Annotated in this window: 54 protein-coding genes and 1 pseudogene (1 of these 55 cut by a window edge); 19 read left to right on the forward strand and 36 right to left on the reverse strand. The window is 71.8% G+C overall.

The window, feature by feature from the left end; translation table 11 throughout:
* Positions 1-192: 192 nt before the first annotated feature.
* The gene (locus ACWD4A_RS00655) at positions 193-1,128 is read right to left on the reverse strand and encodes an NYN domain-containing protein (RefSeq protein WP_451187571.1); all 936 of its coding nucleotides are present in this window, start codon (positions 1,126-1,128) and stop codon (positions 193-195) included.
* A gap of 162 nt (positions 1,129-1,290) precedes the next feature.
* On the opposite strand from ACWD4A_RS00655, the gene ACWD4A_RS00660 reads away from it, so the two are divergent.
* A complete protein-coding gene (locus ACWD4A_RS00660) occupies positions 1,291-1,443 on the forward strand; it encodes a hypothetical protein (protein WP_451187573.1) in 153 nt (50 codons plus the stop codon).
* Between the two features lie 90 nt (positions 1,444-1,533).
* Here ACWD4A_RS00660 and ACWD4A_RS00665 read toward each other — a convergent pair whose 3' ends face one another.
* The 4 genes from ACWD4A_RS00665 to ACWD4A_RS00680 form a co-directional block, all read right to left on the reverse strand.
* Positions 1,534-2,139 (reverse strand): MarC family protein, encoded by a 606-nt coding sequence (locus tag ACWD4A_RS00665; RefSeq protein WP_451187575.1) that lies wholly within the window; start codon positions 2,137-2,139, stop codon positions 1,534-1,536.
* Between the two features lie 203 nt (positions 2,140-2,342).
* Positions 2,343-3,206, reverse strand: a complete 864-nt coding sequence (locus tag ACWD4A_RS00670; RefSeq protein ID WP_451187577.1) for a PHP domain-containing protein — start codon at positions 3,204-3,206, stop codon at positions 2,343-2,345.
* A gap of 172 nt (positions 3,207-3,378) precedes the next feature.
* Entirely contained in the window at positions 3,379-4,029 is a 651-nt protein-coding gene (locus ACWD4A_RS00675; protein ID WP_451187579.1) for a DUF6758 family protein, read from the reverse strand.
* A gap of 74 nt (positions 4,030-4,103) precedes the next feature.
* On the reverse strand, positions 4,104-4,688 hold the full coding sequence (locus tag ACWD4A_RS00680; RefSeq protein ID WP_451187581.1) for a suppressor of fused domain protein: 585 nt from the start codon (positions 4,686-4,688) through the stop codon (positions 4,104-4,106).
* Positions 4,689-5,155: 467 nt separating this feature from the next.
* On the opposite strand from ACWD4A_RS00680, the gene corA reads away from it, so the two are divergent.
* Positions 5,156-6,262, forward strand: a complete 1,107-nt coding sequence (gene corA, locus ACWD4A_RS00685; RefSeq protein WP_451187583.1) for a magnesium/cobalt transporter CorA — start codon at positions 5,156-5,158, stop codon at positions 6,260-6,262.
* Between the two features lie 12 nt (positions 6,263-6,274).
* On the opposite strand, the gene ACWD4A_RS00690 is transcribed toward corA, so the two are convergent.
* The gene (locus ACWD4A_RS00690) at positions 6,275-7,228 is read right to left on the reverse strand and encodes a DMT family transporter (protein ID WP_451187585.1); all 954 of its coding nucleotides are present in this window, start codon (positions 7,226-7,228) and stop codon (positions 6,275-6,277) included.
* A gap of 12 nt (positions 7,229-7,240) precedes the next feature.
* On the opposite strand from ACWD4A_RS00690, the gene ACWD4A_RS00695 reads away from it, so the two are divergent.
* On the forward strand, positions 7,241-7,747 hold the full coding sequence (locus tag ACWD4A_RS00695; RefSeq protein WP_451187587.1) for a hypothetical protein: 507 nt from the start codon (positions 7,241-7,243) through the stop codon (positions 7,745-7,747).
* A 166-nt stretch (positions 7,748-7,913) separates the two neighbouring features.
* Here the strand turns inward: ACWD4A_RS00695 and ACWD4A_RS00700 are convergent, their stop codons facing one another.
* A complete protein-coding gene (locus tag ACWD4A_RS00700) occupies positions 7,914-8,672 on the reverse strand; it encodes a hypothetical protein (protein ID WP_451187589.1) in 759 nt (252 codons plus the stop codon).
* 170 nt (positions 8,673-8,842) lie between these two features.
* On the opposite strand from ACWD4A_RS00700, the gene ACWD4A_RS00705 reads away from it, so the two are divergent.
* The 3 genes from ACWD4A_RS00705 (at position 8,843) to ACWD4A_RS00715 (ending at position 11,872) form a co-directional block, all read left to right on the forward strand.
* Positions 8,843-10,138, forward strand: coding sequence for a magnesium transporter MgtE N-terminal domain-containing protein (locus ACWD4A_RS00705; RefSeq protein ID WP_451187591.1), 1,296 nt, complete (start codon positions 8,843-8,845; stop codon positions 10,136-10,138).
* Positions 10,128-10,664, forward strand: coding sequence for a DUF1003 domain-containing protein (locus ACWD4A_RS00710; protein WP_451187594.1), 537 nt, complete (start codon positions 10,128-10,130; stop codon positions 10,662-10,664). Before ACWD4A_RS00705 ends, ACWD4A_RS00710 begins: the two co-directional genes overlap by 11 nt.
* A gap of 71 nt (positions 10,665-10,735) precedes the next feature.
* Positions 10,736-11,872: an Mrp/NBP35 family ATP-binding protein gene (locus ACWD4A_RS00715; protein ID WP_451187947.1), complete on the forward strand. Its 1,137-nt coding sequence runs from the start codon at positions 10,736-10,738 to the stop codon at positions 11,870-11,872.
* A gap of 68 nt (positions 11,873-11,940) precedes the next feature.
* Here ACWD4A_RS00715 and ACWD4A_RS00720 read toward each other — a convergent pair whose 3' ends face one another.
* The 6 genes and pseudogenes from ACWD4A_RS00720 to sigE form a co-directional block, all read right to left on the reverse strand.
* Positions 11,941-12,135, reverse strand: coding sequence for a YegP family protein (locus tag ACWD4A_RS00720; protein WP_451187596.1), 195 nt, complete (start codon positions 12,133-12,135; stop codon positions 11,941-11,943).
* A gap of 90 nt (positions 12,136-12,225) precedes the next feature.
* A complete protein-coding gene (locus tag ACWD4A_RS00725; protein WP_451187598.1) occupies positions 12,226-12,915 on the reverse strand; it encodes a hypothetical protein in 690 nt (229 codons plus the stop codon).
* 118 nt (positions 12,916-13,033) lie between these two features.
* Positions 13,034-13,489: a sec-independent translocase gene (locus ACWD4A_RS00730; protein ID WP_451187600.1), complete on the reverse strand. Its 456-nt coding sequence runs from the start codon at positions 13,487-13,489 to the stop codon at positions 13,034-13,036.
* A 106-nt stretch (positions 13,490-13,595) separates the two neighbouring features.
* A pseudogene (locus ACWD4A_RS00735) lies at positions 13,596-15,102 on the reverse strand (trypsin-like peptidase domain-containing protein).
* Between the two features lie 661 nt (positions 15,103-15,763).
* A complete protein-coding gene (locus ACWD4A_RS00740; protein ID WP_451187602.1) occupies positions 15,764-16,480 on the reverse strand; it encodes an anti-sigma factor family protein in 717 nt (238 codons plus the stop codon).
* On the reverse strand, positions 16,477-17,256 hold the full coding sequence (sigE, locus tag ACWD4A_RS00745; protein ID WP_451187949.1) for an RNA polymerase sigma factor SigE: 780 nt from the start codon (positions 17,254-17,256) through the stop codon (positions 16,477-16,479). The genes ACWD4A_RS00740 and sigE overlap by 4 nt, the downstream gene beginning before the upstream one ends.
* Positions 17,257-17,430: 174 nt before the next feature.
* Here sigE and ACWD4A_RS00750 point away from each other — a divergent pair, with 174 nt between their 5' ends.
* The gene (locus ACWD4A_RS00750; RefSeq protein ID WP_451187604.1) at positions 17,431-18,096 is read left to right on the forward strand and encodes an O-methyltransferase; all 666 of its coding nucleotides are present in this window, start codon (positions 17,431-17,433) and stop codon (positions 18,094-18,096) included.
* 166 nt (positions 18,097-18,262) lie between these two features.
* On the opposite strand, the gene ACWD4A_RS00755 is transcribed toward ACWD4A_RS00750, so the two are convergent.
* Positions 18,263-18,430: a DUF3117 domain-containing protein gene (locus tag ACWD4A_RS00755; RefSeq protein ID WP_003985072.1), complete on the reverse strand. Its 168-nt coding sequence runs from the start codon at positions 18,428-18,430 to the stop codon at positions 18,263-18,265.
* A gap of 298 nt (positions 18,431-18,728) precedes the next feature.
* Here ACWD4A_RS00755 and chcB point away from each other — a divergent pair, with 298 nt between their 5' ends.
* The gene (gene chcB, locus ACWD4A_RS00760; RefSeq protein ID WP_451187607.1) at positions 18,729-19,514 is read left to right on the forward strand and encodes a 2-cyclohexenylcarbonyl CoA isomerase; all 786 of its coding nucleotides are present in this window, start codon (positions 18,729-18,731) and stop codon (positions 19,512-19,514) included.
* A gap of 21 nt (positions 19,515-19,535) precedes the next feature.
* Here the strand turns inward: chcB and ACWD4A_RS00765 are convergent, their stop codons facing one another.
* Together ACWD4A_RS00765 and ACWD4A_RS00770 are read right to left on the reverse strand one after the other, a co-directional pair.
* Complete coding sequence (locus ACWD4A_RS00765) at positions 19,536-20,120, reverse strand: DNA-3-methyladenine glycosylase I (protein WP_451187609.1); 585 nt, start codon at positions 20,118-20,120, stop codon at positions 19,536-19,538.
* Complete coding sequence (locus tag ACWD4A_RS00770) at positions 20,117-20,506, reverse strand: DivIVA domain-containing protein (RefSeq protein WP_451187951.1); 390 nt, start codon at positions 20,504-20,506, stop codon at positions 20,117-20,119. Before ACWD4A_RS00770 ends, ACWD4A_RS00765 begins: the two co-directional genes overlap by 4 nt.
* 79 nt (positions 20,507-20,585) lie before the next feature.
* On the opposite strand from ACWD4A_RS00770, the gene folP reads away from it, so the two are divergent.
* A complete protein-coding gene (folP, locus tag ACWD4A_RS00775; RefSeq protein ID WP_451187611.1) occupies positions 20,586-21,446 on the forward strand; it encodes a dihydropteroate synthase in 861 nt (286 codons plus the stop codon).
* 208 nt (positions 21,447-21,654) lie between these two features.
* Here the strand turns inward: folP and ACWD4A_RS00780 are convergent, their stop codons facing one another.
* Entirely contained in the window at positions 21,655-22,404 is a 750-nt protein-coding gene (locus ACWD4A_RS00780; protein WP_451187613.1) for an LOG family protein, read from the reverse strand.
* Positions 22,405-22,467: 63 nt separating this feature from the next.
* Positions 22,468-23,547: a succinyl-diaminopimelate desuccinylase gene (dapE, locus tag ACWD4A_RS00785; RefSeq protein ID WP_451187615.1), complete on the reverse strand. Its 1,080-nt coding sequence runs from the start codon at positions 23,545-23,547 to the stop codon at positions 22,468-22,470.
* Between the two features lie 89 nt (positions 23,548-23,636).
* Between dapE and ACWD4A_RS00790 the strand changes: the two genes are divergently transcribed.
* Together ACWD4A_RS00790 and ACWD4A_RS00795 are read left to right on the forward strand one after the other, a co-directional pair.
* Positions 23,637-24,560, forward strand: a complete 924-nt coding sequence (locus ACWD4A_RS00790; RefSeq protein WP_451187617.1) for a hypothetical protein — start codon at positions 23,637-23,639, stop codon at positions 24,558-24,560.
* Positions 24,561-24,862: 302 nt separating this feature from the next.
* Positions 24,863-25,279 carry an ATP-binding protein gene (locus ACWD4A_RS00795; protein WP_451187619.1) on the forward strand — a complete coding sequence of 139 codons (417 nt, stop codon included), beginning with the start codon at positions 24,863-24,865 and terminating at the stop codon, positions 25,277-25,279.
* Positions 25,280-25,364: 85 nt separating this feature from the next.
* Here the strand turns inward: ACWD4A_RS00795 and dapC are convergent, their stop codons facing one another.
* Both dapC and fdxA read right to left on the reverse strand, forming a co-directional pair.
* Positions 25,365-26,462, reverse strand: coding sequence for a succinyldiaminopimelate transaminase (dapC, locus tag ACWD4A_RS00800; RefSeq protein WP_451187621.1), 1,098 nt, complete (start codon positions 26,460-26,462; stop codon positions 25,365-25,367).
* 98 nt (positions 26,463-26,560) lie between these two features.
* Positions 26,561-26,890 (reverse strand): ferredoxin, encoded by a 330-nt coding sequence (fdxA, locus tag ACWD4A_RS00805; RefSeq protein WP_030366150.1) that lies wholly within the window; start codon positions 26,888-26,890, stop codon positions 26,561-26,563.
* A 114-nt stretch (positions 26,891-27,004) separates the two neighbouring features.
* Here fdxA and ACWD4A_RS00810 point away from each other — a divergent pair, with 114 nt between their 5' ends.
* On the forward strand, positions 27,005-28,003 hold the full coding sequence (locus tag ACWD4A_RS00810) for a GNAT family N-acetyltransferase (protein WP_451187624.1): 999 nt from the start codon (positions 27,005-27,007) through the stop codon (positions 28,001-28,003).
* An 82-nt stretch (positions 28,004-28,085) separates the two neighbouring features.
* The gene (locus ACWD4A_RS00815) at positions 28,086-28,922 is read left to right on the forward strand and encodes a transglutaminase family protein (RefSeq protein WP_451187626.1); all 837 of its coding nucleotides are present in this window, start codon (positions 28,086-28,088) and stop codon (positions 28,920-28,922) included.
* A 287-nt stretch (positions 28,923-29,209) separates the two neighbouring features.
* Here the strand turns inward: ACWD4A_RS00815 and ACWD4A_RS00820 are convergent, their stop codons facing one another.
* From ACWD4A_RS00820 to ACWD4A_RS00860, 9 genes are all read right to left on the reverse strand, one after another.
* Complete coding sequence (locus ACWD4A_RS00820) at positions 29,210-30,364, reverse strand: PP2C family protein-serine/threonine phosphatase (protein ID WP_451187628.1); 1,155 nt, start codon at positions 30,362-30,364, stop codon at positions 29,210-29,212.
* Between the two features lie 136 nt (positions 30,365-30,500).
* A complete protein-coding gene (locus ACWD4A_RS00825) occupies positions 30,501-31,139 on the reverse strand; it encodes a response regulator (RefSeq protein WP_451187630.1) in 639 nt (212 codons plus the stop codon).
* A 56-nt stretch (positions 31,140-31,195) separates the two neighbouring features.
* Positions 31,196-32,443, reverse strand: coding sequence for a sensor histidine kinase (locus tag ACWD4A_RS00830; protein WP_451187632.1), 1,248 nt, complete (start codon positions 32,441-32,443; stop codon positions 31,196-31,198).
* Between the two features lie 36 nt (positions 32,444-32,479).
* Complete coding sequence (locus ACWD4A_RS00835) at positions 32,480-33,223, reverse strand: ABC transporter permease (protein ID WP_451187633.1); 744 nt, start codon at positions 33,221-33,223, stop codon at positions 32,480-32,482.
* Positions 33,220-34,173 (reverse strand): ABC transporter ATP-binding protein, encoded by a 954-nt coding sequence (locus tag ACWD4A_RS00840; RefSeq protein WP_451187635.1) that lies wholly within the window; start codon positions 34,171-34,173, stop codon positions 33,220-33,222. The genes ACWD4A_RS00835 and ACWD4A_RS00840 overlap by 4 nt, the downstream gene beginning before the upstream one ends.
* 164 nt (positions 34,174-34,337) lie before the next feature.
* Positions 34,338-37,376 carry a hypothetical protein gene (locus ACWD4A_RS00845; RefSeq protein WP_451187637.1) on the reverse strand — a complete coding sequence of 1,013 codons (3,039 nt, stop codon included), beginning with the start codon at positions 37,374-37,376 and terminating at the stop codon, positions 34,338-34,340.
* 305 nt (positions 37,377-37,681) lie between these two features.
* Complete coding sequence (locus tag ACWD4A_RS00850) at positions 37,682-38,062, reverse strand: DUF6113 family protein (RefSeq protein WP_451187954.1); 381 nt, start codon at positions 38,060-38,062, stop codon at positions 37,682-37,684.
* A gap of 5 nt (positions 38,063-38,067) precedes the next feature.
* Positions 38,068-38,961: an N-acetyl-1-D-myo-inositol-2-amino-2-deoxy-alpha-D-glucopyranoside deacetylase gene (gene mshB / locus ACWD4A_RS00855; protein ID WP_451187638.1), complete on the reverse strand. Its 894-nt coding sequence runs from the start codon at positions 38,959-38,961 to the stop codon at positions 38,068-38,070.
* 70 nt (positions 38,962-39,031) lie between these two features.
* Positions 39,032-39,226 carry a hypothetical protein gene (locus ACWD4A_RS00860; RefSeq protein WP_116213708.1) on the reverse strand — a complete coding sequence of 65 codons (195 nt, stop codon included), beginning with the start codon at positions 39,224-39,226 and terminating at the stop codon, positions 39,032-39,034.
* 206 nt (positions 39,227-39,432) lie between these two features.
* Here ACWD4A_RS00860 and ACWD4A_RS00865 point away from each other — a divergent pair, with 206 nt between their 5' ends.
* The 6 genes from ACWD4A_RS00865 (at position 39,433) to ACWD4A_RS00890 (ending at position 47,842) form a co-directional block, all read left to right on the forward strand.
* Positions 39,433-41,550 carry a prolyl oligopeptidase family serine peptidase gene (locus tag ACWD4A_RS00865; protein WP_451187640.1) on the forward strand — a complete coding sequence of 706 codons (2,118 nt, stop codon included), beginning with the start codon at positions 39,433-39,435 and terminating at the stop codon, positions 41,548-41,550.
* A 224-nt stretch (positions 41,551-41,774) separates the two neighbouring features.
* Positions 41,775-42,761 (forward strand): ABC transporter permease, encoded by a 987-nt coding sequence (locus ACWD4A_RS00870; protein WP_451187642.1) that lies wholly within the window; start codon positions 41,775-41,777, stop codon positions 42,759-42,761.
* Positions 42,762-42,811: 50 nt separating this feature from the next.
* A complete protein-coding gene (locus ACWD4A_RS00875; RefSeq protein ID WP_451187644.1) occupies positions 42,812-44,617 on the forward strand; it encodes an ABC transporter substrate-binding protein in 1,806 nt (601 codons plus the stop codon).
* A 105-nt stretch (positions 44,618-44,722) separates the two neighbouring features.
* Entirely contained in the window at positions 44,723-45,700 is a 978-nt protein-coding gene (locus ACWD4A_RS00880; RefSeq protein ID WP_451187646.1) for an ABC transporter permease, read from the forward strand.
* A 16-nt stretch (positions 45,701-45,716) separates the two neighbouring features.
* Positions 45,717-46,748: an ABC transporter ATP-binding protein gene (locus ACWD4A_RS00885; RefSeq protein ID WP_451187648.1), complete on the forward strand. Its 1,032-nt coding sequence runs from the start codon at positions 45,717-45,719 to the stop codon at positions 46,746-46,748.
* Positions 46,749-46,759: 11 nt separating this feature from the next.
* Positions 46,760-47,842 carry an ABC transporter ATP-binding protein gene (locus tag ACWD4A_RS00890; RefSeq protein WP_451187650.1) on the forward strand — a complete coding sequence of 361 codons (1,083 nt, stop codon included), beginning with the start codon at positions 46,760-46,762 and terminating at the stop codon, positions 47,840-47,842.
* 93 nt (positions 47,843-47,935) lie between these two features.
* Here the strand turns inward: ACWD4A_RS00890 and ACWD4A_RS00895 are convergent, their stop codons facing one another.
* The 7 genes from ACWD4A_RS00895 to ACWD4A_RS00925 form a co-directional block, all read right to left on the reverse strand.
* Entirely contained in the window at positions 47,936-48,988 is a 1,053-nt protein-coding gene (locus tag ACWD4A_RS00895; protein WP_451187652.1) for an ABC transporter ATP-binding protein, read from the reverse strand.
* On the reverse strand, positions 48,978-49,979 hold the full coding sequence (locus ACWD4A_RS00900) for an ABC transporter ATP-binding protein (RefSeq protein ID WP_451187654.1): 1,002 nt from the start codon (positions 49,977-49,979) through the stop codon (positions 48,978-48,980). Before ACWD4A_RS00900 ends, ACWD4A_RS00895 begins: the two co-directional genes overlap by 11 nt.
* Before the next feature lie 11 nt (positions 49,980-49,990).
* Positions 49,991-50,947 carry an ABC transporter permease gene (locus ACWD4A_RS00905; protein WP_451187655.1) on the reverse strand — a complete coding sequence of 319 codons (957 nt, stop codon included), beginning with the start codon at positions 50,945-50,947 and terminating at the stop codon, positions 49,991-49,993.
* Positions 50,940-51,863 (reverse strand): ABC transporter permease, encoded by a 924-nt coding sequence (locus ACWD4A_RS00910; RefSeq protein ID WP_451187657.1) that lies wholly within the window; start codon positions 51,861-51,863, stop codon positions 50,940-50,942. Before ACWD4A_RS00910 ends, ACWD4A_RS00905 begins: the two co-directional genes overlap by 8 nt.
* 66 nt (positions 51,864-51,929) lie before the next feature.
* Positions 51,930-53,549: a peptide ABC transporter substrate-binding protein gene (locus tag ACWD4A_RS00915; RefSeq protein WP_451187658.1), complete on the reverse strand. Its 1,620-nt coding sequence runs from the start codon at positions 53,547-53,549 to the stop codon at positions 51,930-51,932.
* A gap of 151 nt (positions 53,550-53,700) precedes the next feature.
* Positions 53,701-54,756 (reverse strand): ABC transporter ATP-binding protein, encoded by a 1,056-nt coding sequence (locus ACWD4A_RS00920; protein WP_451187660.1) that lies wholly within the window; start codon positions 54,754-54,756, stop codon positions 53,701-53,703.
* Positions 54,749-55,324: the 3' portion of an ABC transporter ATP-binding protein gene (locus ACWD4A_RS00925; RefSeq protein WP_451187662.1), read on the reverse strand. 486 nt of this gene lie beyond the right edge of the window; only the last 576 of its 1,062 coding nucleotides appear in the window; the start codon falls outside the window, past its right edge; it ends in the stop codon at positions 54,749-54,751. Before ACWD4A_RS00925 ends, ACWD4A_RS00920 begins: the two co-directional genes overlap by 8 nt.

Consider the following 55,324-nt stretch of genomic DNA (forward strand, 5'->3'; position numbering starts at 1 on the left):
GGGGTCGCGCCGGGGCCATCTCCCATGTTTTGGGGGGGGGGTAAGTGGGGGGGGGCCGGGCCGCCCTTGGGGTGCCCCGGGATGGGGGGGGGCCCCCCCGGGGGCCCCCCACCACCCGTAGCCAGGGTTCCATCCGCCGTCCCCGCGCGCATTCCGGCACGCGCGCGCGTAACGGTGGTTGCGTCCCGCCGGTCAGTACTGGGCGCCGAGGTGGTCCCAGAAGCCGTCCCGGAGCGCCCGGCGGAGGTCCGCGTGGCCGCGGAGCGACAGCCCGAGCAGCGCCTCCGCCTCCACCAGGAGCTCCTGGTCGACGGCGCCGGGGAGGTAGGGGTGGCCGGGCAGCAGCTCGGCGAGCGTGTCGCGGCCGCGCGAGCCGAGCCACTGGGCGGCGACCTGCGCGCCGACGAACCGCACGTCGTCGCGGCTGGGGGCGGGCACCTGCGCGGCGGCGTCGCCGTACGGTTCGTGGACGGTGCGCCGGGTGACGTACGGCTTGCAGAAGTCGAGGTCGAAGGTGCGCTGGCTGTCGACCTCCCAGAGCAGGGCCTCGGCCTGGTTGCGGCCGCCGACGGCCTCGATGCCCCAGAGGTGGACGCGGGCGCCGTAGCCCTGGGCGGCCTCGACCGCCGAGACGAGGTCCTCGTCGCCGCCGATGAGCGCGGCGTCGCTGATGGCGCGGTGCCGGGCGAGGGACTCCAGGTCGGTACGGATGAGGGAGTCGACGCCCTTCTGCTGGTTGTTGGCGTTGAGGTTGCCCAGGCGGACCTTGACGTCGGGGAGCTCGGCGATGCCCTGCTGCTCGGCGGTGTGGATGCGGCGGCGGGCGCCGTCGTACCAGTAGACGCGCAGCAGCCTGCTGTCCGGGAAGATCATGCGGGCCTTGTCGATGAACGCCTCGATCAGCCCTTCGGCGTCGAGGTCGAAGGCCCGCCGGTCCTCGATGCCGGCGACGAGGCGGCCCGCCGCGGCGTAGACGTACCCGGCGTCCACGAAGATCGCGTGGGTGGAGGGGGTGGTGGCGACCTCCGCCAGGACACGGTTCAGCAGCTCGTTGGTGCGCTCGATGCCCGTGGCGATGGCGGTCAGGTCCGGGGCCTGCGGAGGGTGTGCGGCGAGGTGGTCGGTCATGTGCGAACTCTCAGTAATTAGCCACGTTAAAAATTTCCTTAGCGTAGGGAATGTTTGAAGTGATCACCTCGTTGGACACGTATGTGAGCAGGTCGCACCGTCGCGACTCCGCTCACCTACTCATGGAGTTCTCCTCAGGAGGATCAGACGAAGGGAGAAGCCTTGCGCTTCGAAATCATGCGCCTGGACGACGTCGACGGCAGCGCTGTCGACAGCACCGTCGTGGACGCCGCCTCCGTCAACAGGATCGTGCAGCAGGCCGCTTCGATCGGCCAGCGCATCTATATCCGCCCGGCCGACACCGCGGTCCGGTAACGGGCAATCGTTCCCACGTGCCGACACCCCCGTACGGGACCGTACGGGGGTGTCGTGCGTTCGTGGGCGCGCCGCGCCGGAACCGGCGGTTCAGTGCTTGGCGATGACCTGCGTGATGCCGTTGATGATCTGCTGGACGGCCAGCGCGGAGAGCATCATGCCCGCGAGCCGCGTCACCAGCACCACTCCGCCGTCCTTGATCACCCGGATGATCAGCAGCGAATAGCGCATCACCAGCCACAGCACGACGTGCATCGCGGCGATCGCGACCCACACGGAGACCTGGGCGGCGACCGAGTCCGCGTGCTGCACGGCGAGGATCACCGAGACGATCGCGCCGGGGCCCGCCAGCAGCGGCATGCCCAGCGGCACGAGCGCGACATTGACGTCCTTGGTCTGGGTGGGCTCCTCGGACTTCCCCGTCAGCAGGTCCAGCGCGATGAGCAGCAGGAGCAGACCGCCCGCGATCATCAGCGCCGGGGTGGTGATGTGCAGGTAGTCCAGGATCTGCTGGCCGCAGATGCCGAAGACGGTGATGACGCCGAAGGCGACCGCCGCCGCCTGCCAGGCCATGCGGCGCTGGACCTTGGCCGGGCGGCCGGAGGTGAGCGCGAGGAAGATCGGCGTGATCCCCGGCGGGTCCATGATCACGAACAGGGTGAGGAAGAGGGATCCGAAGACAGCGAAGTCGAACACAGTGAGCCTTGCGAGAGTGGTGCGAGCAGGAGCTGGGGGAAGCACCTGGCGGGAGGGGGGAAGGAAGCTACGAGGAGACAGACGAAGAGACGTACGTGGTATGCGTCGAGCGCGCGATCGTGCACTCGGGGGCGTACGGAAGTACGGTCACGCGCGTGCGGAGGGCACGTGCGCGGCCCGGAGGAACCGGGAAGAGGGGAGGGTCAGCCGCCCGCGCCCGGGACGGGGAAGGCCCCCGTGGCCCGGCGGGTGATCTCGCCGTAGATCTCCGGGTCGGTCGTGAACTCGCCGAGCCGGCAGGTCTTGCGGCTGCCGTGGTAGTCGCTGGAACCGGTGGTCAGCAGGGAGAGGTCGGAGGCCAGGCCGCGCAGCCGGGCGCGGGTGGCCGCGTCGTGGTCCATGTGGTCCACCTCGACACCGTCCAGTCCGGCCGACGCCAGCTCGGCTATCTGCCCCTCGGAGACGCAGTTGCCGCGCTTGAGCGCGAGCGGGTGCGCGAGGACGGTGACCCCGCCCGCCGCCTTGACCAGGCGAATCGCGTCGAAGGGGTCGAGCTCGTGCTTCTCGACGAAGGCGCGGCCGGCACCGGCCAGCCAGTCGGGGGTGAAGGCGTCGGAGACGGTGTCGATCACGCCGAGTTCGACCATGGCGCTGGCCACGTGCGGCCGCCCGACGGCGCCGCCCGCGGCGAGCTCGGCCACGCGCTCCCAGGCGACGGGCACGCCCAGCTCGTTGAGCTTGGTGACCATGGCGCGGGCGCGGGGCACCCGGTCGTCGCGGACGAGCTCCCGCTCGCGGGCGAGCTCGGGCTCCTCCGGGTCGAAGAGGTAGGCCAGCATGTGGACGCTGAAGCCGTCCGGTCCGGCGAACCGGCAGGAGAGTTCGGCGCCCGTGACCAGGGTGAGCCCGGCGGGGAGCGCGGCGATGGCCTCGGCGTGGCCGCCGACCCCGTCGTGGTCGGTCAGCGCGACGACGTCCAGCCCGGCGGCTGCCGCGTTGCGGACCAGCTCGGCGGGGGTGTCCGTACCGTCCGAGGCCGTGGAGTGGGTGTGCAGATCGATGCGCACGACACGGCTCCAGGTTGGCGGGACGGACAGGGACCGGTTCAGGATAACCGCCGCGCCCTTTTCTCCGGTTCTTCGGGGCGCGGGAGCCCTTCGGGGCACAGGGGATCACACGCGCACCGCACGTCGGCACCCCGCACGTCGACGCCCCGGCGGGCGGCCTCTCAGCGGGCCGTCACCGCGGGCCCGGCGACAGCAGCCGGGGGGACAGTGCGCCGCAGGGCAGCAGTTCCGCCTCCGCGCCCGCGTCCCGCAGGTCCGTGAGCACCAGCTCGTCGTACATCAACAGGCCCGAGCGCTCCGGCCAGACGACGGCCCACAGCCACAATCCGCGGGCCTCGCCCGCGAAGACCGCCCGGTCGTCGGGCGCGCCGTCGACGTGCCACAGGGGGGTGGGGCGGCCCGCGGCGTGGACCTTGGCGTGGGGCGAGCGGTCGACGGAGATATAGGGGCCGGGGTCGGGTCCGTCGATGCCCGCATAGCGCGCACCGAGGCCGACGCCGAGCTCCTCGGCGACGAGGAGCAGCTCGCCGGGGCCGCCGAGCGGACTGGGACCCGAGCAGGCGACGGCGGTGGCACGGCCGCCGCTGCGGTCGTCCCCCGCGCACACCACGCCCGTGAAGAGCCAGCCGACGGGCAGCGGCCAGGGCATCCACACCGGCACGCGGGCGCGGCTGACGACGACGGCCAGCGCCTCGACGCTGGGCGGGACGACCGGCTGCAAGGGGTGCACCGAGCCGTGCACGGAGCACTGCCAGGAGTCGGCGAAGAGACCGGGCGCGCGGACCCGGCCTCCACACTTCGGGCAACTGGGTTCGCCCCTCATAAGGCCCAACGGTCCTCCGAGGCCGCCGTCGCGTCAAGGACGATCACCCGTCCGGACGCCGACACCCCGAAGTGTCACCCCAAGGGCACCCCTGACCTCAGGGGATCACGCAGATCGGTGCCTTTGGCCAGCCATCGTTCCTCCAGTGCGGCGGCGCCGTGGACGCGCTTCCAGGCCGCCTCGTTCGGCGTCATCGGCAGCAGCGGGAGGAAGCGGACGGGGTCCATCGGGGCGTCCAGTTCGAGGTCCTCGACCAGGCCGCCGGACTCCGCGACCAGGACGGAGGTGAAGGTCGCTCCCGGCCAGAGCGGCTCCCCCGTGTCGAGGGACCCGCCGGGCGCCACGACGACCCCCTCCACCTGTGGCGACGCGGCGAGCACGGCCAGCGGGCGGAGCACCTTGTCGGTGTCGGCGCGGCCGGCGCGCACGGAGAGGACGAGTTCGGCGCGGGGGCCGCGCAGGGGGTCCGCGACCACGGCGGTGGGATCGGCCATGGGCTGGGCGGACATGCCGAGGGTGGCGTAGCGGACGACGTCTCCGACAGAGAAGCGGAGCACCTCGATCCGGTCCGTACCGAGGAAGGTCACCGCGGCGCGGGCGTCCGGTTCACCCAGGGCCGTCCGCAGCCGGGCCTCGACCAGTGCGAGAACGTCTGACATGCAGTGAGCATAGAACGCGTATCGAACGGGCAAAGGCGGGTATTGGCGGGCCCAGTGGCTGCTAGCCTTGGCCTCTGGTCAGGGAGTTGCGTTCGTCCCCCAGCGGGGACCGGCCGGAGGAGGTGGGGCTGCGGTGGATCCTAGTCGACCGTGCAGTACCGGCAGTTCTCCCGTCCCTCCGCCGCGGACGCACCCCTTGTGAACTAAAGCCTTCCCGCACCGGCCCTTTCGCCGGTTCTGATCCGGAAGTCCTTTCGCGCCCGCAGCACTTGACGGAAGAGCGCCTTCGTCTCGCTTTGTTTCCGTGTTCACTGCGAAGTTCTTGCGCACTGCCGCCAGTCCCCACGCATTGCGCGAAGCGCCGTCCGATGTGCGGACGTGTCCCCCGCCCCAGGGCCACGTCCGTGTTCCGGACAGCGTTGCGCCCGCATCCCGGGACTGCCGGCCGGCCCGTGAAGGAGCCTGCCTTGTCGATGATCCGCGATCTGCGTGCCGCGGTCCGCCCCGCCCTGCGGCGGGGGGCCACGCCTTACGAGTACGACGCCACCCGCGACCCCTCGACCAGCAGCGCCGTGGTGGACTGCGCCATCTACAGCGACGGCAAGCGGTGCAGCGACCAGGTGAGTCCGGCGGAGGCCATGCGGCGCGTACGGGCCGACGGCGGCTTCGCGTGGATCGGGCTGCACGAGCCGACGGAGCGTGAGTTCTCCGGTATCGCCCAGGAGTTCGGGCTGCACCCGCTCGCCGTGGAGGACGCGGTCCACGCCCACCAGCGGCCCAAGCTGGAGCGCTACGACGACACCCTGTTCACCGTCTTCAAGACCATTCACTACGTCGAGCACGTCGAGCTGACGGCGACCAGCGAGGTCGTGGAGACCGGCGAGGTGATGTGCTTCACCGGCCCGGACTTCATCATCACCGTCCGGCACGGCGGCCAGGGCTCGCTGCGCGCGCTGCGGCACCGGCTCCAGGACGACCCGGAGCTGCTGGCCAAGGGTCCCTCCGCGGTCCTGCACGCCATCGCCGACCAGGTCGTCGACGGCTACATCGCGGTCGCCGACGCGGTGCAGGACGACATCGACGAGGTCGAGATCGATGTCTTCTCGGCGCCCAGCAAGGGCTCCTCGCGCGGTGGTGACGCGGGCCGGATCTACCAGCTCAAGCGCGAGGTGCTGGAGTTCAAGCGCGCGGTCACCCCGCTGATGCGGCCGATGCAGCAGCTCAGCGAGCGGCCGATGCGGCTCGTCGACCCGGACATCCAGAAGTACTTCCGCGACGTCGCCGACCACCTCGCGCGCGTCCACGAGCAGGTCGTCTCCTTCGACGACCTCCTCAACTCCATCCTCCAGGCCAACCTCGCGCAGGCCTCGGTCGCCCAGAACGAGGACATGCGGAAGATCACCTCCTGGGCGGCGATCTTCGCCGTGCCGACGATGATCGCCGGGATCTACGGCATGAACTTCACGTACATGCCGGAACTGAAGTGGAAGTACGGCTACCCGACGGTCATGGTCGTGACGGTCGTGATCTGTGTGGCCATCCACCGCGGCTTCAAGCGGAACGGCTGGCTCTAGCCCGTCGGCGCACTAGCGGCGGTCCGCCCGGATGACCAGGGCGAGCCCGGCCAGGATCACCGCCAGCGCCGGGTACGCGGCGACGGGCGGCAGTTGCCCGAGCCACAGCGCGGCGATCAGCGCCGCGCCCGGCGTCTCCAGCAGGATCGCCGTCGATGTCACCGACGGCCCGAGGCTCTTCACCACTCGGTTGATGAGCGAGTGCCCGAGCAGTTGCGCGGTGACCGTCAGCAGGGCGAGCTTCAGCCACGTACCGCCGTCGTAGCCGCCGAGCGAGGAGCCGGAGAACAGGCAGACGGCGAGCAGCAGCACCGCCGTCGTCACATAGAGGACGTAGGTGTACGCGACGGTGGACACCGTCCGCCGGACCTCCGCGCCCAGCAGGACGTACCCGGCGGCCGCGATGCCGCCCGCGAGCGCGAGCGCGTCCCCGGCGAGCGCGCGCGGGGAGACCGCGAAGTCGACGCCGGTCAGGATCACCACGCCGAGGAAGGCGAGCCCGGTGCCCGCCCAGACGAGCGGTGCCTGGCGGTGGCCGCGCAGCCGCAGCAGCAGCGTCGTCCAGATCGGGGTCGTGGTGACCAGCGCGGTCGAGGAGGCGACCGAGGTCATCCGCAGGCTCGGCATCCAGACCGCGAAGTGCACGGCGAGCAGCACCCCGGCGGCCACGGACAGCAGCGCGGCCCGGCGCCCGATGCCGCGCAGCTCGCCGCGGTGCCGCAGCAGCGCGACCGGGGTGAGCACCCCGACCGCCATGGCGTTGCGCCAGAAGGCGATGGCGAGGGCGGGCGCGGCGATGGTCGCGGTGAGCGGGGCGGAGAGGGAGATCCCCGCGATGGCCACGGCGAGCAGGGCGATGTCCGTACGGACCGCGGGGCCCGCACCCGGGCCGGGTGTCGTCGGCGGGGCGGCGGGGCGCGTACGGGCGGTCCGGGCAGTCGTCACCCGTCCAGCGTAGGGCCGCATAAGGTAAGCCGTATGACGCAGACGCTGGCGCTGATCGAAGAGGCCACCAAGAAGTCCGGCCTCATCTGGGTGCAGGGCCCGGAGGGCCCCAGCCGGGCGCTGTGGCACGTGTGGCACGAGGGTGCCGCCCACCTCGTCGGCGGGCCCGGCGAGCAGCCGTTGGACGCCCTCGGGCTCCTGGACGGCGGACACGCGACCGTGACGGTGCGCAGTAAGGACAAGGGCGGCCGCCTGGTGACCTGGCCCGCCCGGGTGCGCGAGCTCGCGGCGCGCGGCGAGGAGTGGACAGCGGCCGTCGCCGAACTCAAGGGCAAGCGGCTCAACGCGCCCGACGCCGACGCGATCGAGGAGCGGTGGGCCCGCGAGTGCGTCGTGCTCCGCCTGGAGCCGACGGGGGCGACCGTGTCGCTGCCCGACGACTCGCTGGCGGCGGTGCCGTTGCCTACGGCGGCGACCACGCGGGTGCCTATGCCGGCGGCTTTGCCGCGGTTGCTTCGGGGCAGGCGGCGTCGAGGCTGACGCGCCGTTGCCGCCTGCGGCGGGAGCGGCCTGCGGCCGCGTCCTCAAACTCCCCCAGCTACCGCTGGGAGGTGCCCCCAGGACGGGCTGAGTTGCGTGCTCGGGAGCCTGAGAGCAAAGCCCCCGTGCTTGGGAGCCTGGGGGCGAAGCCCCCAGTTGGAGGGAATCAGCCCCCGTTGTTCGGGATCGCGCTCCCCGTGGGGATCTGTTTGCCATAGTCCACGACGTCTCCCTTCGCCGGTGGGTTCAGGCCGAAGTCCTGGCCCCAGTCGCCCAGTTCCACCTGGCCCGCACCGCCCGCCCGCTGCACCCGTACGGGATACGGCGTACCCGTCAGGGAGACGTCGAGCGTGCCGCCGCTGCCGCCGCTGCCGGTGACGCGGATGGTGCGGACGCCGCCGACCGTCGCGTGGTCGCCGCGCGCCAGCTTGCCGTGCAGACCCAGGAGGCCGTCCAGTAGTACGTCCTTGTCGGTGAAGCCCTTGAACTGCTGGTAGGCCGGGTCGGCCGAGGGGACCTTCACGTACTTCTTCTCCAGCTTGCCCGCGGCACCCGTTCCGCCCTTGGCGGCACCGCCGTCCCCGCGTGACCAGAACGCCGCCGGTGCCTTGAGGTAGAGCTCGTCCCCGACCCGCAGCAGCTCGAAGGCGGCCGCGTCGGAGGAGACCCGTCCGGTCCCGCCGTCCTTCTTCAGCCGCATGTCGATCTTGTACGTACGGCCCTGGCTGACGACGCTGCCGGACAGGTGGACCGCGTTCGCGCCCCGGGCGGCCGTACGCGCCTTGTCCTGGATCTTCGCGGCGTCGAGCTTGCCGACGCCGTTGGTGCCCGCGTCGGGGTCCGACCCCCCGCCGCCGCAGGCCGTCAGCGCGGCGGACAGGCCGACGCAGAGCGTCCCGACGAGAGCCGCCTTCCGGGTTCGCACGTCTCCTCATGCCTCCTGTCACCAGTGGAGAACCGCAGCGTACCCGGGCGCTCCGGAGGCGGAAGCGGGCAGTCCGTACGGCCGTCTCTCCCGCGCCGGGGAGAAGCGGGGCACGTTAGCCTGAACCGGACATCGCCCCTTCGGGAGCCCGGCAGAAGGAGGACGCGGCCATGGCAGCGGGCGTCCACCGGGTGTTCGTGTCGCACCTCTCCGGTGTGGCCGTCTTCGACCCGAACGGTGACCAGGTGGGCCGGATGCAGGACGTCGTGGCGATGCTGCGCGTCGGCGGACGGCCGCCCCGCGTGCTGGGGCTGGTCGTCGAGGTCGTCAGCCGCCGCCGGATCTTCCTGCCCATGACCCGGGTGACGGGTGTGGAGTCCGGCCAGGTCATCACCACCGGGGTGGTCAACATGCGGCGCTTCGAGCAGCGGGCCACGGAGACGCTGGTCATCGGCGAGCTGCTGGACCGCCGGGTGCGGCTGGTCGACGGGGGCGAGGAGGTCACCGTCCTCGACGTGGCGATCACCCAGCTGGCCGGCCGCCGCGACTGGGAGATCGACAAGGTCTTCGTGCGGCGGGGCAAGGGCGGGGCGCTGCGCCGCAAGGGCGAGACGCTGACGGTCGAGTGGTCGGCGGTCACCGGCTTCTCGCTGGAGGAGCACGGGCAGGGCGCGGAGAACCTGCTGGCCACGTTCGAACGGCTGCGCCCGGCCGACCTCGCCAACGTGCTGCACCACCTGTCGCCCAAGCGGCGCTCGGAGGTGGCCGCCGCCCTGGACGACGACCGGCTCGCGGACGTCCTGGAGGAGCTGCCGGAGGACGACCAGATCGAGATCCTCGGCAAGCTCCAGGAGGAGCGGGCCGCGGACGTCCTGGAGGCCATGGACCCGGACGACGCCGCCGACCTGCTGTCGGAGCTGCCCGAGGACGACAAGGAGCGGCTGCTGACGCTGATGCAGCCGGACGACGCGGCCGACGTGCGGCGGCTGCTCGCGTACGAGGACCGGACGGCGGGCGGTCTGATGACCACGGAGCCGATCGTGCTCCGTCCGGACGCCACGGTCGCCGACGCCCTCGCGCGGGTGCGCAACCCCGACCTCTCCCCCGCGCTGGCCGCGCAGGTCTACGTCTGCCGCCCGCCGGACGAGACCCCGACGGGCAAGTACCTGGGCACGGTGCACTTCCAGCGGCTGCTGCGCGACCCGCCGTTCACGCTCGTCGGCTCGATCGTCGACACCGATCTGCGGCCGCTGCCGCCGGACACCCCGCTGCCGGCCGTCACCAGCTATCTGGCGACCTACAACATGGTCGCCGCCCCCGTGGTCGACGAGAGCGGCTCCCTGCTGGGCGCGGTGACCGTCGACGACGTCCTGGACCACCTGCTGCCGGAGGACTGGCGAGAGACCGAGCTGCACTTCGGAGCACTGGGCATGAGCGATCTGCCGGAGGTCGCCGATGGGCGCTGAACGCGGCCGTGAGGAACGGGTCAAGGAGCGGCGGGTGCGGCTGGACCTGCCGAGGGTGAAGCGGCGCCGCTGGCTGCCCGCGTACGACCCGGAGGCGTTCGGGCGCACCTCGGAGGAGATCGCCCGGTTCCTGGGGACAGGCCGGTTCATCGTCTGGATGACGGTCGTCATCGTGCTGTGGGTGCTGTGGAACACCACGGTGCCGGGGCACCTGCGGTTCGACAGCTATCCGTTCATCTTCCTGACGCTGGTGCTGTCGCTGCAGGCCTCGTACGCGGCACCGCTGATCCTCCTCGCACAGAACCGGCAGGACGACCGCGACCGGGTCAACCTGGAGCAGGACCGCAAGCAGAACGAGCGGTCCATCGCGGACACCGAGTACCTGACGCGGGAGATCGCGACGCTGCGGCTGGGCCTGGGCGAGGTCGCGACCCGGGACTGGATCCGCTCGGAGTTCCAGGACCTCGTCAAGGAGCTGGAACAGCGCAGGATATTCCCGCAGGAGAGTGAGGAACGCGACCGCTGAAAGCCCTTTCCCGGCCCCCGGTGCGGCGCCGTAACATCGACGTCATGGCTACCGAAACTCCCGCAGGACCCGTGCCGGGCGAGGACGCGATCCGCGCCGCGCTGGCGACGGTGAACGACCCCGAGATCCACCGTCCGATCACCGATCTGGGCATGGTCAAGTCCGTGGGGATCGGGGCGGACGGCACGGTCTCGGTGGCGGTCTACCTGACGGTCCAGGGCTGCCCGATGCGCGAGACGATCACCACCAACGTGCGGAACGCGGTGGCCGCCGTCGAGGGCGTCACGGGCGTCACCGTCGAGCTCGACGTGATGAACGACGAGCAGCGCAAGGAGCTGGCGGCCGCGCTCCGCGGGGGCACTGCGGAGCGCGAGGTGCCGTTCGCCAAGCCGGGCTCGCTGACCCGGGTCTACGCGGTGGCGTCCGGCAAGGGCGGCGTCGGCAAGTCCTCGGTGACGGTCAACCTGGCGGCGGCGCTGGCCGCCGACGGGCTGAAGGTCGGCGTCGTGGACGCGGACATCTACGGCCACTCGGTGCCCCGCATGATCGGCGTGGGCGACAGCCGCCCCACCCAGGTCGAGAACATGATCATGCCGCCGTCGGCGAACGGCGTGAAGGTCATCTCGATCGGGATGTTCACCCCGGGCAACGCCCCGGTGGTGTGGCGCGGCCCGATGCTGCACCGGGCGCTCCAGCAGTTCCTGGCGGACGTCTACTGGGGCGACCTCGACGTCCTCCTGCTCGACCTGCCGCCGGGCACCGGCGATATCGCGATCTCCGTCGCGCAGCTCGTCCCGAACGCCGAGATCCTGGTGGTGACGACGCCTCAGCAGGCCGCCGCCGAGGTTGCCGAGCGCGCCGGCTCGATCGCCGTGCAGACGCACCAGAAGATCGTCGGCGTCGTGGAGAACATGTCCGGGCTGCCGTGCCCGCACTGCGACGAGATGGTCGACGTGTTCGGCACGGGCGGCGGGCAGCTGGTCGCCGACGGGCTGACGAAGACGACGGGCGCCAATGTGCCGGTGCTGGGCTCGATCCCGATCGACGTACGGCTGCGCGAGGGCGGCGACGAGGGCAAGCCGGTCGTCCTGACGGACCCGGAGTCCCCGGCCGGCGCCGCGCTGCGCGCGATCGCGGGCAAGCTGGGCGGCCGCCAGCGCGGCCTGTCGGGCATGTCGCTGGGCATCACGCCGCGCAACAAGTTCTGACGGCGGCACGCCGGGCACGGGTAAGGGGCGCTCTCCACGGAGAGCGCCCCTTACCGCGTCACTTCCGGTTACTTCTGCTCTTTGCCCTCGACCATCCGCACGGGCGCGTCGGCGGCGTTGCGCTTGACGGAGTCGATGCCGTTCTCGCACGCCGCCTTGCTGTTGTACGCCTCACCGACGGCGATGATCTCGCCGTTCCCCGCCTTGAGCCGGTAGCGGTACTTGCCCGCCTTGTCCGTGTACATCTCGAACTTGCCGCTCATGGACCTCACCTCTCCGGGTACGCCCCCTGCCGAGATTCAAGCCCCGGGAGGAGGCGCGCGCAGCTCGGGTGGGCCCGATGGGTGGCGTCCTCAGCCCCCGTAGGCGGTGATGTCCTTGATCGCCGAGAAGCCCATGCCGTACGCGCTCATGCCGCGCCCGTACGCGCCCAGGTGGACCCCTTCGGCGGAGCCCGCGAGGACCCAGCCGTACTCGGACTCGCGGTAGCGGAAGTCGGTGGGGACGCCGTCCACGGGAAGCGAGAGCGTGGACCAGGCCGGCTCGTCCAGGTGGTCCGCGAGCTCCCAGGCGAGGGCCGTCTGCTGGTCCAGCCAGTCCTGCCGCAGGGCCCGCTCCATCTGCGCGGGCCAGGTGCAGGACAGCAGCCCGGAACCGGCCAGCCAGGCGGCGGAGGAGACCGAGGTGGCCTCCAGCACGCCCGTGCCGTCGGCGCTGCGCCGGACGGGCCGGCTCGCGACGGTCACCACGACCGCGAAGCGCTGTTTGTCGGCGGCCGGGTCGACCCGCTCGCCGCGCGGCGAGGGCTCCTCGCCGTGGCCGGTGGAACCGTGCTCCACCGTCCCGTCGGCGGCGGCACCGACCTGCATCAGCCAGCGCGGCCCGCTGTACGCCTCGTCCAGGCCGTACCACGGGAACGAAGCCAGCAGGAAACCGTCGGCGGACCGCCGGGTACCCGGGCCGCTCCGCTCCGCGCCCTGCGCGGCGGACGCGCGCGCCTCACCGGCCGGACCGTGCGCCCCTACCCGACTCGTCGTCTCCATCTGCGCGGCGCCTCCTCGTTGCCCGATGTCCTGGGGCGAGCCCGCCCCCCTCGGAGGGCTTCACCCCAAACACAGGGAGGATAGCCACCCCCGTCAATGGGGCACGGGATGCGCGGGCTCAGGTGGCGTCGGAATCGAAGGGCGGGCGCTCGCCGGGGCTCAGCCGCTCGCTCTTTTTGACCAGGTCAGGGCCGCCGGACGGGGCGGAGGAGCCGGGCGTGCGCGGGGCGGACGACGACGGCTCCGCACTGCTGCGCCCGTGGACGGCGTCGGTCAGGTCGCCCATCTCCGACTTGAAGTCGAATCCGTTGCGGATCTCCTTCAGACCCAGCTCGTCCTTGTCGAGCACGTGCTTGCGCACAAAGGTCTTGGGGTTGAGGTCCTCGAACTCGAAGTCCTTGAACTCCGGGCCCAGCTCGGAGCGGATGTCCTGCTTGGCGTTCTCGGAGAACTGACGGATCTTGCGCAGCGTACGCGACACGTCCTGGATCATCTTCGGCAGCTTGTCGGGGCCGAAGATGAGCACCGCGATCACCACGAGCGCGACCAGCTCGAGGGGTCCTATGTCGAGCACGTTGCAGCTCCTTGAGGCGTCAGTGGCCGGGGGTCGCGGCCATCCATCACGGTACCTGGCCCGGAGGCCACCACAGGCGTCACCCGGGACAACAACAGGACAAAGGTCATCGCGCTCCCGCCGATCCCAGGGTCAGCTCGACCGTCCGCTCCTGGCCGTCGCGCTCCACCGTGAGCCCGAGCCGGTCACCCGGACGGTGGCTGCGGACCTTGACGATCAGCTCCTGGCCGCTGTGCACGGGGGTGCCGTCGACCTTCTTGATCACATCCCGGTCCCGGATGCCCGCCTTGTCGCCGGGTCCGCCCGGGGTGACGGCCGGGCCGTCGGCGCTCTTGGAGTTCACCCGCGCGCCGTCGCCCGAGTACGTCATGTCGAGGTTCACCCCGATCACGGGGTGGGTGGCCCTGCCGGTGTTGATCAGCTCTTCGGCGACGCGCTTGGCCTGGTTGATCGGTATGGCGAAGCCGAGGCCGATGCTGCCGCCCTGGCCGCCGCCGAGCTCGGTGCTGTCGCCCGCGGAACGGATGGCGCTGTTGATGCCGATGACGCGGGCCTCGGAGTCCATCAGCGGGCCGCCCGAGTTGCCCGGGTTGATCGGGGCGTCGGTCTGGAGCGCGTCGACGTAGCTGACGTCGCTGCCGTCCTGCTTCTGGCCGCCCGCGGTGATCGGACGCTCCTTGGCGCTGATGATCCCCGTGGTGACGGTGCCCGCGAGGTCGAAGGGCGCGCCGATGGCGATCACGGAGTCGCCGACGCGCACGGAGTCGGAGTTGCCGAGGGCGAGCGGGGTCAGCCCGGACACCCCGGAGACCTTGATCACGGCGAGGTCGTAGCCGCTGTCCCGGCCGACCACGGTGGCCTTGGCGGTCTGGCCGCCGCTGAAGGTCACGGATATGTCGCCGTGCGTACCCGCGGGCTCCACGACGTGGTTGTTGGTGAGGATGCGGCCTTCCCTGTCCAGCACGAAGCCGGTGCCGGTGCCCTGGTCGCTGCCGCCGCGGACATGGATCGTCACCACGCCGGGCAGGGTGCGCGCGGCGATCGCGGCGACGCTGCCCGGGGCGCGCGTCGAGTGGTCCACGGGCGCCTGCGCCAGCCGTACGTGGTGCCCCACCGTGCCGTTCCGCTCCAGGTGCGCCCCGACGACGCCCCCGATGCCGCCGGCGACGAGCGCCACCGCCAGGGCGCCGACGACGAGCCGTCCCCGCCGGCGCGGGGGCGCGTCGGGGATCCGGGACACGGGAGAGACCGCCCAGGGGTCGTACTGCCAAGGACCGGGCGCGTAAGCGGGGGCCGGCGGGACATAGGTGCCGTGCGCCGGGGTCACCGGGCGCTGGACGGGCGGGGCGGGTGCCCACGGGCCGGGGTGACCGTACGGCGGGGTGCTGTACGGGTCGGGGGCGTGCGGCGTCGGCTCGGGCGACTGTCGGGGCCGGCTCCACCAATGCGGCTTGGGATCCAAGGGACCCCCCTTCCCCTCGTCCATGCTCTCCCCACCGTTCGCCGGGGGCCCACGCGATCACTCGGGGATGCGCGGCCCCACCCATGAATTCAACCAGGTCGAGCGGGGTGTGCCCAGCGGCCGGCCCAGGGTTCGCCCCCTGAGCGGGCAGCCTTCCGGAGGCTGCGCCCCCGACCTCCTCCCGGGTGGCGCGGCCCGACCTGGCAGGGCGTGGGGGCGCGGCCCCGGCGACGCCCCAGGGGCGAGGCCGGGCCCGGAGGCCAACGCGCGGTCTCGTGAGGGCGAGATCCGGGGGCGCGGCCCTGGCCGGGAGCTCCGGGCGCAGCCCCGGATGGGGTCCGGGAGCGCAGCCCCTGTGCGGGTTTCAGGGGGCACAGCCCCGGTAGGAGCCCAGAGGCGCGGCATCCGAGTGGGGCCCTGAGGAGCGGCTCCGGCGGCAGCCCAGGGCCGCGGCCAGGCGCGGGGCTCGGGAGGCGCAGCCCCAGTGGGGCCCGGGGCGCGTGGCCCCGTCCGGGCGGGGTCCGGGGGCGCAGCCCCGGCGGGCCTGGGGGGCCTCCCCGTATGGAGGGCCTACGCCCGGTCCGAGCCGAGCGGGGCCTGGGGCACAGCCCGGGTGGAGGCCGACGTACGGCCCCAGCCGAGCGGGGTCCGGGGGCCGCAGCCCCCCGGGGGGAGATCCCAGGGGTCCGGCATCCGCACGGGGCTCCGGGGCGCAGCCCCGGCGGGGAGTTCCGGGCGCAGCCCCGGATGGGGTCCGGGGCGCAGCCCCTGTGCAGGGTCCGGGGGACGAGCCCCCGGAGGAAAAATCACGGTCACCGAGGGACCGGTGTGCCTCCCGCAGGGAGGCCGGCTCGGGCCAGTGGGGGCAGGAGTGCCGCGCTCGACGGGCGGAGCAAGGAGACCTCGGCGGCGGGTGCCGCGGGTGCGACCGGGCCCTGCCGGACGGCGAGCGTCGTGCCGCTCACCAGGGAGTCCTCGGAGCGCGCGCCGGCGGACGTCTCGCCGACCGAGGCGAGCGGCTGGGCACCGGTGAGCGCGAACGCGGCGAGCGACACCGCGCCGGCCGCCGCGAAGGCGAAGCGCCGTCCGCGCGACGCACCGCGCGAGGGATCGGGGAAGTCATGGACGCGGAAGCCGCGGTCGCGCTGCCACGGGGTGACGGCGGGGAACAGCGCGAAGGCCTCAGCCCGCGCGCCGGAGCCGTCTTTTCCCGGACCTCCTGGCCCCTGGCGGCCGTCCTGGACGCTCTCGGCGCCGTCGTGGCCGAAGGCGCCGTCGCCACCCGGGCCGGTGACGGGCAGGTTCTGCAGTCGGGCGAGCAGCGCGTTGGAGAGCGGAGGGGCGGCCGCTTCGGCGAACACGCTCTTGAGCCGACGCTGGGCGTCGGCTTCGGCTTTGCACTTCCAACAAGTGGCCAGGTGCGCGAGCACCCGCTCCCGAGAATCGTGTCCCAACTCCCCGTCGACCAGGGCCGCGAGGCGGTCGCCGAGATGGTGCTCGGCGGGGGACTGACCGCCTGAACCGGTCACGCGATCCCTACCTCCCCACCGAGCGGAAATCCGGCGGTCGAACCCGCCACGGCCACGGCACGCTCGGCCCGGGCGGCGGGCGAGCGGTGCTGGAGGGCCTTGCGGAGGTGGGAACGGCCGCGGTGGATACGGCTGCGCACGGTGCCGAGCTTCACGCCGAGCGTCGCGGCGATCTCCTCGTAGGACAGGCCCTCGATGTCGCACAGGACCACGGCGGCGCGGAACTCCGGGGCGAGGGTGTCCAGCGCCTGCTGGACGTCCGCGTCGAAGTGGGTGTCGTTGAAGTGCTGCTGGGGGGAGGGCTCCCGGCTGGGCAGCCGCTCCGCGGCGTCCTCGCCGAGCGCGTCGAAGCGGATGCGCTGGCGGCGGCGGACCATGTCGAGGAAGAGGTTGGTGGTGATGCGGTGCAGCCACCCCTCGAACGTGCCCGGGGTGTACGTGGACAGCGAGCGGAAGACGCGCACGAACACCTCCTGGGTGAGGTCCTCGGCGTCGTGCTGGTTGCCGGTGAGGCGGTAGGCCAGTCGGTAGACCCGGGCACTGTGCGTGCTGACGATCTCCTCCCAGGTGGGAGGGGCCCACGCCTGCGAATCCGCATCGGTGGCGAAGGTCGCGGTGGGTGCGGAGTCGGTGGTGCGCGAACGGTCAGCGGTCTTGGTCACGGATTTCGGCTCGCCGACGGACCTGCGAAAGCGCTTCAGCACTCCCCGACGGTCTCCGGCCGCAGCCGCACCTCCCCTGTCGGCTCTGGTGGTGTCCAGTAGAGCCCCTACCATATCCATCCCGCCCGTTAGCTCCGGATAAGGAATTTTGACCTTCATTTGGGTCTTGCTCCCCCGCCTCCGCCGACGCCTCCCGTTTACGCCCCGCTTCTCCCTCCCTGGGCCTCCGATTCTTCCCAACGCGCGGTCCCATCTGCGGGTTCCCGTGGTCAGCGGATACAGTCACGGTTGCGTCGACTACGGGGACAGGAGAGGGCCATTACCGGCAACCAGCAGACGAGCTGGGCGTTCGCCGATGCGTTCGTCGCCGAGGGCGAGGCGCTGCGCTGGGCCCGGGACCGGGCCCATGAGGCAGGTCTCCGCTCGGTGTCGTCCGGCACCGGCGCCGCGCTGCGCCTGCTCGCCGCGGCGGTGGACGCCAAGGCGGTCGCCGAGATCGGCACCGGCACCGGCGTCTCCGGCATCCACCTCCTGCACGGCATGCGGCCCGACGGCGTGCTGACGACCGTGGACAGCGACCCCGAGTGCCAGCAGTTCGCCCGGCAGGCGTTCCGTGCCGCGGGGTTCGCGGGCAACCGCGCGCGCTTCATCCCGGGCCGTGCGCTGGAGGTGCTGCCGCGCCTCGCCGACGGCGGATACGACCTGGTGTTCTGCGACGGCGACCGGATGGAGTGCCTCGACTATCTCGCCGAATCGTTGCGCCTGTTGCGGCCGGGCGGACTGGTCTGCTTCGAAGGCGTCTTCGCGGAGGGCCGCACGGTCGACTCCGCCGCACAGCTCGCCGAGGTGCAGCGGCTGCGCGAGCTGCTGCGCGCCGTGCGCGAGTCCACGGTGCTGCTGCCCTCGCTGCTGCCGGTCGGCGACGGGCTGCTGTGCGCGGCCCGGCGCGGCTGACCCAAGAGGGCGGCGGCCCGGCCCCAGGAGGTCGCTGCCGCGCCCATGCGCGCGGCGGTGGGGGTCGGTACCGAGGCGGCGGGCGGCCGGTCCGGCCCCGGACGCACCACTGCCCCGGAGCCGGGAACGGCAGCCGGGGCAGTGTGAGGTTTCGCAGACCTGTGCGTCAGACGGTGACCTTCTCCAGGGCCTCGCCGAGAGCCTTGGCCTCGTCCGGGGTCAGCTCGACGACGAGACGACCGCCGCCCTCGAGCGGAACCCGCATGACGATGCCCCGCCCCTCCTTGGTCACCTCGAGCGGGCCATCGCCCGTCCGCGGCTTCATGGCCGCCATGCTCGTTCCCCTTCCTGAAACCAGCTCGCCGCAGCCGACAACCCAGGTGTCACCGGCATCGAACACATTGCTTCCAGGCCATTATCCCGCATCGTGTGACCCGATGACCAACATCGGTCCGCATCCGGTCGGCAACGCGCTCTCGCAAAACCACCCAATTCGGCGATCGGACTGCGATACTGCGCCGCCACCGCACCACCGTGATGGCCGGTTTCTTTGACGCAGGTCACATATCGGCTGCCGGTGATCTCCGGCATGCTGAGCCCTGAAGACTGCCCACGAGGGAGGGGACGGCACCATGGCCGACACCGTGCTGTACGACGTGACGGACGGATTGGCGACGGTCACGATCAACCGGCCCGACGCCATGAACGCGCTCGACATCGAGACGAAGACCGCCCTCCGCGACGTGCTGCAGGAGGCGGGCGCGGACCCGGCCGTGCGGGCCGTCCTGCTGACCGCCACCGGGCGCGCCTTCTGCGTGGGCCAGGACCTCAAGGAGCACGTGCGGCTGCTGGCGGGGGCCGGGTCGGTGATGAGCACGGTCAAGGAGCACTACAACCCCATCGTGACCGCGATCACGGGGATGCGGAAGCCGGTCGTGGCGGGGGTCAACGGCGTCGCGGCAGGCGCGGGCGCGGGCTTCGCGTTCGCGGCGGACTACCGCGTGGTCGCGGACACCGCGGCCTTCAACACGTCCTTCGCCGGGGTCGCGCTCACCGCGGACTCGGGCGTCTCCTGGACCCTCCCCCGCCTCATCGGTCACGGCCGCGCCTCGGACCTGCTGCTGTTCCCGCGCAACGTGTCCGCCCAGGAGGCGTACGAGCTGGGCATCGCGAACAAGGTCGTACCGGCGGCGGACCTCGCCGCCGAGGCCCGAGCGGTGGCCCGCCGCCTCGCGGAGGGCCCGACCGGGGCGTACGCGGCGCTCAAGGAGTCACTGGCCTACGGCGCGGACCACTCGCTGGCCCAGTCGCTGTCCAAGGAGGACGAACTCCAGGCGCGCGCGGGCGCGTCGGAGGACCACCGCATCGCGGTCGACGCCTTCCTGAAGAAGGAGAAGCCGGCGTACGTGGGCCGCTGAGGCCCCCTTGTTCCCACGCTTTCACGCGCGCGTGTGGCAGCCCGCCAGGTGGTCGTTCACCAGGCCGCAGGCCTGCATCAGCGCGTACGCCGTCGTGGGGCCGATGAAGCGGAAGCCACGCTTCTTGAGGTCCTTCGCGAGGGCCGTGGACTCGGGCGTCGTCGCGGGCACGTCCGCGGCCGTACGGGGCGCCCGGCGCGCGGTGCCGGGCGCGTACGACCAGATGAGGGCGTCCAGCTCGCCCGGCGCCCACTCCGCCGCCACCCGGGCGTTGCCGATCGTCGCCGCGATCTTCGCGCGGTTGCGGATGATGCCCGGGTCGGCCAGCAGCCGCTCGGCGTCCTCCTCCGTGAAGGCCGCCACCTTGGCGACGGAGAAACCGGCGAAGGCCGCGCGGAACCCCTCACGGCGGCGCAGGATCGTCAGCCACGACAGGCCGGACTGGAAGGCTTCCAGACACATTCGCTCGTAGAGGGCGTCGTCGCCGTGCACCGGGTGACCCCACTCGGTGTCGTGGTACCGGCGGTAGTCCGCCATGGACTCCGCTTCCAGACCCCAAGGGCAGCGCGCCAGCCCGTCCGCGCCCACGACCACTCCGGTGCTCATACCTGTGTGCCTCCGCCCGTCCCGCCCTGTGCGCCGCCCTCCGGGGCGCCGCCTTCCGTCTTCCCCCGGCCGCGCTCCGCGGCCGCACGCGCGCCCGCGAGCGCGTACTCCAGCTCGGCGATCCGCGCGTCGCGCTCCGCCAGTTCGGCACCGAGCCGGTCCAGGACGTCGTCGGTCTCCGCCATGCGATAGCCGCGCAGGGCGACCGGCAGCCGCAGCGCGTCGACGTCCGCGCGGCCCGCCGGCCGGTCCACGGGCAGCGGCCGGCCGATCCGGTCCGGCTCGGCCTCGGGCAGCGTGACCCCGCTCCCGCCGCCCGCGACGAAGAGCGTGACCGCGGCCACCACCACGGCCAACGCGAGGAGCAAGAACCAGAACACGACCATCTCCCATCCGTCCTCCACGATCGTGCCATGCCCCACTGACAGTTAAGGTCGCTGGCGGACCACGAAGAGGAGTACGGAAATGCTGCGGCTGGGACGACGCGAGTTCGATGCGCACGAGCCGGTGATCATGGCGATCGTGAACCGGACCCCTGACTCCTTCTACGACCAGGGGGCCACGTTCCACGACGAGGCCGCGCTGGCCCGGGTGGAGCAGGCGGTCGCGGAGGGCGCCGCCATCATCGACATCGGCGGGGTGAAGGCCGGTCCCGGCGAGGAGGTGACCGCCGAGGAGGAGGCACGGCGCACGGTCGGCTTCGTCGCCGAGGTCCGGCGGCGTCACCCGGACGTGGTGATCAGCGTGGACACCTGGCGGCACGACGTCGGCGAGGCGGTCTGCGAGGCGGGCGCGGACGTGCTCAACGACGCGTGGGGCGGGGTGGACCCCAAGCTCGCCGAGATCGCGGCCCGTTACGGGGCGGGGCTGGTGTGCACGCACGCGGGCGGGGTGGAACCGCGCACCCGGCCGCACCGGATCGCGTACGACGACGTGATGGCGGACATCCTGCGGGTGACGCTCGGGCTGGCCGAACGCGCCGTCGCGCTCGGCGTGCGGCGCGACGGGATCATGATCGACCCGGGGCACGACTTCGGGAAGAACACCCGGCACTCGCTGGAGGCGACCCGGCGGCTGGACGAGATGACGGAGACGGGCTGGCCCGTGCTCGTCTCCCTGTCCAACAAGGACTTCGTCGGCGAGACGCTCGACAAGCCGGTGAAGGAACGGGTGCTCGGCACGCTGGCGACGACGGCCGTGTCGGCGTGGCTGGGGGCGCAGGTGTACCGCGTGCACGAGGTCGCGGAGACGCGGCAGGTGCTCGACATGGTGGCGTCCATCGCGGGCCATCGCGCGCCTGCGGTGGCGCGTCGCGGTCTGGCTTAGCCCCGACTTCGGCTGCGGGCCGGTTCGCCGCCTGCGGCGGAAGCGGCCTGCGGCCGCGTCCTCAAACGCCGGACGGGCTGGATGTGCGGGCCGTCGTCCGCAGCCCGAGGCCCGCAGGCTGAAGCCCACGGTCCGGAAAATCAGCCCGTCCGGCGTTTGAGGACACCGCGCGAAGCGCGGTTCGGGGGTCTGGGGGCGGAGCCCCCGGCTACGCCCCTGCCTCCTTGGTCACCAAAGCGATGGCTTCGTCCACGTCGTCCGTCACATGGAACAAATGCAGGTCGTGTGGCCCCGCCTTGCCCTGGGCCACCAACGTGTCGCGGAACCAGTCGACCAGGCCGCGCCAGTACTCGACGCCGAAGAGGACGATCGGGAAGCGGGTGACCTTCTTGGTCTGCACCAGCGTGAGGGCCTCGAACAGCTCGTCCAGCGTGCCGAGTCCGCCCGGCAGCACCACGAAACCGCTCGCGTACTTCACGAACATGGTCTTCCGCACGAAGAAGTACCGGAAGTCCACGCCCAGGTTGACGTACGGGTTGAGCCCCTGTTCGAAGGGCAGCTCGATGCCGAGGCCGACCGAGACGCCGCCCGCCTCCGTCGCGCCCTTGTTGGCGGCCTCCATCGCGCCGGGCCCGCCGCCCGTGATGACCGCGAAGCCCGCCTCGACGAGGCCGCGTCCGATGGCCACCCCGGCCCTGTACTCCGCCGAGCCCACGGGCGTGCGGGCGGAGCCGAACACACTGATGGCCGGTGGCAGTTCGGCGAGGGCGCCGAAGCCCTCGACGAACTCGGACTGGATGCGCATCACCCGGAAGGGGTCCTCGTGCACCCAGTCCGCTGTCCCTCTGGTGTCCAGCAGATGCTGGTCGGTGGTTCCCTGCTGCATCTGGCCGTGCCTGCGCACGACCGGCCCCCGGCGCTGCTCCCGCGGGACGCGGGCCTCTTCGGGATGTGCCATGCCGCTCTCCCTCCGCTGATCGTTGCTGTTCAGCGTAGGGCCCCGCGGCAGGTCACGGCGTCGTCAGGACGTGAGCCAGGCGCGCAGCCGCTCCTCGCACTCCGGGATCAGCGCGACGCGCACCCGCTCGTCCCGCTTGTGCGCGACCATGGGGTCACCGGGGCCGTAGTTGACGGCGGGCACGCCGAGCGCGCTGAAGCGCGAGACGTCCGTCCAGCCGAACTTGGGCCTGGGCGTGGCCCCGACGGCCTCGATGAAGGCCGCGGCGGCCGGGTGGGAGAGGCCGGGCAGCGCGCCGGGCGAGTGGTCGTCGACGACGAACTCGGCGACCCCGCAGTCCGCGAAGACCTCGCGGACGTGCGCCAGCGCCTCCTCCTCGCTGCGGTCGGGTGCGTAGCGGAAGTTGACGGTGACCGTGCAGGCGTCGGGGATGACGTTGCCCGCGACACCGCCCTCGATCCGGACGGCGTTGAGCCCCTCGTGGTACTCCAGGCCGTCGATCACGGGACGGCGCGGCTCGTACGCGGCCAGCCGGGCCAGGATCGGCGCGGCGGCGTGGACGGCGTTGCTGCCCATCCAGCTGCGCGCCGAGTGGGCGCGCTCGCCGGCCGTGCGCAGCAGGACCCGCAGGGTGCCCTGGCAGCCGCCCTCGACCTGGCCGTCGGTCGGTTCGAGGAGGACGGCGAAGTCGGCGGCGAGCCAGTCGGGGTGCGCGGCGGCGACGTGGCCGAGGCCGTTGAGGTGCGCGGCGACCTCCTCGTTGTCGTAGAAGACGAACGTGAGGTCGCGGTTGGGCTCGGGGACGGTCGCGGCGATCCGCAGCTGCACCGCGACGCCGGACTTCATGTCGCTGGTGCCGCATCCCCACAGGAAGCCGTCGTCGTCCAGCCTGGAGGGGACGTTGTCGGCGATCGGCACGGTGTCGATGTGCCCGGCGAGCACCACGCGTTCGGCGCGGCCGAGGCCGGTCCGGGCGACGACGTTGTTGCCGTACCGGTCGACGGTGAGGTGCGGGAGGGCGCGGAGGGCCCGCTCCACGGCGTCCGCCAGGGGCTTCTCGTTCCCGCTCTCCGACGGGATGTCGACGAGCCGGGCGGTGAGGGCGGTGGCGTCGAGGGACAGGTCGAGTGCGGCGTCATCCATGCGGCGACTCTACGCCGGGGCACGGGCCCGGCGGCCCGGTGCCCGTCCGGCCCTCATGATTCTCATATCTCTCCAGTAACGTTTGCCGCATGTCCCGGATCTTCGTCACCCGCCGTGGCCGCCTGCTGCGCATCGTGGCCGCCTGTGCCGTGCTGCTGGCGCTGATCGGCTACGGCGTGGCCCAGTTGGTGACCGGCGGTCCCGGCGCCCCGCGCTGCACCGTGCGGGCCAACGGCGAGTCGTACTCCCTCTCCCCCGAACAGGCCGTGAACGCGGCCACGATCTCCGCCGTGGGCTCCGCCCGCAGCCTGCCGGAGCGGGCGGTGACGATCGCGCTGGCGACGGCCATGCAGGAGTCGGGGCTGCGCAACATCCATCACGGCGACCGGGATTCGCTGGGGCTGTTCCAGCAGCGGCCGACGCAGGGCTGGGGCACGGCGGCGCAGATCACCGACCCGGTGTACTCGGCGGGCAAGTTCTACGACCACCTGGTGCAGGTGCCGGGCTACTCCCGGCTGCCGCTGACAGTGGCCGCGCAGAAGGTGCAGCGCAGCGGTTTCCCGCAGGCGTACGCCAAGCACGAGCCGGACGCCTCGCTGCTGGCGTCGGGGCTCACGGGCCGGGCGGAGGCCTCGTTCAGCTGCTCGACGGCCCCGCCGGACGGCAAGCACGGGGACCCCGCGGCCCTGCGGACGAAGCTGCGGCGCGAGTTCGGCGAGACAGTGCTGCCGACCATGGGCGGCGGCGGGACCAATGGTGCGGCCGGGGCGGCCGCCCGCACGGTGACCGTGCCCGCGCAGTCCTCCGATCCGGCCGACGCGACGGACGGCGGGCCGAAGCGGCGGGGCTGGCAGCTGGCGTCGTGGGCGATGGCGCACGCGTCCGAGCTGCGGATCGAGCGCATCGCCTTCGACGGCCGGGTGTGGACCTCGGACAGCTCCCGTGACGGCTGGCGCACGGCCGGGGACGGCTCGTCCCCCTCCACCGAGGTACGGATCACCACCGTCCCGTAGTCCGGTCAGCAGTACGAGAACACCCTCGTCCGGGGGACCCGCCCCGCCGCGCGGGCAGGAATGCGCCTTCCCCTGCCGGGAGTTGGGCAAAACCGTTCACACCCCTTGCGACTAAAGGCTTGTAAGCCTTTAGGACATCGTCGGGGCCTGTCAGTTTTGCCCGGGAATTCCCGAAACCGATAATGCGACGCATTGCCAAGGCTTTACCTTCGGGCACCGCAACCTTCGACGCTCTCACGCGGTAGTCACTGCGTCCGCTCGCCGGACAGCAAATGTCCTCCAACTCCGCCAAAAGGAGCATCATGTCCCTCCCCCTTTCGCGTCGGATCGCTCGGGTCGCCCTGCTGGTCGCCGCTGGCGCGGCGCCCGTCATCGGCGCGGCCGGAGCTGCCAGCGCCGCGGACCTCAAGGCCCCCGAGCAGCTGAGCGGTCTGAGCACGGTGGACGGCGCGAACCTGGGCACCAACATCGCAACGACCTCCCACAAGGCCGGCATGACGACCGCCGAGGTCGGTCACAAGGCCGTCGACACCGCCGTGCCCGCCTCCACGGACACGCTCGGCAAGACCGCCCAGACCACCACCCCGGCCGCCCAGAAGGTCGCGGGCGACCTCGGCAGCTCCGCTGCCGGTGTCGTCGGGACCACGACGGAGACGGCGACCAAGGGGGGCCTGCCCACCACCGGCGGCCTGTCGAAGGGTCTGCCGATCGGCGGCTGACCGGGTCCACCCACCGGTCACGCCCGTATGTGAAAGGGCCCGGGAGTTCCTCCCGGGCCCTTTCACATGTCCTCGTGCGGGAACCTCAGTCCGCCAGGCGGCGGACCGCGGCCGCCACCCGCTCGTCGGTCGCCGTGAAGGCGATACGGACGAAGCGGTCGCCCGCCGCGCCGTAGAAGTCGCCCGGCGCGACCAGGATGCCGCGCTTGGAGAGGTCCGCCACCGTGTCCCAGCACGGCTCGTCCCGCGTGGCCCACAGGTAGAGCGAGGCCTCGCTGTGCTCGATGCGGAAACCCGCGCGCTCGAACGCCGCGCGCAGCGCCGCGCGCCGGCGCGCGTAGCGCTCGCGCTGCTCGGTGACGTGCGCGGTGTCCCCCAGGGCGACGACGGTCGCGGCCTGGACGGGCGCGGCGACCATCATGCCGCCGTGCTTGCGGATCTGGAGCAGCTCACCCAGGACCGCCGCGTCACCGGCGAGGAACGCCGCGCGGTAGCCGGCCAGGTTGGAGCGCTTGGACAGCGAGTGGACGGCGACGATGCCCTCGTACGAGCCGCCGCACACGTCGGGGTGCAGCACGGAGACCGGCTCGGCCTCCCAGCCCAGTTCCAGGTAGCACTCGTCGCTGAAGACGAGCACGTCGTGCTCGCGCGCCCAGGCGACCGCGCGGCGCAGCTCGTCCTTGGAGAGCACCCGGCCCGTCGGGTTGGACGGGGAGTTGAGCCACAGCAGCTTGAGCCCGGCGGGGTCCAGCTCCGTGGGGTCGTCGTAGACGACGGGCTCGGCGCCGGTGAGCCGCGCGCCGACCTCGTACGTCGGGTAGGCGAGCCGCGGGTAGGCGACCTTGTCGCCCGCGGTGAGCCCGAGCTGGGTCGGCAGCCAGGCCACCAGCTCCTTGGAGCCGACGACGGGCAGGACGTTGTGGTGCGTCAGACCCCGGGCGCCCAGGCGGCGCTCCGCCCAGCCGGTGAGCGCGTCGCGCAGCGCGGCCGTGCCCCACACCGTGGGGTAGCCGGGGCTGTCGGCGGCGTCGGTGAGGGCCCGCTGGATCAGCTCGGGGACGGGGTCGACGGGGGTGCCGACCGACAGGTCCACGATGCCGTCGGGGTGGGCGGCGGCCGTCGCCTTGTACGGGTCGAGCCGGTCCCAGGGGAAGACGGGGAGGCGGGAAGAGACTGCGCCCACGGTGCTCGCTCGCTCTCTTGCAGATAGGTACTCGGTGTCGAAATGCCGCGGCCCCGTACGGCGCGAGGGCCGTACGGGGCCGTGGTGGCTGCCGCGAATCAGTGCTCGGGGTTGATGTCCGCCGGCAGCGCGGCGATGAAGGGGTGGTCGCGCTCGATCAGGCCGAGCTTGGAGGCGCCACCGGGCGAGCCGAGCTCGTCGAAGAACTCGACGTTCGCCTTGTAGTAGTCCTTCCACTCCTCCGGAGTGTCATCCTCGTAGAAGATGGCTTCGACCGGGCAGACCGGTTCGCAGGCACCACAGTCGACGCATTCGTCCGGGTGGATGTACAAGGACCGGGAGCCCTCGTAGATGCAGTCGACGGGGCACTCCTCGATGCACGCCTTGTCCTTCACGTCGACACAAGGCTGCGCGATGACGTAGGTCACGCTGTCGTTCCTCCTCGGTAGGGCTCATCTCGCGCGGGAGCGCGGCGTCGTCGATGCCCACACCTAGTATCTCCGTTCCCGGGCACGAGACGAACAAGAGGGGCGAGGAGAGCTGTGGAATTCACCACGGGCGGACGGCTGGAAGTCAGGATCAATACCGCTGATGTGGGAAAAAGGGTATCTGTCCGGCGACTGACCGATCCCGGACGATCTTCGGAGCGGTTCACGGACACCGTGGGGGTGCTCGACGCCTGGGACGGCGGTGTGCTGCGAATCACACGCCGCGACGGGGAGACGGTGGTGATCGACGAGTCCACGCTCGTCGCGGGCAAGGTGGTCCCGGCGGCCCCGGCCCGTCGCCGCGGACCCGCCGCGACCGTGCGGGAGCTCCAGGAGACCGCGGCGCGCGGCTGGCCCGCGCGGGAGACCGCGGCGCTGGGCGGCTGGACGCTGCGCGCCTCGGGCGGCTTCACCTCCCGTGCCAACTCGGTGCTGCCCCTCGGGGATTGCGGGCTGCCCCTGGCGGACGCCCTGGACCGGATCGGCGCGTGGTACGGGGAGCGCGGGCTGCCCCCGCTGGTGCAGGTCACCACCGGCGACCCGGCGGAGGACGAACGGCTGGACTCGGAGCTGGCCCGGCGGGGCTGGACGGCGGAGCGGCACGCCCTGATGCGTACGGCGGCACTGGCACCGCTCGCCGACACGGACGCGGACACCTCGCGCGTGCTGCTCTCCCGGGAGCCCGGTGCGGAGTGGCCGGACGCCTACGGGCGCACGTCGGCGTCCGCCGAGGACGCGCTGGGCGTGCTGACGGGCGGGCCCTCGGTGTGGTTCGCGTCCGTGCCGGGCGACGAGGGGCCGGTCGCCCTGGGCCGCTGCGTGGTCGACGGCCGGTGGGCGGGGTTCTCGGCGCTGTCCGTGGACCCGGCGCGGCGCAGGGCGGGCCTGGGGACGCTGGTCATGGCCGCGCTCGCCGAGCGGGCGCTGAGCGAGGGCGCCTCGGCGGCGTACCTCCAGGTGGAGACGGACAACGGGGGCGCCTCGGCGCTCTACGACGGGCTCGGCTTCACCACGCACCACGCCTACCACTACCGCCGCGGGCCGCAGGGGTAGGCGGTCACCGCGGTCACGGTCGCACCATGGACATCGGCGGTGGGTTTTTTCCCCCATCGCCCCGAGCGGGTACGAGGCAGCTATGTACGACACCCCTGGCAGGAGGCGGCGGTTCGCGGAGGAGGCGCGGGAGGAGCGCCCCGACCTCGCGCTGCTGTGCCTGCTGATCGCTTCCGAGGCGGACCCCGGAGCGGGTGAGGCCGCCGTCGACGAGGCGCAGATCGAACTGGACCGGCTCGCGGGGCTGCTGCCCGCGCTGGGGCGCGGCGCCGACCCCCGGCAGTGGGCGTCCGCCCTCGCGGACCTGCTCGGCGGGGCGTGCGGCTTCCGCGGCTCCCCCGCCGACTACCGGCGGCTGGAGTCCTCGCTGCTGGGCGAGGTGCTGCTGCGGCGGCGCGGGCTGCCGATCCTGCTGTCCGTGGTGTGGATGGAGGTGGCCCGGCGGGCGGGCGCGCCGGTGTACGGGGTGGCGTTGCCCGGCCACTTCGTCGTCGGTTTCGGGGACCCGTACGGCCGGCACGTGCTGGCCGATCCCTTCGACGGCGGCCGGCCGCTGTCCGAGGAGGACGCCGAGCTGCTGGTCGCGGGGGCGACCGGGGCGCCGCTGACGCCGTCGGCGTTCTCCCCGGCGGAACCGCTGGAGATCGTGCTGCGCGTCCTCAACAACATCCGGGCCTGGGCCGCGGCGCGCCCCGAGCGGAGCGAGGTGCAGCTGTGGGCGGTCGACCTCGCCCTGCTGCTGCCCAGCCATCCGGCGCGGCTGCGCTTCGAGCGCGCCGAGCTGCTCGTGGAACGGGGCGACTTCGCGGGCGGCGCGCGGGAGATGGAGGACTACGCGGAGGTGATCGACGCCCTGGAGCCCACGGTGGCGGAGACCGTCCGCCGCCAGGCACGGGCCGCGCGCGCCATGCTCAACTGACGGCCGTCGGCCGGTGGCTCGGGCACCCGGAGCGGGGCGCGGCTCTCTGTCCTCAAGGCCGGACGGGCTTGGTCCGGTGCCCGGGGGCGGGGGTGCCGCGGCCTCGGGCGGGCTTGTCGCCGGCGCCCGAAGTGGAGGGGGGCTTTGTCCCCGGGTGCCGGACGGGCCGGCTGGGCGGCGCCCCGGAGCGGGGTCCGGTCGTCCTCCCGGACGAGCTCGCATCAGCGCCGCGGCCTCGGGCCGGCAGGCGGGCCGGGCGGAAACCGGGGAGCGGGCGTCCCGCCCGGTCAGGTGGCGCCGACGGGGGATTCGGCTCGCGTCGGCGCCGGGGCGTGCTCCGCGTGTTCGTCCGTCGGGCGGACGATGAGGACCGCCGCGTCGTCCTTCAGCTCGCCCTCCGTGTAGCGCTCCAGGTCCGCGCGCAGGGTGCGGGCGAGTTCCGCCGGGGGCAGGTGCGTCCACTGGGACAGGCGCTCGCGGAGCGGGTAGAAGCGGCCCTCGCGGTTCCGTGCCTCGGTGACCCCGTCCGTGCACAGGACCAGCCACTCCGGTGCCGCAGGGCCCGCGCAGCACGCGTCGGAGTCGACGGCCCGCCTGGGCTCGCCGGTGAGCCCGCCCAGTCCGAGCGGCAGCCCGAAGCGGCCGGGGAGCCGTTCCTCGACCCGGTCGCCGCCGACCGCGTAGTACGGGATGTGGCCGCAGGACAGGACGCGGGTGACCGTGCCCGGCGGGCCGACCTCCAGCAGCAGCGCGGTGACGAACCGCTCGTCCGTGCCGGTCAGGGACAGGGCGCTGTTGTGCCGGAGCAGGGCGCCCTCCATGTGGTCGGCGACGGCCTCCAGCGCGGCCTCGTGATAGGCGGCTTCGCGGAACGACGTGAGCACGGCGTGCCCCGCGCCGATCGCGGGCATGCCCTTGCCCTGGACGTCGCCGATGAGGACGCGCTGCCCGTACGGGCTCTCCACCACCTCGTAGATGTCGCCGCCGACCCGGGCGCCCTCCTGCGCGGAGATGTAGAACCCGGCGACGCGCAGCGGGCCCGAGGTGATCGGCAGCTCCCGCAGCATCGTGCGCTGCACGGCGTCGGCGACCATCCGGGTACGGTCGTACGCCGCCTCGCGCTCCAGCAGGGCTCCGCACAGGGCCACGGCGAACCCGGCGACCAGCAGCGCGCCGAGGACGGAGACCAGGACACTGACGACGTCCCAGCGCGGCACGATCACACAGTGGACGATCGCCTGCGCCGCGGCGAAGACCGCGGCGACGACGACGGTCCGGCGGTAGGAGCACAGCCGGGCGGCGATCAGCGGCATGACGCTCGCGATCAGGGCCAGCCGCAGCCGCGGGCCCGTGAGGCAGTCGAGGACGGCCAGCGCGGCGACAGCGACGACCAGCAGGACGGTCAGGACGCGCCCGCCGTCGGGAACGCGCTTGATCTGCACGGCGGCGTTCCCCCTCCTCCTCGCGGCACTGTGATCCCCAGGGAGCCTATGCCGCCCATGTGACAGCCTTGCGACAGCCCGGACGACGATCCCCCACCGCCGCGGGCCGGGCCGGAGGGCCCCCGCACCGGAGCCCCTACAGCCAGCCCTTGTCGCGGGCTATGCGCACGGCTTCGGCGCGGTTGCGGGCCCCGGTCTTCTGGATGGCCGTGGAGAGGTAGTTGCGGACCGTGCCGTGGGAGAGGTGGAGGGCCTTGGCCAGCTCGGCGTTGGTCGAGCCGTCGGCGGAGGCCCGGAGCACGGCCCGCTCGCGGTCCGTCAGCGGGTTCGCGCCCTCGGCGAGCGCGGCCGCAGCGAGGGTCGGGTCGATGACCCGCTCGCCGCGCAGCACCCGGCGCAGGGCGTCCGCGAGCTGTGCCGCGGGCGCGTCCTTGACCAGGAAGGCCTCCGCGCCCGACTCCATGGCCCGGCGCAGATAGCCGGGGCGGCCGAAGGTCGTCAGGATCACCACTTTGAGCGCGGGCAGCTCGCGGCGCAGCAGGGCGGCCGCGTCGAGACCGGTCATCCCGGGCATCTCGATGTCCAGCAGGGCCACGTCCGGCGTGTGCGCCCGGGCGGCGGCGAGAACCTCGTCGCCCCGGGCGACCTGGGAGACGACCTCGATGTCGTCCTCCAGGCCGAGCAGTGCGGCGAGTGCCTCCCGCACCATGGACTGGTCCTCTGCGAGCAGGACCTTGATGGCGCGTCGGCTGTCGGGGTGGAGCTCTTCGGTCACAGCGACAGGGTATGCGTACTGACGGTGGGCCAGGTCCCGTCGGCGGTGGCCCGCGCTCAGGCGGTCAGCGGCTCCCCCGAGTCCTCCTTCTGTGTCTCCTGTGCATCGCTGTCCCGGCGGGACAGCGGGACATATGCCCGGAGGCGGAAGCCGCCCTTCGGGCCGGGCCCGGTCTCCAGCCGGCCGTCGGCGAGGGACAGCCGCTCCGTCAGGCCGGTGAGGCCGTTGCCGTGCGCGCCGTGCGGCCCCTGCCCGTTGTCGGTGACCGTGAGGCACAGCTCGTCGCCGGTCTCCGTGATCGTCACCTCGCAGCGGCGGGCCCCGCTGTGCCGCACCACATTGGTCACGGCCTCGCGGAGCGCCCAGGCCAGCGCGCCCTCCTCGTCGGGCGGCAGATCGGGATGGCCGGTGGCCGCCCCTTCGAGGTCCGCGGCGATGCCCGCGGCGGCGAGGGCCGTACGGGCTCCGGCGATCTCGGCGTCCAGGGTGGGGCGGCGAAAGCCGCTCACCGCCTCCCGGACGTCCACCAGCGCCTGCCTGCTGACCCGCTCGATGTCCGCGACCTGCTGCGCGGCCTGATCGGGCTTGCCGGGCAGCATCCGCCCGGCCAGCTCGCTCTTCAGGGTGATGAGCGACAGCGAGTGGCCCAGCAGGTCGTGCAGGTCGCGGGCGAGCCGCAGGCGCTCCTCGTTGGCGGCGAGGTGGGCGACGGTGGCCCGCGCCTCGCGCAGCGCCCTGGTCGTGCGGGCCATCTGGCGCACCCCGACCATCGCGAACCCGCCGAGCAGCGCCGGGATGACGAGCGCCGGCAGGAAATCGTCGGCTTTCGGCGTGTTGAGCCCGATGGCGAGCAGGACGCCGACGTTCAGAAGGATCGCGATGCGCGCCGCCCTCATCGGCAGGACCGCCCCGCACCCGACGCACACATAGACGAAGAGGACGAGCCAAGGGGCGCCGAGCGTCAGCGACAGCACGACCGCCATCGCCAGCAGCGCGCCGAGCATGGGGACCACCCGGACGTGCTCCAGCGGCCGTGACGTCTGCCGGAAGATCAGGGCGAGGTAGGCGCCCACGAAGGCCAGCAGCCCGGCCCCGCCCAGGACGTCCCCGACCGCCGAGTGGCGGTCGCCGAGGATGTCCTGGGCCGGGGCGGCCAGATAGGCGAACCAGATGCCGATCCAGGCCAGCTTGATCAGGGCCGCCCGGCGGTTGTCGGGCGGGCTTCCCACGCCGGTCTCCACCGGCTCGTCATCGGTCGTGAGAGCCGAGTGCCACAGCTCCCTGCAGCGGTCGACCACTCTCATCGCTGTCGCTCCTTCCGGCCCCCGGCTTCGGTCACGTCACGCCTTGCGGGTGTCCTTGCGGTACAGCCAGGCGGCCGCACCCGCGAACAGCACAAGATAGGCGAACAGGATGGACACGTCCTTCATGTGCGGGGCGTCGCCCTGCTCGATGGCCTGGCCGAGCGCGGCGTAGGCGTGGGTGGGCACCCACTCGGTGATGTTCTGCAGCCACTTCGGGAACGTCGCGGTCGGCATCCACAGACCGCCCAGCACGGACAGGCCGAAGTAGATGATCATCGTGATGGGGCGCACGGCGTCGCCGGTGGCGAGATAGCCGACCGCCACACCGAGGGCCGCGAAGACGATGCTGCCCGCCCAGATCGCGCCCGTCAGCGCGAACCACTGCCAGGCCGCGTCCATGCGCACGTTCTTGACGGCGGCGGCGACGGCGAAGACGACCAGGATCGACGGGAGCGACACCACGGCGGCGGAGGCGACCTTCGCCGTCACATAGCCGCGTCCGGGCAGCGCGGTGAGCCGCAGCTGGCGCACCCAGCCCTTCTCGCGCTCCTTGGCTATGCGCTCGCTGTTGCCCACGAGCACGGCGGTGATCGCGCCGAAGGAGGCCATGGAGACCATCATCAGCAGCGGCAGCGTCAGGTGCGTGCCCTTGACGATCTCCTTGGTGCTCGCGCCGCCCGCGATCAGCAGATAGAGGGCCGCCGGGTAGAGCACGGAGAAGAACATGAACTTCTTGTTGCGCAGGGTGCGCGCGATTTCCAGCTTGATCAGCGTGTTCATCGGGCCGCCTCCTCGGCGGTCGCGGCGTCGGTGATGGCGATGAAGGCCTGCTCCAGGCCGAGGCCCGCGACCTCGAGGTTGCGCGGGTAGAGACCGAGGCCGTAGAGGGCGTGGACGGTGGCGTCGGCGTCGTGCGACTGGATGCGCACGGTGCGGCCGGATATCTCCAGGGCGGACAGGAACGGCAGTTCGCGCAGCGCGGCCTCGCCGATGTGCCCGTCCAGGTCGAAGACGATCCGGCGGGCGCCCGCCTTGGCCTTGATCTCGGCGGCCGAACCGTCGGCGAGGACCCGCCCGCGGTGCAGCACGATCACCCGGTCGGCGATCGCGTCGGCCTCTTCCAGATAGTGCGTGGCGAAGAGGATCGCGCGGCCCTCCCGGGCCTGCTGCCGCATCACGCTCCAGAACGCCTGCCGGGCGGAGACGTCCATCCCGGTCGTCGGCTCGTCCAGCACGACGAGCTCGTTGGCCCCGGCCGTCGCGAGGGCGAAGCGCACCCGCTGCTCCTGGCCGCCGGAGAGCTTGTTGACCATGCGGTCGGCGATCTCGGTGAGATCCGCCCGCTCCAGCACCTGCTCCACCGGGTAGGCGTGCGGGTGCAGGTCGCAGGCGAGCTTCACCAGCTCACGGACCTTCACGTCCTCCATGAGGCCGCCGCTCTGGAGCATCGCGCCGACCTTGCCCTGCGCGATGGCCTGCTGCGGCGTGGTGCCGAACAGCTCGACCCGGCCCGCGTCGGGCGTGCGCAGCCCCAGGAGGAGGTCGAGGGTGGACGACTTGCCCGCGCCGTTGGGACCGAGCAGGGCGACCGTCTCGCCCGGGTACAGACGGAGGTCCAGATCCGCGACGGCGCGCACCGTGCCGTAGCTCTTGCTGACATGCTCAAAACTGACCACGGGGGCGCCGGTGCGGCGCCCATCCCCCGTGAACGTGCTTGCTGTAGTGGTCATACAAGCGATCGTTCCAGGCCGACGGCCCGGTCGGCAGTGTCAGCCGTCGTGTACCGGCGATGACAGATGTCATGGATCGGGTCACGAACGTCATACGCCCCGGACGGCCGTGAGCCCCCGTGCCCGGTGGGGCACAGGGGCTCACACGGTCCCGGCGGCGGCCGTCAGTTGCCGTTGACCTGGATGACACCGACGCGCTCGGCGGGCGTCTTGCCCATCAGGGCCTTGCGCAGGGCGCCCACGACGTCCTGCGGGGTGACATCGGTCTTGCTGCCGTCACCGCGCTGGATCTTGACCCCGGTGAAGGCGGACCCGCACAGCTCCTTGACCGCTTCGAGGTCGTAGTGGTCGACGAGCTTGCCGTTGACCTCCGACACGGAAAGGATCTTCGGCAGCGAGTGCTCAGGGCCGAACTGGATCTTGTGCGCCGGGTCGGTCTGCACGGTGACCAGGCCGGACATGGCGGGCTTCGCGAAGCTCTCCATCACCCGGTCGACCTCCGCCTTGTCCACCTTGGGCTGCTGCTCGGCGCTGGGCAGTTCGACGGTCCGGTCCTGGCCGGTGGCGGCGCGGTCACGGTACGCCTGGGCGACGGCCGCGACGGCCTTGTCGGTGTCCAGCCCCTGGTAGGGCTGCCCGTAGACCGGCACGGCCTTGCCCGGCTCGAACTTGATCGTGCCTTCCTTGGCCGAGCCCGTCTCCCCGGAGGCCCGCTTCAGCGCGTCCGCGATCTTCTCCTCGTCGGCGCCGATCGAGGGCTCCGCCGTACGGGTGCCGCCGACGAGGGAACCGATGACGGTGAGCGGGTTGTAGTCCCGTCCGGCCGCCTCCCGCACCGTGGCCTGCGTGTCGATGGTCAGCCCGGCCACGGCCGGCTTGAGCTGCGCCTCCTTGCCGCCGATCGACACCTTCAGCGGCGCGGTCGCGCGGTCGCCGAGCGCGGAGTCGAGCTTCTGCACGGCCTGCTCCTTGGAGCTGCCGCCGATGGCCACGCCCAGCACGGTGGTGCCGTTCGGCACGTCGGCGTGGTCGAGCAGCAGCCCGGCGCCGTACGCGACGCCGACCAGCCCGACGAGCGCGCCGCCGAGCAGGACCAGCTTGGAGCGGCCCTTCTTCTTGGGCGCGCTCTTGGCGGGAGCGCTCTTGGCCGCCGGAGCGGCCGGGGCCGGCACCGCCGACTTGGCGCCGGGCGCGGGCACCTTCGGCTTCGGCACGGCCACGCGGGGCGCGCCGCTGTCGACGGGCCCGTTCTTGGCCGGGCCCCCGGGCGGGGGCACGACGGGCACGCCGCTGACGAGCGTCTCGCCCGCAGCCGTCCTGCCCGCGGGCGCCGGAACCTTGGGGCCGCCGCCCTTCTTGCCGCCCTTGGCGCCCTTGCCACCGCCCTTGTTCTGCTGCTGCTTCGGCGCCTGCGCGCCCGCGGGGGCCTGCTGGGCCGACTGCGCGCCGGTGGGCGGCGCCGGTACCCGCGGGAAGCCCTCGCGCGGAGTGTCCGTACGCCTCTCCGCGAAGGCCGCGCCACCGGGCGCCGCGGGGGCGAACGGTGCCGCCCCCTGGCCCATGGTGGGCGCGGGGAACTGCTGCGTGGACTCCACGGCCCCGTTCCACGGTGCCGCGCCGTTGCCGTCGGGGCTCGGCGCGGGCGGCGGGACGACCGGGTTCGCACCCGTGGCCGCCCGAGCGCCCATGACACCGGGAACGCCACCGCCCTGAGCACCAGGGGCACCCATCACACCGGGCGCACCCTGACCACCGGGGACGCCGGGGACACGCGTACCGCCCTGGCCACCAGGCACGCCCATACCGCCCGGCACGCCCTGACCGGCCATACCGCCCGGGACACCCGGCGCGCCCATACCGCCCTGCGCACCGGCGCCCATGGCGTCGCCCGGCCACGGCGCGGCGCCGCCGACCGCGCCACCCGGCACGGGCGGCTGCGGCATCGCGCCGGTCGTCGAGGAACCACCCGGCCAGTCGTCGACCTGCGGCACAGTGCCCGCCACCGAGGAATCGGCGAACCCGGGCTGCTGCACCGCACCCGTCACCGAGGAACCACCGGGCCAGTCGTCGGCCTGCGGCATGACACCGGTCGCCGAGGAGTCACCCAAGCCCGGCTGCGGCATCCCACCTGTCGTCGAAGAACCGCCCGGCCAGTCGTCGGCCTGCGGCACAGTGCCCGCCACCGAGGAATCGGCGAACCCGGGCTGCGGCATCGTCCCCGTCGCCGAGGAATCACCCAGCCCCGGCTGCGGCACCACACCCGTCGTCGAAGAACCACCCGGCCAGTCGTCGGTCTGGGAACCGGAACGTCGGGCGGCGCGTGCCGCCGCGGCGTTGCCGCCCTGCCAGGGCGTGTTGCCCGGGGCGGCCGGGGAGGCGCCGGGCCAGTCGTCGGCGGGGGCCGCGCCCGTGCCCTGGCCCTCGCCCGGCCAGGGGGTCGCGCTGGTGGTCGAGGAGCCGCCCGGCCAGTCGTCCGCCGGGACGGCGGGGGCCTGCGGACCACCGCTCTGCCAGGGGGTCGCGCTGGTGGTCGAAGGGTCCATGGGCCAGTCGTCGACGGGCGCCGCGACCGGCGGGGGGCCCTGGAGAATGGGGTTCGCACCTGTGGCCATCGGATCCTGCTGGGTCGCCTGCAGGATGGGGTTCGCGCCCGTGGCCATCGGGTCCGCGGGCCACGGCGTGGCCGCCGTGGTCGAGGGATTCTGCGGGCCGGGGGCCGGCGCGGAGCCGCCCTGCCGGGGCCCGCCCAGGCCCGGGGCACCACCGGAAGCGGAACCTCCGCCAAAGCCACCTGACGCGCCGCCGACCCCACCGCCGGACAGCCCCGGACGACGGTTCGCGGACGCCGCGGAGCCGGGGGCGGACGCCGCCCCGCCACCCTTGCGCGGCGCGAACCAGTCGCTCGTCTTCTCCTTGCCCTCGGAACGCTCGCCCTGACGCTCCGCCTCCGGATGCGCCGGAGCCGCGGACGGCTCGGGGCGGCGGGGCAGGACGGGCTTGCGCTCACCGACCGCGGCACCACCGGCACCACCGGCGGGACCGGCAGCGGCCGGCGCACCCGTGGCGCCGTCGGCCTGCGCGGCCTCGTCACCCACGGGCGTGCGCATGATGACCGGCGGAATGGGCCGCGAACCCGGGATGTTGATGCGGATCCGCGTCGTCAGCGTGGTCTCGGTCCTGGGCTCATCCGGCTTCGGCGGCACGGCCGGCTCCTCGCTGCCGCCACCGTCCGAGGACGCGTGACGGGTTCCGTACGGCGGGGTCCCCGACGGGTAAGCGGCGCCACCGCGCCCCTGGGGCCCGGAGGACGAACTGTCAGATTCACGGCTCAAAGCAGGCTCTCCCGGTTAGCTCCGCCGCCCGTCATGACCTCGTTCGGGCGGCTCGGCGGCGCGCACCACCATACTGGGCACCGCGGACACGCACTTGACGCCCGCCGGATACCCGGCGGTGCGGGGTCCGGAGCGCTCCTTCGCGCCACGGACCCCGCTGGGCAGAAATCGTCACGTCACTTGCCAAGTCGGACTGAAGGCCCGCTCGGTTGCGGCGGTTTCGGGAGGGTGGCACACATCACAGCCACGGCCATGCCGCCCAGCAGGAACACGTACGAGCCGAGCCCCGCGCCGAAAAGGAAGTCTCCTTCCGGTCTGCTCGTCGTCAACAGCAGCACCGCGACGAGCCACCCCGCGCCGGGCGCGATCCCGCCCGCTCTGGCGCGGGTGAGGGTGACGCCGCCGTAGCAGAGCCCGGCGATGCCGAGCAGCGCCAGCAGCAACCCGCCGGGGAACCAGCCGCCTTGCACCAGAGCGCCCGCGACCCCGGCCAGCGCCCCGAGGACCGCCAGTCCGAGATATCCGCACATGCGCCCGACGTTGAGCGGCGCGGCCATGCCCGTCACGCGGTCACCCCCGCGAACAGGTCGTCCTCGCGGCCGGCGGCGGCCGGGCCCTTCACGAGCCTGTAGTACTCCGTGGTGAAGAGCGGCTGTCCGAGGTCGTTGGAGAGCGCGAAGAACGGGCCGTCCACCTCGATCTGCGTCGCGTGGGCGCGCATCGCGGCCGCCTTCGCCGGGGCGTACGCGGTGCCGTCGACGGCCGCCGTCACCTCGGCGTCCTCGACCACGCCCGGCACGTCCGCCGGGGAGGCGATGCCGGGGAAGGGCTTGTCGAAGCCCAGCTCGCGCAGCCGGACGAAACCCTCCTCCAGCACGGAGCGCGGCACGCAGTTCCAGTAGACCTTCGCGACCTCGTGCGGGTCGCCGAGGTCGCGGCGGAAGGCCGGCTCACCGGCGAGTTCCACGGCGCGCATCGCGACGCGGTGCGCCTGGATGTGGTCGGGGTGGCCGTAGCCGCCCTCGGGGTCGTAGGTGACCAGGACTTGGGGACGCGCCTCGCGAATCACCTCCACGAGCGACGCGGCCGCCTCGTCCACATCGGCCTGCCAGAAGCACTGGGGGCGCTCGTTCTGCGGGGCGCCCATCATGCCGGAGTCGCGGTAGCGCCCGGCGCCGCCGAGGAAGCGGTGGTCGGTGACGCCCAGCTCCCGCATGGCGGCGGCGAGCTCACCGGCGCGGTGCGGGCCGAGGGCGTCGTCCTGATCCGCCGCGAGGTGCGCGAGATCCTCCGGGATGACCTCGCCCTCCTCACCGAGAGTGCAGGTCACCAGGGTGACATGGGCCCCTTCGGCCGCGTACTTGGCCATGGTGGCGCCGTTGTTGATCGACTCGTCGTCCGGGTGCGCGTGCACCAGGAGCAGCCGGCGGCCGGGCGAGGAGGAGCTGTCGGTCATGGGAACAGCCTACGAGCCCCGCGGGCCCGGCGGGGCTCCCGCCCACGGGGTCGCCGGCGCCCGGGGGCCATCAGAACTTGATGTTGCTGATCACGTCGGTGGCGCTCTTCGTCAGCTGGTTGAGCGTCGGGGCGATCGACGAGCTCGAGAGGTAGAACCCCAGCAGCACGCAGACCGCGGCGTGGCCCGCCTTCAGTCCGGACTTCCGGACCAGCAGGAAGACGATGATCGCCAGCAGCACCACCGCCGAAATCGAGAGTGCCACAGCGGTTCACCTCCATGGACGCGCGGTCGGACGGAACGAGAGGCGGGTGACATGCGGATGCCACCCGGGACATACCAACTATGCGTCAGTGATCATAACTTTCCGGTGCGCGAACCTCACTCGGTGCACAGGAGCAAATTCGGGGCGCACGGCGAGATCCCGCCGCCCCGCGGCCGGTTCGGCCCAGCAGCGCCTAGGCTCACCGCATGACAGGACAGCTCTCGTTCCCCCGCCAATACGCCCGCACGCAGCGCTTCTCCCTCGGCGCGCCGCGCGCCTTCACCGTGTCGCCGGACGGCTCGCGCGTCGTCTTCCTCCGCTCCCGTACCGGAACGGACCGCGCCAACGTCCTGTGGGTGTTCGATCCCGGCACCGGGCGCGAGTACCCGGCGGCCGATCCGGCCGTGCTGCTGGGCGGTGCGGACGAGGAGTTGTCCCCGGAGGAGCGGGCCCGGCGCGAGCGCAGCCGCGAAGGGGCGGCGGGTGTCGTGGGCTACGCGGTGGACGGTGCCGTGGAGTTGGCGGCGTTCGCCCTGTCCGGGCGTCTGTTCATCGCCGAGTTGCGCGGTGGTACCGCCCGTGAGCTGGACGTTCCCGGTCCGGTGGCCGACCCGCGGCCGTCGCCCGACGGCCGCCGGATCGCCTATACGGCGGGCGGCGCGCTGCGGGTCGTCGAGGCGGACGGCAGTGGCGACCGCGCCCTGGCGGAGCCGGAGAGCGCCACCGTCACCTGGGGTCTCGCGGAGTTCATCGCCGCCGAGGAGATGCACCGCTCCCGGGGCTTCTGGTGGGCGCCGGACGGCGGATCGCTGCTGGTGGCCCGCGTGGACGACGCGCCCGTGCGCCGCTGGTGGATCGCCGACCCCGCCAACCCCGACCGGGAACCGGCCGAGGTGGCCTATCCGGCGGCGGGCACCCCGAACGCCCTGGTGACGCTGTCCCTGCTCGGTCTGGACGGGTCCCGCACGGACGTCGAGTGGGATCGCGAGCGCTACCCCTATCTCGCGCAGGCGCACTGGTCGGAGGGGCATCCTCCGCTGCTGCTCGCGCAGGCGCGCGACCAGCGGAGCCAGGTGTACCTGACGGTGGATACGGCGACCGGCGCGACCCGGGTCCTGCACACGGACGAGGACGCAAACTGGCTGGATCTTTTCCCCGGTGTGCCCGCGTGGACCCCGGACGGCGAACTCGTACGGATCTCCGACGAGGGCGGCGTACGGGCCCTGACGGTGGGCGGCCGGGCGCTGACCGGACCGGAGTTGCACGTCCGCGCCGTACTGGACGTCGCCGCCGACGACCTGCTCGTCTCCGCCTCCGCCGGGCCGGAGGCGAAGGATCCGGAGACCGGCGAGACCCATGTCTACCGGGTCACCGGGACCGCCGTGGAGCGGGTCTCGGAGGGCCGCGGCTGGCACTCCGCGGTGCGGTCCGGTGCGGTCACCGTCCTGCTGTCTGCGTCGCTGGAGCACAGCGGGGCCACGGTGCGGGTGGTACGGGACGGCGTGCGGACGGCCACCGTCACCTCGTACGCGGAAGCGCCGGTACTGACCTCCCGCGCACGGCTTGTCGAGGCGGGCGCGCGCCGCATCCCGTGCGCCGTCCTGCTGCCGAGCGACTACGCGGAGGGCGACGGGCCGCTCCCGGTGCTCATGGACCCGTACGGCGGGCCGCACGGGCCGCGCGTGGTGGCCGCGCACAACTCCCATCTGACCTCGCAGTGGTTCGCCGACCAGGGCTTCGCCGTGGTGGTCGCCGACGGCCGCGGCACCCCGCACCGCTCCCCCGACTGGGAGAAGGCGGTCCGCGACGACTTCGCGGGCGCCACCCTGGACGACCAGGTCGAGGCGGTCCAGGCGCTCGCCGGGCACTTCCCGCTGGACCTCGGCAGGGTCGGCATCCGCGGCTGGTCCTACGGCGGCTACCTCGCCGCGCTGGCCGTGCTGCGCCGCCCCGACGTCTTCCACGCGGGCATCGCGGGCGCCCCGGTCACGGACTGGCGGCTCTACGACACCCACTACACGGAGCGCTACCTCGGCGATCCGGCGGAGCGGCCGGAGGTGTACACCCGCAACTCGCTCGTCACGGACGAGGGGTTGAGCGGGGCGGCGGAGCGGGTACGGCCGCTGATGATCGTCCACGGGCTCGCGGACGACAATGTGGTCGCCGCGCACACCCTGCGGCTCTCCTCGGCACTGCTCGCCGCGGGCCGTCCGCACGAGGTGCTGCCGCTGTCCGGGGTGACCCATATGACGCCCCAGGAACAGGTCGCGGAAAACCTGCTGCTGCTCCAGGTCGACTTCCTCAAGCGCTCACTGGGCATGTAGCGCCAACGGGCCGAGGACGCTGCCGCGTACCCGGCCCGACAGGGCTGTCAAGCACGCCACGTCGTCGATCCGCTCAACCTTCGCTCAAGATGCGGGGCCCGTCCCGTCTTGTTCCGCAGCCCTCTTGACCGCACTGTGAATCCATTGCCAAAGTCCGCTCAACCCACCGCGCGCACCACGTCGGCGAGGGGCCTACCGGACTACAGTGCGGGGGATTCAGACAAATGGCGAGTCCTTCCCTTCCTTCCTTGACGACGGTGACCGGAACGGAACCCGCGGGCCGGTCACCCGGGCAGTTGATGTGGCGGCGCTTCAAGCGCGACAAGGCGGGGGTGATCTCCGCGTACGTCGTCCTGTTCTTCTTCGTCGTCGCGCTCGCGGCCCCGCTGATCTCCAAGCTCTACGGGAAGGACGCGACGACGACCTACGGGCTCAACGAACAGGGCCTGCTGAACGAGTTCGGTTATCCCGTGAAGCCCAATGGCGGCATTTCCGGGCGCTTCTGGTTCGGCATCGAACCGACCCTGGGGCGGGACGTACTGGCCCAGCTCGTCTACGGCATCCGCACCTCCCTGCTCATCGCGACCGCGGCCACCGTGCTCTGTGTGCTCACCGGCGTCCTGGTGGGGGTGACGGCCGGATATCTGGGCGGTCGCACGGATTATCTGCTGGGACGGTTCATCGATCTGCTGCTGGCTTTTCCGTCACAGCTGTCCTTCATCGCCTTCACACCGGTCGTCTACTCCCTTTTCGTCAGTCCGGAAAAGGAGACCCCCACCTATCTGCGGGCGCTGACCCTGATCCTGGTGCTCTGGGTGCTGGGGTGGATGGGGCTGGCGCGTCTGCTGCGCGGCCAGGTACTGAGCCTGCGGGAGCGGGAGTTCGTGGAGGCGGCGAAGGTCACCGGGGCCTCGCCCTGGCGGATCATCAGCAAGGAGCTGCTGCCGAACCTCTGGACCCCGATCCTGGTGCAGTCGACGCTGATGCTGCCGTCGATCGTGACCATCGAGGCGGGCCTGTCCTTCATCGGCGTCGGCATCGTGGAACCCACGCCCGACTGGGGCCGGATGTTCGCCAACGGCGCCCACTACTACGAGAGCGACATCACCTACATCTTCTTCCCCGGCCTCGCGATGATCGTTTTCGTGGTCGCCTTCAACCTGCTCGGGGACTCGGTCCGGGACGCCTTCGACCCCAGGACCGGCCGCTGACGCAGGCCCAGCCCTACCAGTTATCGACGGACAGGCAGGTGCACCGACCCATGAACCCGCTGACGAGACACCGCAGTTCCAGAGCCCGGCTCGGCGCCGCCGCGGCCCTTGCGGCCGGCGCCCTGGCGCTCTCCGCGTGCAGCAGCGGAGGAGGAGGCGGGGGCGGCGCCAAGGACGAGGGACCCGGCACGGACAAGAACAAGTCCTCGAACTACTCGATCGGCACCAAGGAGGACTCGGCGGGCCCCGCCCCCGAGGTGCCGGGCGCCAAGAAGGGCGGCACCGTCGGCGTCCTCCAGCGCGACGCCTTCCAGCACCTGGACCCGGGCCAGATCTACTACAGCGACATGCTCGCCGACCAGATGCTCTACAACCGCACGCTGACCTCGTACAAGGTGGACGCCCAGGGCAAGGTGAAGGTCGTCGGCGACCTGGCCACGGACGCCGGCACGGCCTCCGACGGCGGGAAGACCTGGACGTTCACCCTCAAGGACGGGCTGAAGTTCGAGGACGGCTCGGCGATCACCTCGCGGGACGTCCGGTGGGGCATCGAGCGGCTCTACGCCGACTTCGAGACCGAGGGCCCGCAGTACATCCCGCAGTGGCTGTCCGGCGACGGCACCGCCTTCCGCAAGGCGCTGCCCGACGGCCCGTACAAGGGCAAGCACCTGCCGGCGTCGGTGCTGGACACCCCGGACGACAAGACGATCGTCTTCCACTTCCTCGCCCCGCACGCGGACACCCCGTTCGCGACCGCGATGCCCAACATCGGCCCGGTCAAGGAGGCCAAGGACACCCAGCGGAAGTACGACAACGCCCCCTTCTCCTCGGGCCCCTACAAGGTCGCCGACTACAAGAACGGCAAGTCGCTGACCCTGGTGCGGAACGAGCAGTGGGATCCGAGGACGGACCCCATCCGGCACCAGTACGCCGACCGGTTCGAGATCAGCTTCGGCCACCAGTTCGCCGACTCCACCCGCCGCTTCCTCGCCGACCAGGGCGCCGACAAGAACACCCTGTCGTACACCAACGCCGTGGCCCCCGAGATGACCGAGAAGGTCCTGAACCAGGCGGACACCAAGGCGCGCCGCTTCGTGGAGATCCAGCCGTACGTCGACTACATCAGCTTCAACATGGACCGGCTGAAGGACGTCAAGGTCCGCAAGGCGCTCGCGTACGCCATGCCCAACGGGCAGATCCTCCAGCAGGTCGGCGGCGCGAGCGCGGGCACACTGGCCACCAACTTCCTCTCCCCCGCCATGGACGGCTACCAGGCGACCGACCCGTACGGCAAGAAGGCCAAGCCCGCCGGTGACACCGACAAGGCGAAGGAGCTGCTGAAGGAGGCGGGCAAGGAGGGCCAGGAGATCGTCTACGCCTACGCCAACACCGACGTCCAGCAGAAGGTCGCCGTGGTCGTCACCCAGGCGCTGGAGCGGGCCGGGTTCAAGGTGCAGAAGAAGGAGGTCGACGCCAACACCTACCGCTCGGCGATCGCCGAGGTGAAGAACAAGTTCGACATCTACCGCAGCTCGTGGGGCGCGGACTGGCCCGTCTCCTCGACCGTGGTGCCCCCGCTCTTCGACGGCCGGCAGATCGCCGACGGCGCCCAGAACTACGGACACCTCAACGACCCCGCCGTCAACTCGGAGATCGACCGGATCAACGCGGTCCCGGACGTGAAGAAGGCCGCGCCCGAGTGGCAGAAACTCGCCGACAAGATCTTCACGGACGACGTACCGGGCGTGCCGACCTTCTACAACAACCAGTTCTCGCTGTGGGGTTCGAACCTCGGCGGGGTCCGCTACCAGCCGGTGTACGGCACCGTCGACCCGACCGGCGTCTACGTCAAATAGCGCCCGCGTCCGTACGGCCGGGCCGCCGAACGGCGGGCCCGGCCGTGCCCCCGGCACCGCCGTGGCCGCTCACGCTCCGCCCCGCCGACCGGAAGACCGCGACCCATGCTGCGATTCCTCGCCCGCCGCTCGCTCGGCGCGCTCGTCATCATCGTGCTGATCAGCGCAATCACCTTCCTGCTGTTCTTCGCGCTGCCCTCCCAGCCGGCGCTGATGTCCTGCGGCAAGAACTGCACCCCGGACGCCATCGCCGTCATCAACAAGAACCTCGGGCTCGACCAGCCGGTGCCCGTCCAGTACTGGCACTACATGGCGGGCATCTTCACCGGCCGCGACTTCTCCGTCGGCCACTGCCCGGCCCCCTGCTTCGGCTACTCCTTCTCCAACCAGCAGCCGGTCTGGGGCACGATCGTGGACCGCTTCCCGACGACCCTGTCCATCACGCTCGGCGGCGCGGTCGTCTTCCTCGTCGTCGGCGTGGGCATCGGGATGCTCGCCGCCGCCTTCCGCGGCACCTGGGTCGACAAGTTCTTCAGCTCGCTGTCGCTGGTCGGCAACGCCCTCCAGATCTACTTCGTCGGCGTCATCGCGCTCGCCGTCCTCGTCAGCGGACTGCACTGGATGGACAACCCCGCCTACTACCCGATCACCAAGGACCCCGGGAAGTGGTTCATGGGGATGCTCATCCCCTGGCTGGTGCTCTCCATCATCTTCATCGCCAACTACAGCCGGATGACGCGCTCCCAGATGATCGAGCAGCTGGGCGAGGACCATGTGCGCACGGCCCGCGCCAAGGGGCTCAGCAGACGCACCGTCTTCTTCCGCTACGCCTGGCGGGGCGCGCTGGCCCCCATCGTCACCATCTTCGGCATCGACCTCGGTTCGCTCTTCGGCGGCGCGATCATCACCGAGTTCACCTTCAGCCTGCACGGGCTCGGCAGGCTGGCCGTCTCCTCGGTGAGCGAGACCGACCTGCCCACCCTGATGGCCGTGATGCTCGTCGGCTGCACGGCCATCGTCGTCGCCAACATCGTGGTGGACGCCGCCTACGCCCTCATCGACCCGCGCGTGCGACTGGCCTGACAACTTACGGAGAACCATGACCACAGCATCCGGGGGCGCCTTCCTGTCCGTGCGGGATCTTTCCGTCCGCTTCGGCACCGAGGACGGCGTCGTCAAGGCCGTCGACGGGCTCGGCTTCGAGCTGGAGCGCGGCCGTACGCTCGGCATCGTCGGCGAGTCCGGCTCCGGGAAGTCCGTCACCAACCTCGCGGTCCTCGGCCTGCACGACCCCCGGCACACCGAGATCGAGGGCGAGATCACGCTCGACGGGCAGGTGCTGACCGGCGCGCCCGAATCCGCGCTGGAGAAGCTGCGCGGCAACAAGATGGCCATGATCTTCCAGGACTCGCTCACCGCGCTGTCGCCCTACTACACGGTCGGACGGCAGATCGCCGAGCCGTACCGCAAGCACACCGGGGCGTCCCGGCGCGAGGCCCGGCAGCGTGCCGTGGAGATGCTCGACAAGGTCGGCATCCCCAACGCCGCGCTGCGCGTGGACGACTACCCGCACCAGTTCTCCGGCGGGATGCGGCAGCGGGCGATGATCGCGATGGCGCTGGTCTGCGAACCCGAGCTGCTGATCGCCGACGAGCCGACGACGGCCCTCGACGTGACCGTGCAGGCGCAGATCCTCGACCTGCTCAAGGAGCTCCAGCAGCAGACCGGTTCGGCGATCGTCCTCATCACCCACGACCTGGGGGTCGTCGCCCACACCGTGGACGAGCTGCTGGTGATGTACGCGGGCCGGATCGTCGAACGCGGCCCGGTCCACGAGGTGCTGCGGGCGCCCCGCCACCCGTACACCTGGGGGCTGCTGGGCTCGATGCCCCGGCTGGAGTCCGACGTCGACGAACCGCTCGTCCCCATCCCCGGCACCCCGCCGAGCCTGCTGGCGCCACCGCCCGGCTGCCCCTTCCACCCGCGCTGCGCGTACGCCGCCGAGGTCGGGGACGACCGCTGCCGCACGGAGCGCCCCGAGCTGCCGCCGGGCCGGGGCGCCGCCTGCCACCTGGCACCCGAGCGGCAGCGGGCCGTCTTCACCGAACAGATCGCCCCCCGACTGCGCTGAGGAGCCCCCCGATGACCGACACGAACGACATGGGCGACGCGGTGTCCCGGGGCGAGCCGCTGCTCGTCGCCGAGGGCCTGACCAAGCACTTCCCGATCATGGGCGGCTTCCCGTTCCGGCGGCGGGTCGGGGCGGTGCAGGCCGTGGACGGCATCGACCTGACCGTACGGGCGGGCGAGAGCTTCGGACTGGTCGGCGAGTCGGGGTGCGGCAAGTCCACCACCGGGCGGCTGCTCACCCGCCTCCTGGAGCCCACGGCGGGCCGGATCGGCTACCGGGGCCGCGACATCACCCACGCGAACCGGAAGGAGCTCGCGCCGATCCGCTCCGAGATCCAGATGATCTTCCAGGACCCGTACTCCTCGCTGAACCCCCGGCAGACCGTCGGCCGGATCATCTCCGGCCCGATGGAGATCAACGGCATCCGCCCGGCGGGCGGCCGCGAGGCGCGGGTGCGGGAGCTCCTGGAGACGGTGGGGCTCAGCCCCGAGCACTACAACCGCTTCCCGCACGAGTTCTCCGGCGGCCAGCGGCAGCGCATCGGGGTGGCCCGCGCGCTCGCGCTGGAACCGCGGCTGGTGGTGGCCGACGAGCCGGTGTCCGCGCTCGACGTGTCCATCCAGGCCCAGGTCGTCAACCTGCTCCAGTCGCTCCAGCGGGAGCTGGGCATCGCGTTCCTGTTCATCGCCCACGACCTGGCCGTGGTCCGGCACTTCTCGCAGCGCGTGGCCGTGATGTACCTCGGGCGGATCGTGGAGGTGGGCTCCCGCGAGGCCATCTACCGGAGACCGCGCCACCCTTACACGCACGCGCTGCTGTCGGCCGTGCCCGACGCCGCCGGGGCGGCGGCTTCCCGGGAACGCATCAGGCTGGCGGGGGACGTGCCGTCCCCGATCCTGCCGCCGTCGGGGTGCCGGTTCCGTACGCGGTGCTGGAAGGCGGAGCCGCGCTGCGGCGCGGAGACGCCTCCGCTGGTGCGGCTCGAAGGCAACGCGGAGGACCACCTGACGGCCTGCCACTTCCCGGAAACGGGCTCGGTCACATCCCGCACCCAGGACATCATCCTGGACCCGTCCCTGACCCCGGAGAGCTGAGCCGGCCACAGATCCAGCCCGTCCGGCGTTTGAGGACGCGGCCGCAGGCCGCCCCCGCCGCAGGCGGCAACGGGCCCGCAGACGAGCGGGGGCTCAGCCCGGTTCGCCGCTCTCCGTCGGAAGGACAACCCGCTCCTCGGCGAAGTGGCACGCCGAGTCATGGGTGGCCGGGCCACCCCCCTCGCGGAACCAGTCCGGCACCTCCAGCGGCGGCACGACCTCCGCACACTTCGGCTGCGCCTTCCAGCACCGGGTACGGAACCGGCACCCGGACGGCGGATGCGCGGGCGACGGCACGTCACCGGCCAGCAGAATCCGCTCCCGCCGGCTCCGCGCCCGCGGATCCGGCACCGGCACGGCCGACAGCAGGGCCTGGGTGTAGGGGTGTGTCGGGTGCTCGTAGATCTGCACGTCGGTGCCCACCTCGGCGAGCCGCCCGAGGTACATCACGGCGACCCGGTCCGAGATGTGCCGCACCACCGACAGGTCGTGGGCGATGAAGACGTACGACAGGTCGAACTCGTCCTGGAGCCGCTCCAGGAGGTTGACGACCTGCGCCTGCACGGACACGTCCAGCGCGGACACCGGCTCGTCGCAGACGATCACTTCGGGGCGCAGGGCGAGGCCGCGGGCGATGCCGATGCGCTGGCGCTGGCCGCCGGAGAACTGGTGCGGGTAGCGGTTGATGTGCTCGGGGTTGAGGCCGACGACGTCCAGCAGGTCGCGGACCCGCTGGCGGCGGCTGCCCTTGGGGGCCGCCTCGGGGTGGATCTCGAACGGTTCCCCGATGATGTCGCCGACCGTCATCCGGGGGTTGAGCGAGGTGTAGGGGTCCTGGAACACCATCTGGATGTTGCGGCGCACGGCCTTCAGCGCGCGCCCGGACAGCTCGGTGATGTCCTGGCCCTTGTAGCGGATGTGCCCGCTCGTCGGGCGTTCCAGGTTGACGAGCATCTTCGCGACGGTCGACTTGCCGCAGCCGGACTCCCCGACGATGCCGAGGGTCTCGCCGCGCCGCAGGTCGAAGGAGACGCCGTCGACCGCCTGGACCGCGCCGACCTGCCGCTTGATGAGGATGCCCTGGGTGAGCGGGTAGTGCTTGACGAGGTCCCGTACCTCCAGAATCACCTCGCCGTCAGCTCTCATCGAGGGTGTCCTTCCAGAAGTGGCAGGCGCTGGTGCGGCCGGGGGCGACGGCGAAGAGCGGTGGCCGGTCGGTGCGGCAGATGTCCTGGGCCCTGGGGCAGCGGGGGTTGAAGGGGCAGCCGGGCGGGATGGCGGTCAGGCTGGGCGGCAGGCCCTTGATCGCGTAGAGCTGGCGGCCCTTCTGGTCCAGGCGCGGGATGGAGTCGAGGAGTCCGCGGGTGTACGGGTGGGCGGGCGCGGCGTACAGGTCGTGGACGGGGGCGGTCTCGACGATCCGGCCCGCGTACATCACCGCGATCTTGTCGGCGACGTCCGCCACCACACCGAGGTCGTGGGTGATGAGGATGAGGCCCATGTTGTACTCGCGCTGGAGCTCCGCCAGCAGGTCCATCACCTGGGCCTGGACGGTGACGTCCAGCGCGGTGGTGGGCTCGTCCGCGATGACCAGGTTCGGTTCGAGCGCGATGGCCATGGCGATCATGATGCGCTGACGCATGCCGCCGGAGAACTGGTGCGGGTAGTCGCCGACCCGGTCCTTGGCCCCGGGGATGCGGACCCGGTCCATCAGCTGGACGGCCTTGGCACGGGAGTCCTTACGGGTCATCCCCTCGTGCACTTCGAACATCTCACTGAGCTGGGTGCCCACGCTCAGCACGGGGTTGAGCGCGGACAGCGCGTCCTGGAAGATCATCGACAGCTTCGCGCCGCGCACCCGGCGGCGCGTCTCGGCGGGCATGGTGAGCAGGTCCTCGCCGCGGAAGAGGACCTGGCCGCCGGTGATGTGACCGGGGGGCGAGTCGACGATGCCCATGATGGCCTGGGCGGTCACCGACTTGCCCGAGCCGGACTCCCCCAGCACGGCCAGCGTCTCGCCCTCGCCGACGTCGTAGTTGACGCCGTTGACCGCCTTGGCGATGCCGTCGCGGGTGCGGAACTCCACCTGGAGGTCGCGTACGTCCAGCAGGGCCGGCTGTCGCTCGTGGTGCTGCATCCGCCCGCTCCTCAGCGCAGTTTGGGGTCGAGGGCGTCGCGGACCGCGTCGCCGAGCATGATGAACGCGAGCACCGTGATGCTCAGCGCCCCCGCGGGCCACAGCAGCATGTGCGGGGCGTTGCGGATCTGGACGGAGGCGTTGGAGATGTCGATGCCCCAGGACACGGTGGGGGGTTTGAGGCCGACGCCCAGGAAGGACAGGGTGGCCTCCAGGGCGATGTAGGTGCCGAGCGCGATGGTCGCCACGACGATGACGGGGGCCACGGCGTTGGGCGCGATGTGCCGCAGCAGCATCCGCCCGTTGCCCGCGCCGAGGGCCCGCGCGGCCTGGACGTAGTCGTGCTGTTTGGCGGTGACCACGGAGCCGCGGGCGATGCGGGAGATCTGCGGCCAGCCCAGCAGCACGATGAACCCGACGACGGGCCAGACCGAGCCGCTGGTGACGACCGACAGGAAGACCAGCCCGCCGAGGATGATCGGGATGCCGAAGAAGACGTCGGCGAGCCGGGACAGCAGCGCGTCCCACCAGCCCCCGAAGAACCCGGCGAGGCCGCCGAGGACGCTGCCGAGCAGGGTGGCCCCGGCCGTGGCGCAGATGCCGACGGTGATGGAGGCGCGCGCGCCGTGGACCGTACGGGTGTAGACGTCGCAGCCCTGGGTGTCGAAGCCGAAGGGGTGGCCGGGCTCGGAGCCCTCCTGGGCCTTGGCGAGGTCGCACTGGAGCGGGTTTCCGCTCGCGATCAGCTCCGGCCAGAGGGCGATCAGGACCAGAAAGAGAATGATCAGCGCGGAGGCCACGAAGACGGGGTTGCGGCGCAGGTCGTGCCAGGCGTCGGACCAGAGGCTGCGGGCCTTCCCGGAGGTCGGCTCCAGCGTCTCCGCCTCGCTGGTGGCCAGGCTCATCGCCCCGCCGCCCGCGGGGGTGATGGCGTCCTGCGGTTCGGGCGGGGTGGCGTGGTCAGGCATAGCGGATCCTCGGGTCGAGCACGGCGTAGAGGAGGTCGACCACCAGGTTCGCCACCAGGAAGACGAGGACCAGGATGGTCACGAAGCCGACCACGGTCGGCGAGTTCTGCCGGAGGATGCCCTGGAACAGCTGGTAGCCGACGCCGTGGATGTTGAAGATCCGCTCGGTGACGATGGCACCGCCCATCAGCGCCCCGATATCGGTGCCGATGAAGGTGACGACGGGGATGAGGGAGTTGCGCAGCAGGTGCCTGCCGATGATCCGGCGGGGCGGCAGTCCCTTGGCGACGGCCGTGCGGATGTAGTCGGCGCGGGAGTTCTCCGCGATGGAGGTGCGCGTCAGCCGGGTCACGTACGCGAGCGAGGTCAGGGCCAGCACCACGCCCGGCAGGATCAGTTCGTCCACCGGCGCCTCGGGCGAGACCGCGGGCGACACCCACCCCCACTGCACGCCGAAGAGGAACTGCAGCACATAGCCGCTGACGAAGGTCGGGATGGACACCACGACGAGGGTGAGCAGCAGGACCGTGGTGTCGACGGAGCGGCCGCGGCGCAGTCCGCTGAGGACGCCCAGCGCGATGCCGATGACGATCTCGACGACGATCGCGACGAGGGTGAGGCGGAGGGTCACCGGAAAGGCACCGGCCATCAGCTCGGTGACCTTCTGGCCGTTGAAGGCGGTGCCGAAGTCACCGGTGAGGATCTGCCCCATGTAGTGCAGGTACTGCTTCCACAGCGGCTCGTCGAGGTAGAGCTCCGCGCGGATGCGCGCGGCGGTCGCGGGGTCGGGCGCCTTGTCGCCGAAGAGCGCGGCGATGGGGTCGCCCAGGGCGTAGACCATGAAGAAGATCAGGAACGTGCTGCCGATGAACACCGGGATCATCTGGAGCAGCCGCCGGATCACATACCGTCCCATGGGGGCTCCGGGGGTGGTGGCGTGGAGGCCCTGCGGCGGGGGCCTCCCGGTCCGTGCGCGCGCTCGTCAGCCGACCTTGATCTGCTCGTAGACGGGGACGCTGAAGGGGTTGAGCGTGACGTCGGAGAGCTTGTCGGAGTATCCGGCGCTGCCGTTCTGGTACCAGAGCGGGATGGCCGGCATCTGCTGGGCGAGGATCTTCTCCGCGTCCTGGAACTTGGTGTTCGCGCTGTCCTGCGAGTTCTCGGCGTTGGCCTCGTCGACGAGCCGGTCGAACTGGGGGTCGGAGAACTTCCCGTAGTTGGAGGAGGCGTCGGTGTAGTAGAGGGGCTGCAGGAAGTTCTGGATCAGCGGGTAGTCCATCTGCCAGCCGGAGCGGAAGGGGTTGGTCATCCGCTGCTCGGTGATCTGGTTCCGGAAGTCCGCGAAGGTGCCCACGGGGTTCACCGTGCAGGCCCGGTCGTTGCCCAGCGCGTTGTTGATGCTGTTGCAGACGGCGTCCATCCACACCCGGTGCGAGCCGGTGTCGACGTTCGAGGTGAGGGTGATCCGGCCGCCCGGCAGCCCGCCGCCGTCCTGGATCAGCTTCTTCGCCGCGGTGGCGTCGTATTTGCAGGCCTCGCCGCAGAGGCCCGCCTTGTAGCCGCCCTTGTCGCCGAGGGCCGGGGAGGTCCAGTCCGTCGCCGGGGTGCGGGTCTTCTGGTAGATCTGCTCGGTGATCTGGTCGCGGTTGATGGCCATGGACAGGCCCCGGCGGACCTTGTCGAGGCCGGGCTTCGACCAGTTCGGGTCGTACATCGGGAAGACCAGGGTCTGGATGATCCCGGCGGGCTGGTTGATGTACCGGTCGCCGAGGTCCTTCTTCACGTTCTTGAGCTGGGCGCTGGGGATGTCGTCGACCAGGTCGAGGTTCCCGGCCTGGAGGTCGGTGTAGGCGGTGTTGTTGTCGGTGTAGACCCGCAGCTCCACCCCGCTGTTCGCGGCCTTGTCCTCGCCGGGGTACTGGTCCCACTTCTTGAGCTGCATCGCCGAGCCCTTGGCGTACGACTCGACGGTGTACGGGCCGTTGCCCACGGGCTTCTTGAGCCAGGCCGCGTGGTTGTCGAAGAAGGCCTTCGGGAGCGGGGAGTAGGCCGCGTAGCCGAGGGTGTCCGGCCAGGTGGAGAACTTGGTGCGCAGCTTGACCGTGAACGTCCTGTCGTCCTTCACGGCCAGCCCGCGGAGGGTCTTCGCGGTGGTGGCGCCGCTGACCGGGTGGACCTTGTCGTAGCCGTCGACGTATTCGAAGAAGGAGGCGTTCTTCTGCTTGTTGTCGAGCAGGGCGGCGTAGTTCCAGGCGTCCACGAAGGACTTCGAGGTGACCTTCTCGCCGTTGCTGAAGGTCCAGCCGTCCTTCAGGGTGATGGTGAAGTTCTGCTGGTCGGAGGTCTCGATCTTGTCGGCGAGCATGTTCTCCGCCGCACCGCTCTTGGGGTCGTAGCGCTTGAGACCGCGGAAGATCATGGCGAGTACCTTGCCGCCCTGGACCTCATTGGTGTTGGCGGGCTCCAGCTGGTTCTGCGGGTCGCCCCAGGAGGCGCGTACGACTCCGGTGCCCCCGCCGCCACCGCCTCCCCCGCAGCCCGACGCGACCAGCGCCACCGATACCGCGCAGACGGCCCACCTGGCGCGTGCGACTCCCCGCATGGAGCACTCCTCAAGGTCCCAAGTCTCACTTAGACCCAAATAACACCCCATGGGGTAATGGGCCCGAGTGAACAACGCGCCGGACGGGCTGAAAATCAGCCCGTCCGGCGTTCGGGGACCAGATGCGGGGCGTCGCCCCGGCGGGTGACCGTCAGGCCGCGCCCACCACCTGCCGCTCCTCCGCGAAGTGACACGCGGACTCGTGCGCGGCCGGGGTGTCCTTGCTCTTGAACACCTCGGGGATCGCGAGCAGCGGCTGCTCCTCGGCGCACTTGTCCTGCGCCTTCCAGCAGCGGGTGCGGAAGCGGCAGCCGGACGGCGGGTTGGCCGGCGACGGCACGTCACCGGTGAGGATGATCCGCTCCCGGCCCTCGCGCTGCTCCGGGTCGGGCACGGGCACGGCCGACAGCAGTGCCTGGGTGTAGGGGTGCGTCGGGTGCTCGTAGATCTGCGTGTCCGTACCGATCTCCGCCATCTTGCCCAGGTACATCACGCCGACGCGGTCGGAGATGTGCCGGACGATGGACAGGTCGTGCGCGATGAAGATGTAGGACAGGTTGAACTCGTCCTGGAGCTTCTCCATCAGGTTGATGACCTGCGCCTGCACCGAGACGTCCAGCGCGGAGACCGGCTCGTCGCAGACGATGATCTCCGGGTTGAGCGCGAGGCCGCGGGCGATGCCGATGCGCTGGCGCTGGCCGCCGGAGAACTGGTGCGGGTAGCGGTTGATGTACTCGGGGTTGAGGCCGACGACGTCCAGGAGCTCCTGGACCCGCTTGCGCCGGTCGCCCTTCGGGGCCACCTCGGGGTGGATCTCGAACGGTTCCCCGATGATGTCGCCGACCGTCATCCGGGGGTTGAGCGAGGTGTAGGGGTCCTGGAACACCATCTGGATGTTGCGGCGCACGGCCTTCAGGGCCCGCCCGGACAGCTTGGTGATGTCCTGGCCCTTGTAGAAGACCTCGCCGGAGGTGGCCGTCTCCAGGGTCATCAGCAGCCTGGCGACCGTCGACTTGCCGCAGCCGGACTCGCCGACGATGCCCAGCGTCTCGCCCTGGTAGAGGTCGAAGGAGACACCGTCGACGGCCTTGACCGCCCCGACCTGGCGCTTGAGGACCAGGCCCTGGGTCAGCGGGAAGTGCTTGACGAGGTTGCGGACCTGGAGGATCGGCTCCCGCTGGTCCGACTGCTTGGCCGGCTCAGCCATGGATGGTCTCCTTCCAGAAGTGGCACGCGCTGCCGCGGCCGTCGAGCTCGGTGCCGTCCTGCTCCGCGACCGGCAGCAGCGCCGGGATGTCCGTACGGCACACGTCCTGCGCCTTGGGGCAGCGCGGGTTGAAGGCGCAGCCGGTGGGGATGTGCAGCAGGTTGGGCGGCAGGCCCTTGATCGCGTAGAGCTCCTGGCCCTTGTGGTCCAGGCGCGGGATCGACTCCAGCAGACCACGGGTGTACGGGTGGGCGGGGCGCTTGTAGAGCTCGTGCACGGGGGCGGTCTCGACGATCCGGCCCGCGTACATCACCGCGATCTTGTCGGCGACGTCCGCCACCACACCGAGGTCGTGGGTGATGAGGATCAGGCCCATGTTGAACTCGCGCTGGAGCTCCGCCAGCAGGTCCATCACCTGGGCCTGGACCGTCACGTCGAGGGCCGTGGTCGGCTCGTCCGCGATGATCAGGTCCGGCTCCAGCGCCATGGCCATGGCGATCATGATGCGCTGGCGCATACCGCCGGAGAACTGGTGCGGGTAGTCGTTGACCCGCTGCTTGGCCGCCGG

Source organism: Streptomyces sp. NPDC002537, assembly GCF_053594975.1.

What these genes read in the sequence shown, in the direction of transcription:
- ACWD4A_RS00655 (WP_451187571.1), bottom strand. Translation starts at nt 1,128, where the DNA reads ATGACCGACCACCTCGCCGCACACCCTCCGCAGGCCCCGGACCTGACC.
- ACWD4A_RS00675 (WP_451187579.1), bottom strand. Translation starts at nt 4,029, where the DNA reads ATGAGGGGCGAACCCAGTTGCCCGAAGTGTGGAGGCCGGGTCCGCGCG.
- ACWD4A_RS00680 (WP_451187581.1), bottom strand. Translation starts at nt 4,688, where the DNA reads ATGTCAGACGTTCTCGCACTGGTCGAGGCCCGGCTGCGGACGGCCCTG.
- ACWD4A_RS00690 (WP_451187585.1), bottom strand. Translation starts at nt 7,228, where the DNA reads ATGCGGCCCTACGCTGGACGGGTGACGACTGCCCGGACCGCCCGTACG.
- ACWD4A_RS00695 (WP_451187587.1), top strand. Translation starts at nt 7,241, where the DNA reads ATGACGCAGACGCTGGCGCTGATCGAAGAGGCCACCAAGAAGTCCGGC.
- ACWD4A_RS00705 (WP_451187591.1), top strand. Translation starts at nt 8,843, where the DNA reads ATGGCAGCGGGCGTCCACCGGGTGTTCGTGTCGCACCTCTCCGGTGTG.
- ACWD4A_RS00710 (WP_451187594.1), top strand. Translation starts at nt 10,128, where the DNA reads ATGGGCGCTGAACGCGGCCGTGAGGAACGGGTCAAGGAGCGGCGGGTG.
- ACWD4A_RS00720 (WP_451187596.1), bottom strand. Translation starts at nt 12,135, where the DNA reads ATGAGCGGCAAGTTCGAGATGTACACGGACAAGGCGGGCAAGTACCGC.
- ACWD4A_RS00725 (WP_451187598.1), bottom strand. Translation starts at nt 12,915, where the DNA reads ATGGAGACGACGAGTCGGGTAGGGGCGCACGGTCCGGCCGGTGAGGCG.
- sigE (WP_451187949.1), bottom strand. Translation starts at nt 17,256, where the DNA reads ATGGTAGGGGCTCTACTGGACACCACCAGAGCCGACAGGGGAGGTGCG.
- ACWD4A_RS00755 (WP_003985072.1), bottom strand. Translation starts at nt 18,430, where the DNA reads ATGGCGGCCATGAAGCCGCGGACGGGCGATGGCCCGCTCGAGGTGACC.
- chcB (WP_451187607.1), top strand. Translation starts at nt 18,729, where the DNA reads ATGGCCGACACCGTGCTGTACGACGTGACGGACGGATTGGCGACGGTC.
- ACWD4A_RS00765 (WP_451187609.1), bottom strand. Translation starts at nt 20,120, where the DNA reads ATGAGCACCGGAGTGGTCGTGGGCGCGGACGGGCTGGCGCGCTGCCCT.
- ACWD4A_RS00770 (WP_451187951.1), bottom strand. Translation starts at nt 20,506, where the DNA reads ATGGTCGTGTTCTGGTTCTTGCTCCTCGCGTTGGCCGTGGTGGTGGCC.
- folP (WP_451187611.1), top strand. Translation starts at nt 20,586, where the DNA reads ATGCTGCGGCTGGGACGACGCGAGTTCGATGCGCACGAGCCGGTGATC.
- ACWD4A_RS00780 (WP_451187613.1), bottom strand. Translation starts at nt 22,404, where the DNA reads ATGGCACATCCCGAAGAGGCCCGCGTCCCGCGGGAGCAGCGCCGGGGG.
- dapE (WP_451187615.1), bottom strand. Translation starts at nt 23,547, where the DNA reads ATGGATGACGCCGCACTCGACCTGTCCCTCGACGCCACCGCCCTCACC.
- ACWD4A_RS00790 (WP_451187617.1), top strand. Translation starts at nt 23,637, where the DNA reads ATGTCCCGGATCTTCGTCACCCGCCGTGGCCGCCTGCTGCGCATCGTG.
- ACWD4A_RS00795 (WP_451187619.1), top strand. Translation starts at nt 24,863, where the DNA reads ATGTCCCTCCCCCTTTCGCGTCGGATCGCTCGGGTCGCCCTGCTGGTC.
- ACWD4A_RS00815 (WP_451187626.1), top strand. Translation starts at nt 28,086, where the DNA reads ATGTACGACACCCCTGGCAGGAGGCGGCGGTTCGCGGAGGAGGCGCGG.
- ACWD4A_RS00830 (WP_451187632.1), bottom strand. Translation starts at nt 32,443, where the DNA reads ATGAGAGTGGTCGACCGCTGCAGGGAGCTGTGGCACTCGGCTCTCACG.
- ACWD4A_RS00835 (WP_451187633.1), bottom strand. Translation starts at nt 33,223, where the DNA reads ATGAACACGCTGATCAAGCTGGAAATCGCGCGCACCCTGCGCAACAAG.
- ACWD4A_RS00840 (WP_451187635.1), bottom strand. Translation starts at nt 34,173, where the DNA reads ATGACCACTACAGCAAGCACGTTCACGGGGGATGGGCGCCGCACCGGC.
- ACWD4A_RS00850 (WP_451187954.1), bottom strand. Translation starts at nt 38,062, where the DNA reads ATGGCCGCGCCGCTCAACGTCGGGCGCATGTGCGGATATCTCGGACTG.
- mshB (WP_451187638.1), bottom strand. Translation starts at nt 38,961, where the DNA reads ATGACCGACAGCTCCTCCTCGCCCGGCCGCCGGCTGCTCCTGGTGCAC.
- ACWD4A_RS00865 (WP_451187640.1), top strand. Translation starts at nt 39,433, where the DNA reads ATGACAGGACAGCTCTCGTTCCCCCGCCAATACGCCCGCACGCAGCGC.
- ACWD4A_RS00870 (WP_451187642.1), top strand. Translation starts at nt 41,775, where the DNA reads ATGGCGAGTCCTTCCCTTCCTTCCTTGACGACGGTGACCGGAACGGAA.
- ACWD4A_RS00875 (WP_451187644.1), top strand. Translation starts at nt 42,812, where the DNA reads ATGAACCCGCTGACGAGACACCGCAGTTCCAGAGCCCGGCTCGGCGCC.
- ACWD4A_RS00880 (WP_451187646.1), top strand. Translation starts at nt 44,723, where the DNA reads ATGCTGCGATTCCTCGCCCGCCGCTCGCTCGGCGCGCTCGTCATCATC.
- ACWD4A_RS00885 (WP_451187648.1), top strand. Translation starts at nt 45,717, where the DNA reads ATGACCACAGCATCCGGGGGCGCCTTCCTGTCCGTGCGGGATCTTTCC.
- ACWD4A_RS00890 (WP_451187650.1), top strand. Translation starts at nt 46,760, where the DNA reads ATGACCGACACGAACGACATGGGCGACGCGGTGTCCCGGGGCGAGCCG.
- ACWD4A_RS00895 (WP_451187652.1), bottom strand. Translation starts at nt 48,988, where the DNA reads ATGAGAGCTGACGGCGAGGTGATTCTGGAGGTACGGGACCTCGTCAAG.
- ACWD4A_RS00900 (WP_451187654.1), bottom strand. Translation starts at nt 49,979, where the DNA reads ATGCAGCACCACGAGCGACAGCCGGCCCTGCTGGACGTACGCGACCTC.
- ACWD4A_RS00905 (WP_451187655.1), bottom strand. Translation starts at nt 50,947, where the DNA reads ATGCCTGACCACGCCACCCCGCCCGAACCGCAGGACGCCATCACCCCC.
- ACWD4A_RS00910 (WP_451187657.1), bottom strand. Translation starts at nt 51,863, where the DNA reads ATGGGACGGTATGTGATCCGGCGGCTGCTCCAGATGATCCCGGTGTTC.
- ACWD4A_RS00915 (WP_451187658.1), bottom strand. Translation starts at nt 53,549, where the DNA reads ATGCGGGGAGTCGCACGCGCCAGGTGGGCCGTCTGCGCGGTATCGGTG.
- ACWD4A_RS00920 (WP_451187660.1), bottom strand. Translation starts at nt 54,756, where the DNA reads ATGGCTGAGCCGGCCAAGCAGTCGGACCAGCGGGAGCCGATCCTCCAG.